Genomic DNA, 57,671 nt, shown 5'->3' on the forward strand with positions numbered 1-57,671 from the left:
AGTCCGGCGGGGCCTTTCGCGTCTGCAGGTCAGCCCTTGCTGGGGCGGCGCTGCGGCCTGGGCGCGGTGACGCCCTCCGCGAGCCTGCGCGTGGTCAGCAGGAACGCCGTGTGCCCGATCATCCGGTGCTCCGGCCGCACGGCGAGTCCGACGACGTGCCACGGGCGGACGAGCGTCTCCCACGCGTGGGGCTCGGTGAAGCAGGTCATCTCCCGCAGCGCCTCGGTGACCACGGACAGCTGCGTGGTGGTGGCGACGTAGACGACCAGGACGCCGCCGGGGATGAGGTTCTTCGCGATCGTGGGCAGCACCTCCCACGGCGAGAGCATGTCGAGGATGACCCGGTCGACCTCGCCCTCGTGGTTCTTCACGTCGTCGACGGTGATCGACCAGTTGCCGGGGCGCTCGCCGAAGAACGTCTCGACGTTGCGGATGGCGTGGACCGCGTGGTCCTCGCGCACCTCGTAGGACTGGACGCTGCCCTTCTCCCCCACCGCGCGCAGCAGCGAGCACGACAACGCGCCGGAACCCGCGCCTGCTTCCAGAACGCGCGCGCCCGGGAAGATGTCGCCGTACATGCAGATCTGCGCGGCGTCCTTCGGGTAGATCACCTGCGCGCCGCGCGGCATGGACAGCACGTAGTCCGGCAGCAGCGGGCGCAGCGCCAGGAAGTTCGTGCCGCCCACCGACTGCACCACGGAGCCCTCGGGCTGCCCGAGGAGCTTGTCGTGCGGGATGGCGCCGCGGTGGGTGTGGTACTCCTTGCCGGGCTCCAGGACGACGGTGTAGTGCCGTCCCTTGGGGTCGGTGAGCTGAACCCGGTCGCCCGGCTGGAACGGTCCACTTGCGCTAATCACCGCGCAATGGTGTCAAACGCCCTTCTCAATGGCCGCACGCAGGTCCTCCCTGCGCAGCACACCGGCCGGGCGGCCCTCCAGATCGACCACCAGGAACTGCCACGCGGCGGTGCCCTGGACGCGTTCCACGATCTCCTCGCCCGGCTCGTCGGCGAGCAGCACGGTCTCCGGCAGGATCGGCTCGGCGGCCTGCTCCGCGGGTGCGAACGGGCTCGACGCGGCGAGCTTGCGGGCCAGTTCGGTGTCGAGCAGGCCGGCCGCGACCCCGTCCGCCCTGACCAGCACCACGCCCCGGCCGGCCGAGGTGCTCAGCGCGTCCGCGACGGGGCTTTCCGCCGGCAGCTGGAGCACCGGCCGGATGAGGTCGGCGAGGGTGAGGCCCACGGGCCACGTGCGGCGCCGTTCGCTGGCCAGCTCGCTTCTCGCACCGGCGACGACGACCCACGCCGTCAGCACGCACACGCCGAAGCGCAACCAACGGTCTTCCGCGCCTTCCGCGATGCCGTAGAGCGACCACGCCACCAGTGCGACGGCAACGACGAAACCGCCGACCACGGCGACACGCGTGCCCATCGCCCGTTGCCCGGTAGCGGCCCACACACCTGCTCTGACGATCCTGCCGCCGTCGAGCGGAAGGCCGGGCAGGAGGTTGAAGACGGCGACGGCGACGTTCGCGGCGGCGATCTGGAAGACCAGCACCCACACGACGTCGCCCGGTTCCATCACGAGCGCGCCGACACCGAAGATGATCGCGAGCGCCACGGACACCAGCGGCCCCGCACCCGCGACCACGCCCTCGTGGCTGGGTTTGCCGGGTGTGCGCATGATCTCGGACAGCCCGCCCAGCAGGTACAGCCGCAGTCGTCTGACCGGCAACCCGAGCCGCAGCGCCGCGACGCAGTGACCCAGTTCGTGGGCCAGCACCGAGAGACCGAGGAAGACGGCGAACAACGCCGCCAGGAGCAGTCCGACCCCCGGTGGCGTGCCGGGGGCGAGGTCGTCGACGAGCGGCGCGTAGAAGGCCACCACGATCGCCGAGCCGATCCACCACGACGGCGCGAGCACGACGGGGATGCCCGCCACCCGGAACAGCAGCAGGCCGCCCTCTCGCTCACTGATCCGCGCGGCCACGGGTGCACTGTAGAGCGGTGGGTGTGATCTCGCGGTTCGGTGCCGGTTCCCAGGATTGTCAGACCCCTGTCCTATGGTGCGAACCATGAGCACCACGTTGCGCAGGCCCGCGCTGTCGCCCTCCAGGGCAGGGGACTTCAAGCAGTGCCCGCTGCTCTACCGGTTCCGCGCCGTCGACCGGCTGCCGGAGAGGCCGACCAAGGCGCAGGTGCGCGGCACGGTGGTGCACGCGGTGCTCGAAGACCTCTTCGCCCTGCCCGCGGCCGAACGCGTGCCCGACCGCGCCCGCACGATGATCGTGCCGGCGTGGGAACGCGTGCAGGCCGAACGCCCGGAGTTCTCCACGTTGTTCGAGGAGCAGGGCGGCGCCGAGGAACAGGAGTGGCTGGCCTCCGCGACCAAACTGCTCGACGGCTACTTCGGCCTGGAGGACCCGCGCCGCCTGGAGCCGGAGTCCCGTGAGCTCCTGGTCGAGTCCGAACTCCCGTCCGGCGTCCTGCTGCGCGGCTACATCGACCGCGTGGACGTGGCCCCGACGGGTGAAATCCGGGTCGTGGACTACAAAACCGGCGCCGCCCCGCGCGAGATCGGCGAGGCCAAAGCGCTGTTCCAGATGAAGTTCTACGCCCTGGTGCTGTGGAAGCTGCGCGGCGTCGTCCCCCGCCAGCTGCGCCTGATGTACCTGGCCGACCGCCAGGCCCTCGCCTACACCCCGGACGAGGCGGAACTCTCCCGCTTCGAACGCACCCTGGACGCCATCTGGCAGGCCATCATGCGAGCGGCCCCGACCGGCGACTTCCGCCCGAACCCCAGCCGCCTGTGCGACTACTGCGACCACAAAGCCTTCTGCCCTGCCTTCGACGGCACCCCGCCGCCCTACCCCGGCTGGCCGGAGCCCGACGACACCGAACCCCTCCAGGACCGCGACTGACCGCCGGGACCGCGACATGACAGCCTTCTACGAGCCTCTGGGCGACAACACCTTCCGCTCCACCGAGCACACCGTCGGCCCGTGGGGCCCGGACAGCCAGCACCTGGGCCCACCCTCCGCCCTGCTGGTGCGCTCCCTGCTGGCCCTGGGCAACCCGTCGTCCGCCCTGGCCCGCGTGACGTTCGAGGTGCTCGGCCCCGTCCCGGTGGCAGACCTGACGGTGTCCACTTCGGTCGAACGCCCCGGCCGCTCCGTGGAGCTGCTGGCGGCCTCGCTGTCCCACGAAGGCCGCGCGGTGCTGACAGCCCGCGCGTGGCGCATCGTCGACTCGGACACCACAGCCGTAGCGGGAGGCGACCTCCCCGCGATGACACCGCCCGAATCCGCCGCACCGATGGAGATCCCGGACTTCTGGGGCGGCGGCTACCTGGCCGCCGTCGAGTGGCTTTCGGTGTCAGGCGGCATCTTCACGCCGGGCGACGCCCAGGTCTGGGCCCGCCCCCGCGTCGCCGTGGTCGACGGGTTCGAGCCTTCGCCGTTGGAGCGGCTGTTCTCCGTGGTGGACTCGGCCAGCGGCGTTTCGTCCCGTGTGGACATTCGCAAGTGGTACGCCATCAACACGGACCTGACCGTCCACCTGCACCGGCAGCCTGTTGGCGAGTGGGTCGGGATGGACGCGCGGACGACCATCGGGCCGGACGGCGTCGGGCTCGCGACCAGCGTGGTGCACGACGTGGAGGGGCCGGTGGGCACAACGGCGCAGGCGCTGTTCGTGCGCGAGCGCTGACTGCATGACGATCAGGCCGCCCACCGCGGCTTCGTGATGCCCCTTCTGGCTGGCACCGACTGACGAGAAGAAGGCGTAGCGTCAGCGGGACTGTGAAGAGGTTCGCGAACCGGCAGGAAGCGGGCCGCGCCCTCGCCGCGCGACTCGCCACCCAGCCGTGGCACGACCCGCTCGTCCTGGGCCTCCCCCGAGGCGGCGTCCCGGTGGCGAAGGAAGTAGCCGCACAGCTCAACGCCGAACTGGACGTCGTGGTGGCGCGCAAGATCGGCGCCCCAGGCCACCCCGAGTACGGCGTAGGAGCCGTCACCGCGGACAGCGAACCCATCTACGACGCGAGAGTGCTCAGAGCCCTGAACCTCACCGAGGAACAGCTGGACCGCACCTGCGACGAAGAACGCGCCGAAGCAGCCAGGCGCACCGTCCTGTACCGCGGGGACAAGCCGCTCACCATCAAGGATCGCGACGTGATCCTCGTGGACGACGGCCTCGCCACCGGCGTCACCGCCAGGGCCGCGCTGCACTGGATCCACCAACACGAACCCCGGAGCGTCACGCTCGCGGTCCCCGTGGCGGCCAGGGACTCGCTCCAAACGTTCACGACCCCGGTCGTGGCCGTCCTGACCCCACGCCACTTCGGCGCGGTCAGCCGGTGGTACGACAGGTTCGATCAGACCACGGACGCCGAGGTGCTCAGCGCGCTCTCGTAGTGCTCGACCGTCGGGAACGGCGAGTAGAAGCGATGCAGCAGCGCGGACCACTGCGCGTACGACGGGCCCTGCCGGAAGCCCACGGTGTGCGCTTCCACGGACTCCCAGCGCACCAGCAGCAGGTAGCGCGACGGCGTTTCCAGACACCTCAGCAGTTCCAGGCCGCGGAAGCCCGGCGAGGCGGAGATCAGCTCCCGCGCCTCGCCGAACGCCCACTCGAACTCGTCCGTGGCATCCGGCAGCACGTCCAGCAGGGCGTGCTCCGTGATCACAGGCGGCAGAACCTGATGTCCGAGGCCAGCACGGCCTTGGCGCCGATCGCGGCCAGTTCGTCCATCACGCGGTTCGCCTCCTTGCGGGACACCATCGCCCGCACGGCCACCCAGTTGTCGTCGGCCAGCGGCGCCACCGTCGGCGACTCCAGGCCCGGGGTGAGGGCGATGGCGTCCTCGAGCAACGTGCGCGGGCAGTCGTAGTCGAGCATCAGGTACTGCTGCGCGAACACGACGCCCTGCAGGCGGGCCGTCAGCTGCTTCTTGGCCGACGTGAGCTCCGAGGCGGCCCGGTGCACGAGCACGGCCTCGGACTCGCAGATCGGCTCGCCGAACGGCACGAGGTCGTGCTGGCGCAGCGTGCGGCCGGAGCCCACCACGTCGGCGATCAGGTCGGCGACGCCGAGCTGGATCGAGATCTCCACGGCGCCGTCGAGACGGATCACGTGGGCGTTGATGCCGCGGGCCTTGAGGTCGCGGCCCACCAGCTTCGGGTAGGCGGTGGCCAGGCGCTTGCCTTCGAGGTCGGACACCTTCCAGTCGGTGCCGCGAGGGCCCGCGTAGCGGAAGGTGGACGAGCCGAAGCCCAGCGCCAGGAGCTCCTGCACCGACGAGCCGTTGTCGTCGGCGCCCGAGTCCGCGGCCAGGTCCCGGCCGGTGATGCCGAGGTCGAGGTCGCCGGACGCCACGTAGATCGCGATGTCCTTGGGACGCAGGAAGAAGAACTCCACGTCGTTGTTGGGGTCGAGCACGGTCAGGTCGCGCGGCTCGTGCCGCTGCCGGTAGCCGGCCTCGGTCAGCATGGCGGAGGCGCGTTCGGCGAGCGCGCCCTTGTTCGGGACTGCAACGCGCAGCATGTGAAAGTCTCCGTCAGAGGTACTTGTAAACGTCTTCGAGGGTCAGGCCGCGGCCCAGCATGAGCACCTGGAGGCGGTACAGCAGCTGCGAGATCTCTTCCGAGAGCTTCTCGTCGGACTCGTACTCGGCGGCGATCCAGACCTCGCCCGCCTCCTCCAGCACCTTCTTGCCCTGCGCATGGACGCCGGCCTCGAGCGCTGCGACGGTGCCGGAACCTGCCGGCTTGGTGGCGGCTCGTTCGGTCAGTTCGGCGAACAGGGAGTCGAAGGTCTTCACGGCACGACATCCTCCCATCTCCCGGACCGCCGTCCACACCGCGGTCACATCTGTCCCATGCCCTGGACTTGACTTTCTCCCCACCTGCGGGTGAAGAGCCCCGTCCGACTCACGTCGGACACCGCACGGTGTGCCTCACGACACAGGGTTCCTGCTTCGCCGCTGACTGCGGAAGGGCGAACCCTTGCCGTCTCACGTCAGCTCCACAGGCATCGCCCAAGTCTCCTCGGGCTACGGCTCGACCAGCCGCAAGGATGTACTTCGCCGCGTTGAGGTCCCGGTCGTGCCGGATGCGACAGTTCGGACACGTCCAGTGCCGAATGGACAAACCCAGCTCGGCCAGCAGGTGTCCGCAAGACGAACAGGTCTTGGTGCTGGGATACCAGCGATCGACGACCAGAAGCGTCCGTCCGGCGCGATGCGCCTTGTACTCCAGCATCGTCCGGAACTCACCCCACGCCACGTCGCTGATCGCGCGGGCCATCCGCCGGTTTCGGACCTTGCGGTGCGCGGCGGCAATCCTTCGCCTGGCTTTGGCGCGGTTGCGGGAACCGCGCTGGGTGCGAGCCAGACGCCGCTGGTAGCGGGCCAGGTTTCGCGCTTTGCGTTGCAGATGCCGGGGGTTGGCGATCCGCTGACCATCACTCGTGACGATGAAGTCCTTACACACCGAGATCCAAGCCCACAGCGCGACCGGTAGCAGGAAGTGGCGCAGGATCACTGGTGTCCACTGTGAACGTGACGTACCAGCGGTGGTCGGACTCTCGTGCGACAACGACCATGCTGGGATCGAGCGTGGACAGATTCGCCTGACCGAACGACCAGGCGAAGCGGATCGGCCCTGCGGTCTTGGCCAGGTGAAGCCGGCCCTCGCGCATGCGGTACGCCGAGCGGGTGTCCCGCGAAAAAGTTCCGGTAGGTCAGCGCGGCGTCGGTCTCCCGGTATGAAGTTGACTTGCCCTCGGTGCGGTAGCGGTGAGACCGCTCGGCAAGGGTCTTGTTCCACACCAAACGCACGCACCCGAACGTGCGGTTCAGCACCGCCATCTGTTCGGGGTCCGGGTAGGCCCGGCATCGGTACGCCGTCCTCACAACATCAAGTTACCCAGGTGTTCCCTGTTCTGATCGCACCCGACGGGGAGCGACGATGAGATTCCACCCGGTAGCGTGAACTTCCGTGTCCGAGTTCGCCGAAGTGCTCGAAGCGTTGCGCCGGGTGCGCGGCATCAACCCGTTCTTCGCGCTCGACGTGGGCCGCCCGGACGACACGTGGCTGCCGGGGACGGCGCTGCTCGAAGGCCCGGCGCTCAAAACCACGATCGACGCCATCGCGATCCGGTACGAAGCGGAGGAACCACGCGTAGCGGCCAGCCTGTTCTTCCTCAGCTACACCGCGCGGCTGCTCAGCCCGCTCACCGCCGCGAACATCCCGATCGACGTCCGGCCGGAGAACCTGTGGTGGCACCACCACCCGGTCAACGGCCTGAGCGTCCGCATCGACCAGCCGCGGCTGGGCCCGCCGGCCGCGGAGGCGCTCGAACCCGTGGTGGAAGCGATCCAGGCGGTCACTCCGGTGGCGCGCGGATTGTTGTGGGGCAACGCGATGTCGAACATCGCGGGCGCGCTCAAAATGGTTGTCCGCGCACGCATGCTCACGGCAGAGGAAGCAGAAGAACGCGGCGAGCGGCTGATGAGCGCACCGCCGTTCGAACAGGCGGGAGAATTCATCAGTTTCCCGGGCGAAGTCACGTTCCGGCGTCGGTCGTGCTGTCTCTACTACCGCGTTGCCGCAGGTGGGAAGTGCGGTGACTGTCCACTCGTGAAGTGATGAACACGACAACTCTTATGGCCGGTTGTGTTTAAGCCACCGATCAACTTACGGTGCACGCGCCGCAGTGACGGGAAGCCGGTGAAAATCCGGCGCGGTCCTCGCCACTGTGACCGGGAAGCGATCCCCGCCGAGCACGTCACTGGTCCCCGCGAGGGGACTGGGAAGACGCGGGGGCAGCGTTGATCCGGGAGTCAGGAGACCGGCTGCGGCGCCGCTAGGAGAGTTGACTTCCACGAGGTATGGAGGAGCCCGTCATGACGAGCCCCGCAGCAAATCTGTCCGCCGTCCAGGTGCCCAAGTGGGCCTTCGCAGTAGCACTGCTCGGCCTCATCGTCACCTACCTGGTTTTGCAGGAGAACGGTCTCGCGCTCGGCGCGGGTTCCGAGATGCTGCACGAGTTCTTCCACGACGGCCGGCACGCGCTCGGCGTCCCCTGCCACTGATCCCGATCTCCGATCCCGGGCAGGGAAGTTCATGACTACGACGTACAAGTCCCTTGCGCTGCGCGGAATCGCGGCCGGCGGCATCGCCGGTGTCGCCTCCGCGCTGGTGCAGCTGCTGGTGACCGAGATCCCGATTCGCGCCGCGCTCGCGGTCGAGGAGGCCAGGGCACCCGCCGGTGAGGCCGGCCATTCGCACGGTGGCGAGGAAGAGCTGGTCAGCCGGGGTGCCCAGATCGTCGGCGGCATGCTCGGCGTGGTCATCGTCGGCATCGCGGTCGGGCTCGTGTTCGCCACGGCCTACGGGCTGTCGAAGCGGTGGTTCGCCGACCGCACGCCGTTCAGCCGCAGCTTCGCGTTCGGTGCCGCGGTGTTCGGTGCCGTGGCTTTGCTGCCGTGGCTGAAGTATCCGGCCAACCCGCCCGCCGTGGGCGACCCGGAGACGGTGAACTACCGGACCGCGCTCTACCTCGGTGTGGTGGTGGCCGGTCTGGTGATCGTGTGGGGTGCCAGCTGGCTCGCCGAGCAGCTGCGCGCCCAGACCCAGCCGGTGCGGGTCACCGCGGTGCTGCTCGCGGTCGCCGCGGCCGTCGCCGTGGTGCTGGTGGCGTTCCCCGCGCCGCCGGACACGATCCCCGCGGACATGCCGGTGAACGTGCTGTGGCAGTTCCGCCTCAGCTCGCTCGCCCAGCTCGCCACGCTCTACGTCGGTCTCGGCGTGGTGTTCGGTCTGCTGATCGACCCGGCCACGCGCAGGACCAAGGCCGTCGAAAAGACTGCTGTCGCCTGATGGTGTGGGGTGGCCGGGAGTACGGCCACCCCGCCCAGGCGGCATTGGTACGTTCGGCGCATGCCTGACAGCGCCGAGTTGCTGGAAGAGATGCGTCAGAAGCTCGAGTTCTTCGAGCGGGCCAACCGTGCGGCCGAGGCCCGTGCCGCCGGGTACGACGCGATGGGCACCGAACTCAGAACAGTGGAAGCCAGCGTCCAGTCCCCCGACCGTTCCGTCACGGTCGTAGCGGGTTTGTCCGGTTCCATCAAGGAAATCCGGTTCACCGAGGACGCGAAGCGGCTCAGCGCCACGCAGCTCTCCCAGGCCGTGATGTCGACGTTGCAACAGGCCGTCGCCGCCGCCGCGCGCCAGCAGGCCGAGATCGTGCAGGGCCACGTCGGCACGGACATCCCGATCGCCGAGCGCGTCGCGAAGACCCAGCAGGAGATCTTCGGGCAGCCCGGCGAGCCTCCCGCCCGCCCGCGCCCGCCAGTGGACGACGACGGCGACACCGGCAGCATCTTCCGCCAGGACGACCGCTGGTGACCGGCTACGTCGTGCACCCGGACGAACTGGCCCGGTGCGCCAAGTCCGTCGGCGGACTCTCCGGCACCTCGACGAAGCTCAACGACACGGCCACCACCGCGTCCGTGCCCGCGATCAGCTGGGGCGCCCTCGGGCACCTGCTCGGCATGTACGAGCAGTACGACGCGCTGCTCGGCGACCTGCACGGCCACTTCGGCAAGATGACCGAGGGCTTCGGCAAGATCGACGCCGCCCTCACCGCCACCGCGCGGACCTACGCCGACCAGGAGAAGACCACCACCGACGCGTTCGGCAAGACGCTCCAGGCAGGACTCGACAACGCGTCCGCGGCGCCGATGGTCTCCGGCGGCACGGCGACGTCCAACGCGGGCGCGGTGGGGAGCAGCTACGGCGACCAGTTCTCCGGCGGCAACGTGGGCAAGCAGGCCGCGAAGTCCGTTCCGTTCGGTGGCAGCAGCTACGCGCTCATGAAGGACGCCACGAAGCTCGGCGACTCCATCTCCTCCGGCGACGGCGCCGCGATCGCGAAGGACACCATCAGCGTCATCTCCGACATGAACAACTTCATGCAGGAGGGCATGAAACTCGCGGGCGCCATCGCCGACCCGCTGAACTTCCTGATCAGCAAGGGACTCGGCTGGCTGCTGGACGTCGTGGCACCGTTGAAGCAGGCCGTCGACCTGGTCAGCGGCGACCCCGCGGCCACCGGCAAGGCCGCGGGCGCGTTCAACGACATCGCCAAGCAGACCGAGGAACTGGCCCGCACGTTCGACGAGCAGCTGAAGGAAGGCCTGCGGAGCTGGAAGTCCGAGGCCGGCGACAAGGCCGCGGCCAAGCTCGGCGGCTTCCACCACGGCATCGAGGGCACCGCCTCCACCGCGGGCCACGTCGCGTCCGTGCTGCAGGCCAGCTCCATGTTCATGCAGGTGGCCGAGGACATCCTGAAAGGGATCTTGAGCGACCTGATCGAGTGGCTGGTCGTCACGTGGATCGCCGCGCAGCTCGCGGCCATCCCGACGTGCGGCGCCTCCGAGGTCGCGGCCGCCGGGGCAACGGGTGTCGAGTCGGGCATCGCGACCGCCAAGGCCGGCGGCGAGGTGAACAAGGTCCGCTCGATCATCCAGAAGATCCTGAACGTGCTGAAGCGGATCCGCGAGGTGATCGGGCGGTCGAAGATCGGCAAGGCGTTCGTCGAGGGCGCGTCGAAGAAGCCCGGCACGCTCGGCGAGGCGTTCTCCGAAGCCGTCGGGAAGAACGCGGACAAGGTGCTCGGCCTGGACAAGAGCGGCCCGGACGGCATGAAGTACACCGACCCGGTCAAGATCGCGAACAAGGTCGCCGGGTACGCCGACGGCGTCTACAAGACCATCTCGTACGACCAGCGCGGCGCGGACCAGGAAGCGGCGCAGACCGACCAGGAGCTCGACATCTGATGTGGTGGCGGCCCAAGCGCTTCACGCCCACAGAGGTCGTGACGTCCGTCGGCGGGCGCACGTTCACCACGCGCACCGAGGTCCGCGTGGTCGGCCTGGAGTCCGCCGGCGGTGGTGACCAGAAAGCACGCGAGGAAGCCTTCGTCGCGGTGAGCACGTCGCTGGGCCCGTGCCCGCACCTGCGAGTCGCCCACCGTGCGACAGAGGACTGGCGCCGGATCACGCACGACGAGAACGCGGGCGCGGTGGCCGTCGGTGTTCCGTCGTTCGACGACAGGTTCCTGGTGTTCTGCGACGAACTCGCCTTCGTGCGGTACCTGACCCCGGCACTGACCGCCGCGCCCTGCGAGTCGACCGGCGGGCTCGAACTGGGTGGCGGCCGGATCACCGTGCACCGCGACGGAATCGGGCACGACGTGGCCGCCACGCACTACCTCAACGCTCTGCTTTCGTTGCTACCACCGGAGTTGCGCCGATGAACGACGCGCCGATCGTCATACCGCTGTCCGACGAGGCCGCCGTGGTGATCGAGCAGGACCGCGTGCTGTTCACGCGGTTGGTGAACGGCGCACGGATGGCCACCGACGTGATCGGCGTGCCGCTGGCCGGGGTGATGAAGGTCGAGCCCGGCGTGTTGCTCAAGCCCGTGAAGTACCGGACGCCGGAGCACTCGTCCAGCCATCCCCTGACGTTCGAACTGCCCGCCGGACCCGCGGTGTGGATTCGCGCGGCCTACGACATCCTCATCCCCACCGCGGATCCACGCGGGCTGGCCGCCGAGATCGAACGCCGCCGGCACCGGGTCGCGCGCTACGGCGGGGTGGCGTCGTCCCTGGTCTGGGAGATCAATCCCCGGCTGCGGGTGGCGGGACCTGACGGTTACGAACCCGGCGTTCTGCCGGGCGCGCCCCTCGAGCCCGCCATCGGGAAGTGGCACAGCTCCGCGGCAGCACCGATCGGCCCGTTGTCGCCCGGCTGGCCCGCGGGTGAGCCGACCGTGCCCGCGGCGCTGCCGTATCCCGAGTCGCTGCCGGTGGTCTCGGAGACGCTGTCCAACGGTGTGCGGTTCTCGGTGTCGGTGCGGCGGACGTTCCTCGGGTTCGAGCCGGTGTCGCCCGGGGTTGTCGTCGACACGGCGCCGACGTCGTCGTTGAGCGAGCCGCTGGCGGCGTGGCACGTGGTGCGGGCCGGGACCGTGCGTGGCGCGCATCGGCCCGTTCGGTGGTGTGCGGCGGACGGGCGGACCGAGATCCGGACGGAGCTGGTGGACGGGCCCGCGCTGTGGTTGTGGGGGCCGGTGCAGGAGTGGCTCGTGTGCACGCCTCGGGCTGTGGAGCTCGCCGACGAGGTGCGGCTGCGGCAGGGAGTGGGGATGCGGTTCCCGTTGTCGAGCGATCTCGGGGCGGAGCGGCGGACGTGGCGGAACCTGTCGTCGACTCGGCCGGTGGACACTCCTGCCGGGCGGGCGTTGCCGCCGGTGCCGGAGTGGGCACCGACGGCGCCGACGCTCATCCCTCAGGGTTGCTGGGAGCAGTGCGCAACCTCGCCGGCGCCTTGAGCCGCCACGCCTCCTCGATCAGCTCTGCCAGCTGGCCGTGGTCGACCCTCGTCAGGTCGACCAGGATCGCCCCGTACCCGTCGTAGTGCGGTGTCGTGTAGAACGCCGGGTCTCCAGAAGCGAGCAGCGCTGCTTTCTCGTCGAGGTCGCACATCACCACGAGTCCGCCTTCGGCCTCGGTCCGGAGCCGTGCGAACCCCTTGCCGGACACTTTCAACGACGGCGTGCGGTACCAGGTCGCTTCCTCGACCTCTGGCAGCCGCGACGCCATCGCCACCACGTCTTCCCATGTCGCCATGGGTGTCATGGTCGCAGTGGCCTGCCGGTACCGCCTTGGACGAATGGAAACCAGAGGGCTTTCAGGACGTCCAGGTCCACACCCACCAGCGAGTCGCGGAAGATCCGCCGCTCCCCCGCCTCCACCACGACGTCACAGGGCACCACCAGCACGGTGCACCCGGCGGCCACCGCTGCCGCCACCCCCGTCGGCGAGTCCTCGATCGCGACACACCGCGCCGCGTCCACCCCGAGCAGCCGGGCTGCCTTCAGGTACGGCTCGGGCAGCGGCTTGTTCAGCCCGTCGACCTCGTCCCCGCACACCGTGACGTCGAACAGATCCCGCCCGATGGTGTCCAGCGCGACCTCGGTCAACGCCCGCTCGGTCGACGTCACCAGCGCCATCGGCACCCCGGAAGCACGCACCGCGCGCAACGCCTCGGCAGCGCCCGGACGCCACGGCAGGCCGGCGCGGAACACCTCCTCGGTGCGGCGCGAGATCCAGGCGGCGCCGTCGAGCAGGTCAGACTCGGAAGGCTCGATGCCGACGTCGGCGAACAGCAGGCGCATCGTGGTGGGCACGTTGGTGCCGACCATGCGTTCGCGGGTGTGCAGCGACAGGACCCCGCCGAGCTTCTCCGCGTACTCGTAGAGCGGGATGTCCCAGAGCTTTTCGGAGTCCAGCAGCGTGCCGTCCATGTCCCACAGGACACCAAGGGGATAAGACACAGCCGGGTCAGACATTGAAGTACTTCGCCTCCGGGTGGTGCGCCACGAAGGCGTCGGTGGACTGTTCTGGGTGCAGCTGGAGCTCCTCGGACAGTGAGACCCCGATACGCGCTGGGTCGAGCAGGTCGACGATGCGCCTGCGGTCTTCCATCTCGGGGCAGGCGCCGTAGCCGAACGAGTAGCGCGCGCCGCGGTAGCCGAGTTTGAAGAACTCCTCGACGTCGGCCGGGTCCTCGGCGGCGACGGTGCCGCCCGACGACCAGGTCAGCTCCTCGCGCACCCGCTTGTGCCAGTACTCGGCCAGCGCTTCGGTGAGCTGGACCCCCAGTCCGTGGACTTCCAGGTACTCACGATACGCGTTCTTGCCGAACAGTTCGTTGGCGTAGTCGGCGATCGGCTGGCCCATCGTCACGAGGTGGAACGCGATGACGTCGACCTCGCCTGACTCCTTCGAGCGCCAGAAGTCCGCCAGGCACAGCCTCCGATCCCTTTTCTGGCGCGGAAAAGTGAACCGGAAGCGCTCAGGCGAGTCCGCGGAGGGTTCCGAAAGGATCACCAGGTCGTCGCCGTCCGAGACGCACGGGAAGTAGCCGTAGACGACGGCGGCGTGGGCAAGAACACCCTCCGTGGCAAGGCGTTCCATCCAGTAGCGCAGGCGCGGGCGGCCCTCGGTCTCGACCAGGTCCTCATAGGACGGTCCGTTGCCGCCGCGGGTGCCCTTCAGGCCCCACTGGCCCATGAACGTCGCTCGTTCGTCGAGCAACGCCGAGTAGTCCGCGACCGGGATGCCCTTCACGACCCGGCTGCCCCAGAACGGCGGCGCCGGGATCGGATTGCCGGTGGCCACGTCCGAGCGGCCGGTGACCACTTCTTCTTCCACCGCAACGGCTTTGCGGGCGGCGGCGATGCGCAGCGACCGTTCGCGGCGTGCCTTGCGTTCGGCGGCTTTGGCCTCGGCTTCGGGGTCCACGAGCGGGCCCTCGCCGCGCTTGGCCGCCATGATCGCGTCCATCAGGCGCAGGCCCTCGAAGGCGTCACGGGCGTAGCGGACGTCGCCGAAGTACATCTCGGTCAGGTCGTTCTCGACGTACGCACGCGTCAACGCCGCGCCGCCCAGCAGCACCGGCCAGCGCGCGGCGACGCCCCGGGAGTTCATCTCCTCGAGGTTCTCCTTCATGATCACGGTCGACTTGACCAGCAGGCCGGACATGCCGATCGCGTCCGCGCGGTGTTCCTGCGCGGCCTCCAGAATCGCGTTGATCGGCTGCTTGATGCCGATGTTCACGACCTCGTAGCCGTTGTTGGACAGGATGATGTCGACGAGGTTCTTGCCGATGTCGTGGACGTCGCCCTTGACGGTGGCGAGCACGATGCGGCCCTTGCCGCCGTCGTCGGAGCGTTCCATGTGCGGTTCGAGGTGGGCGACGGCGGCCTTCATGACCTCGGCGGACTGCAGCACGAACGGCAGCTGCATCTGGCCGGAACCGAAGAGTTCGCCGACGGTCTTCATGCCCGCGAGCAGCGTGTCGTTGATGATCTGCAACGCCGGGCGCTGGTCCAGCGCGTCGTCCAGGTCGGCTTCCAGGCCGTTGCGCTCGCCGTCGACGATCCGGCGCTCCAGGCGTTCGAACAACGGCAGCGCGGCCAGTTCCTGGGCCCGCGTGGCGGAGTTCGACTTCGTGGTGACGCCCTCGAACAGCTCCATGAGCTTCTGCAGCGGGTCGTATTCAACCCCTTCTGGACCCTCGCGGCGGCGGTCGTAGACCAGGTCCAGCGCCACGGCGCGCTGCTCGTCGGGGATGCGGGCCATCGGCACGATCTTCGAGGCGTGCACGATCGCGGTGTCGAGGCCCGCCTGGACGCACTCGTGCAGGAACACGGAGTTCAGCACCTGGCGCGCGGCCGGGTTGAGTCCGAACGAGACGTTCGACAGGCCCAGAGTCGTTTGCACGTCCGGGTAACGGCGCTTGAGCTCGCGGATCGCCTCGATCGTCTCGAGGGCGTCGCGGCGGACCTCCTCCTGGCCGGTGGAGATCGGGAACGTCAGGCAGTCGACGATGATGTCGTTGACCCGCATGCCCCAGTTCTGGGTCAGATCCTCGATCAGCCGGACCGCGACGCGGACCTTCCACTCGGCGGTGCGCGCCTGGCCCTCCTCGTCGATGCACAGCGCCACAACCGCCGCGCCGTGCTCGGAGACCAGCCGCATGATCTTCTGGAAGCGGGAGTCGGGGCCGTCGCCGTCCTCGTAGTTCACCGAGTTGACCGCGGACCGGCCCCCGAGACACTCGAGGCCGGCCTGGAGCACGTTCGGTTCGGTCGAGTCGAGCATGATCGGCAACGTCGACGCGGTGGCCAGCCGGGAGGCCAGCGCCTTCATGTCCGCCTCGCCGTCGCGGCCCACGTAGTCGATGCAGAGGTCGATCAGGTGGGCGCCCTCGCGCGTCTGGTCCCGCGCGATCTCGATGCAGTTCTCCCACTTCTCCTCGAGCATCGCCTCGCGGAACGCCTTGGAGCCGTTGGCGTTCGTGCGCTCGCCGATCATCAGCACCGAGGCGTCCTGTTTGAACGGGACGGCCTGGTACAGGGAGGACACGCCGGGCTCTGGGCGCGGACGTCGTTGCGAGGGACCGAGATCCTTGACCGCCTGGGCCACCTGACGCAGGTGCTCGGCGGTCGTGCCGCAGCAGCCGCCGACGAGCCGCGTGCCGAACTCCTGCACGAAGCCGGCCAGCGCCTGGGCCAGTTCCTCCGGCCCCAGCGGGTAGACCGCGCCGTTCGGCCCCAGTTCCGGCAGGCCGGCGTTCGGCATCACCGACAGCGGGATGCGGGCGTGCTTGGACAACGTCCGCAGGTGCTCGCTCATCTCGGCGGGGCCGGTGGCGCAGTTGAGTCCGATGAGGTCGATGCCCAGCGGCTCCAGCGCGGTCAGCGCGGCGCCGATCTCCGACCCCAGCAACATCGTGCCGGTCGTCTCGACGGTCACCTGGGCGATGATCGGGACCCTGCGGCCCTCCGCGGTCATCGCGCGCTTGGCACCGATGATGGACGCCTTGGTCTGCAGCAGGTCCTGCGACGTCTCGACGATGATCGCGTCCACCCCGCCGACCAGCAGGCCCTTGCACTGCTCCTGGTAGGCGTCGCGCAACGTCGCGAACGGCGCGTGCCCGAGCGTCGGCAGCTTGGTGCCGGGACCGACGCTTCCCAGCACGAACCGGGGCTGGCCGGGCGTGCTGAACTCGTCCGCGACCTCCCGCGCCAGCGCGGCACCTCGTTCGGACAGGTGGAAGATCTGGTCCGGAATGTCGTACTCGGCCAGGTTCGCGAGGTTCGCGCCGAACGTGTTCGTCTCGACGGCGTCCACGCCGACCTCGAGATAGCCGCGATGCACCGCCTTCACGACGTCCGGCCGTGTGACGTTCAGGATCTCGTTGCAGCCCTCTAGACCGTCGAAGTCGTCTAGAGAGAGGTCAGCGGCCTGAAGCATGGTGCCCATCGCGCCGTCAGCGACAACGACCCGGTTCACCAGCGCTTCCAGCAACGGCGACTCTCCGCGATCACGCATGGGCCAAGCCTACGATGAGTTAGATAGGGGAGGCCGTAGTCTGGCGCCGTGAACGATCCGTCCCAGACCCCATCGCACACGCGCCAGCCTCTCACCGACCCGATCATGATCTGCGGGTTCGAGGGATGGAACGACGCGGGGGATGCCGCCAGCACCGCGATCGAGCACCTGCAACTCACCTGGGACGCCACGCCGCTCGCCGAGATCGACCCGGACGACTACTACGACTTCCAGGTGACCAGGCCCACAGTCCGAATGGTGGACGGTGTCACCCGAAGGGTCGACTGGCCGACCACGCGGCTCTCGGTCTGCCGCCCGCCCGGTTCCGCCGTGGACGTGGTCCTCGTGCACGGCATCGAACCGAACATGAGGTGGCGCAAGTTCGTCAGCGAGCTCCTCGGCCACATCGAGACGCTCGGCGTCACGACCGTGGTGACGCTCGGCGCCCTGCTGATGGACACGCCGCACACCCGCCCCGTGCCCGTCACCGGCACCGCCTACGACCCGGACGCCGCCGAGAAGTTCGGCCTCGAGCACTCCAAGTACGAGGGCCCGACCGGCATCGTCGGCGTGTTCCAGGACGCCTGCGTGCAGGCAGGCATCCCGGCGATCTCGTTCTGGGCCGCCGTGCCGCACTACGTCTCGCAGCCGCCCTCCCCCAAGGCCACGCTCGCGCTGCTGCACCGGGTGGAGGAGGTCCTCGACATCGAGGTCCCGCTCGGCGCGCTGCCGGAGCAGGCGGAGGAGTGGGAGCGCACGGTCACCGAGATGGCCGACGAGGACGAGGACGTGCGCAACTACGTGCGCGCGCTGGAGGAGCGCGGGGACGCGGCCATCCAGATCACCGAGGCGTCGGGGGACGACATCGCCGCGGAGTTCGAGCGGTACCTGCGCCGGCGTGGACGCGGTCCGGGCTGGCCGTCGCCCGGTCCTCGCTGACCCTGTTCTGACCGCACGCGGGGACGCCACGTACTCCAGGAGCGCACGAAAGCTCCCCGCGTGCGTTTCACAGCTGCGGTGCGAGGCGGCCTGGCGCAGCCCTCCTGCCGGCGGCACGGTGACGCACGCGGGGAGCTTTCGTGCGCTTGCGGGGTACGTAGCGTCCCCGCGTGCGGGAGTAGACGCAAAGGGGCGCCGTGGGCATCGACCGATGAAGCATTTAGCTACGACAACAATCACAGCGCGCTCCCGCCGTCCACCGCACTAGGGTTGGACGGCGGAGGTGTCTGTGGGCCGTTTGGCACGCGCCGGGTTGTACGCCGGGGCATTGATCGGGCCGTTCGGCGGCGCCATCACCACGTCGATCCTGCCCGAGATCGGGGACAGTTTCGGCAGGTCGCCGGGCGAGGCGGCCTCGACGCTCACGTTCTACCTCGTGCCGTTCGCGGTGCTGATGCTCGCGTCCGGCACGCTCGCGCAACGCTGGGGTCCACAACGGACTGTCCGGATCGCCTACATCGCCTACGCCGTCACCTCCGCGCTCGCGGCGAGCGCGTGGACGTTCGAGGTGCTGCTGGCCTCGCGGGCGTTGCAGGGCGCGGCGAACTCGTTCACGACGCCGGTGCTGCTGGCGGTGATCGCCGCCTCGACGCCGAAGGAGAAGCTCGGGCGCGCGCTCGGGTTGTTCGGGTCGATGCAGGCGGCCGGGCAGACGTCGGCCCCGCTGGTCGGCGGGCTCACCGCGGAGTTCGACTGGCGGCTGGCGTTCGTGGTGATCTCGGTGGTGGCCGTCGGGCTGGCGGTCCTGGGTGTGCCGGAGACGGACTCCGAGCCGGAGCGGGACGCGAGCCTGCGCAGTGCGTTCGTGCCGAGCACCATCAGGCCGGCTCTGGTCGCGTTCGTCGGCTGGGGCTGTCTGGGCGGGTTGTCGTTCCTCGTGGCGTTCCGGCTGGACGACGTGTTCGGGCTGGGTGCCGGTGAACGCGGGCTGCTGCTCACCGGGTTCGGCATCGTCGGGTTCCTGACCGCGCGGTACGTCGGCAAGGCCATCGACCGGTTCGGCGCCACGACGACGGTGGTCATCGGCGCGACGCTGGGTGGAGGACTCGTCGCCGCGGTGGGCACGACGCCGTTCGCGGCGGTCGCCGTGCTCGCGTGGGCGTTGACCGGTGCGGCCGCGCAGGGTGTGTTGGTGAGCGTCAACGCGTTGGTGTTGCAGAGCGAGAACGCCAACAGGGGCGGCAGCGTCAGTGTTGTGCAGTCACTGCGCTTCATGGGTGCCGCCGCCGCGCCGTTGGCGTTCGTCCCGCTCTACCAGGCCCATCCGCTCGCGGGTTTCCTCGTGCCCGCCGCGCTGCTGGTCACCGTTCCCGCGATCATCACGTGGTCAGGTCGCGGCGCCGGAAGCCGGCGAACCCCGCAGCCAGAAGCACCACCGCCACCCCGGTGAGCCACAGCAGCGGCCCCGCGGTGATGTCCGGGTACTTCGGGATGTGCGTGAACGGCGAGACGTCGATGATCCACTGGTCGAGCTGCAGCGCCGGGCCGAGCAGCGTGATCACCAGCGACACCGACACCACCGCCCAGCTCACGCCGGTGAGCTGCGGGAACAGCCCGAACAGCACCAGCGCCAGGCCCGCGATCACCCAGGCGGCCGGGAGCTGGGCCAGTGCCGCGCCGAGCATCTGCGGCAGGACCGTGCCGAGGTCGTCGGTCTGCAGGCCGTAGACCAGGCCGAGACCCAGACCTGACGCCGCCAGCACGACCGCGCCGCCGGCCAGGGCGAACACCGCGTGCGAGGCCACCCAGCCCCAGCGCGAGACCGGGGTCGCGAGCAACGGCTCCGCGCGGAACGACGTCTCCTCCGACCGCAGCCGCAGAATCGCCTGGACCAGGTAGATCGACGAGATCAGGCCCAGCAGCTGGGTGACGGTGGCGAAGAAGGCGTCCACCATCGCGTCGGCGCCGCCGATCTTGCTCACGATCTGCCCGAGCGTCGGGTTGTCCTGCACCATCTGCCCGACCGCCTGGGCGACGCTGCCGTAGATCACGCCCACCCCGAACAGCGCGATGGACCAGCCGATCAGCGAGCCCTTCTGCAGCCGCCACGCCAGCCCGAACGGGCTGCCGATCGTGCCGTGCGCCGGGCCGAGCCGTGCGGCCAGCAGACCGAGGCCCACGTCGCGGCGGGTCACGATGTACGCGGACACGCCCACCAGCAGGGCGAACGCCGCCAGCGGGAGCAGCAGCACCCAGAACCTGTTGTCGCCGAACGACCGCACGTGCTCGGTCCAGCCGATCGGCGAGAACCAGGTCAGCCACTGCGGGCCCGACTCCCCCGCCGCGTCGCCGGCCGCGCGGAACAGGTAGGTCACGCCGAGGAACCCGCCCGCGATCGCGTTGGACACGCGGGAGTTCTCCGACAGCTGCGCGGTGAACGCGCTGACGCCGGTGAACACCAGCCCGACGCTCGCCGTGGACAGCCCGAACGCGAAGGCACCCGCCGGAGCGAGGTCCTTGCCGATGAGCGCCAACGCCTGGAGGAGCCCGATCAGCAGGCTGGTGCCGCCCGCGACGATCACGGCGGCGGCCAGTGGCGCGTGCCGGCCGACGACCGCCGCGCTGATGAGTTCGGTACGGCCCGCTTCTTCTTCTGCGCGCGTGTGCCGGGTGACGACCAACATGGCCATGACCGCGATGAACAGGCCGGAGAAGACGCCCCAGCGCCACACCACCAGACCGCCGAGCGACGACCAGTCGTGCAGCGGGCCGAGCATCGCCAGGAACGCGGAGTTCGCGTTCGCGGTGACCCCGAGCAGATCCCGCGACTGCTGCGTGTTGTACAGCTCCTGCAGCGCGGTCGTCGTGGAGTAGGTGACGCCGACCAGGAACAGGACCCAGACGGGCAGCAGGATCCGGTCGCGGCGCAGCGCCAGCCGGACCAGTTGCCCAGTTCCGATGAAGGCTGTGCCGATCATTTCGCGTCCTCGTAGTGGCGCAGGAAGAGCTCTTCCAGCGTCGGCGGCTGCGAGGTCAGCGTGCGCACGCCCGTGGACACGAGCTGCTTCAGCACGAGGTCGAGCTTGTCCGAGTCAACCTCGAACCGGACGCGGTTGCCCTCGGCCACCAGGTCGTGCACGCCCGCCATCGAGGTGAGGCCGTTGGGCGGGCCGGCGAGCTCGGCGGAGATCGACGTGCGGGTCAGGTGCCGCATGTCGGCGAGCGTGCCGGTCTCGACGATGTGGCCGTTGCGGATGATGCTCACCCGGTCGCACAGCGCCTCGGCCTCGGCGAGGATGTGGCTCGACAGCAGCACGGTGCGGCCGCGCTCGCGTTCGGCGTTGATGCAGTCCTGGAAGACGGCCTCCATCAACGGGTCGAGGCCAGAGGTCGGCTCGTCGAGGATCAGCAGCTCGACGTCGCTCGACAGGGCGGCGACCAGCGCGACCTTCTGCCGGTTGCCCTTGGAGTAGGTGCGGCCCTTCTTGCGCGGGTCCAGTTCGAAGCGCTCCAGGAGCTCGGCGCGGCGGGCCTTGTTCAGGCCGCCGCGGAGCCGTCCGAGCAGGTCGATGACCTCGCCACCGGTCAGGTTGGGCCAGAGGTTGACGTCGCCGGGGACGTAGGCGAGGCGGCGGTGAAGGGCCGCGGTGTCCTTCCACGGGTCGCCGCCGAGCAGCCGCGCGGTACCGGAGTCGGCACGCAGCAGGCCGAGGAGGATCCGGATCGTCGTCGACTTGCCCGCGCCGTTCGGGCCGAGGAAGCCGTGCACCTCACCGGTCTGGACGTCCAGGTTGAGATCGTCCAGTGCACGCGTCGGGCCGAAGGTCTTCACCAGGCCCGACACGGATATCGCAGATGTCATGGCCGGTAAGCTACACTTCTTTCACAACTTCGTGAAGGACGTAAATTTTGCCCGATCGGCTGACGAAAGGGATGATGCCGCCGTGACGAGTACTACGGAGCGTGACACGCAGGCGGTGAGCCAGTTCGTCGAACGGTTCGGCGGGATTCTGGCGGACACCGGCGTGCCCCGCATGCCGGCTCGCATCCTCGCGGCGCTGCTGACTACGGACTCGGGACGGCTCACCGCGGCCGAGATCGCCGACCTGCTGCAGATCTCCCCGGCGGCGGTGTCGGGCGCGGTGCGCTACCTGACCACGGTCCAGATCGTCAGCCGCGAGCGCGAGCCCGGATCACGCCGCGACGTCTACCGGATGCGCGACAACGTCTGGTACGAGGCGACGTTCCGCAAGGACCAGATGCTGGTGATGATCGACGAGGTGCTCGGCGAGGGCGTCTCGGCGCTCGGGCCGGACACCGAGGCGGGCACGCGGCTGGACGAGACGCGCGAGTTCTTCCGGTTCTGCCACAGCGAGATCGGCTCGATGCTGGACCGCTGGCGGGTGCACCGCGAGAAGTGGCTGGGAGAGCGCGAGGCCTGAAACGGGGAACGCCCGCAGCCGGCCGGGGATCGGCCGACCGCGGGCGCGGGGTGAAGCGCGTCAGCCCGTGACGAGCTTCAGGCCGTACGCCGAGAGGATCTCGTTGACCGGCTGGAAGTAGGTCGTGCCGCCGCTGGTGCAGTCGCCGGAGCCACCCGAGGTGACACCCTGCGCCTGCGTGCCGCTGACCCACGAACCACCCGAGTCACCGGGCTCCGCGCACACGTTCGTGCGAGTGAGGCCGCTGACCGAGCCCTCCTGGTAGTTCACCGTCTGGTTCTTGGCCGAGACGGTGCCGCAGTGCCAGCCCGTGGTGGAGCCGGAACGGCAGATCGACGCGCCCACCGCGGACTCGGTGTTACCGGAGACGATGACATCCGCACCGCCGTAGTGGTTCACCTTGGCCGTGGTCGTCCACGCCGAGTTGGTCCTGACCCACGAGTAGTCGTTGCCGGGGAAGGACGACTTCTCGAACGTGCCCATCGCCGAACGGTCGACGCCGTTCACCGAGTCGCCGGCGGAACCGCAGTGACCGGCGGAGACGAACCCGCCCTCCACCGCGAACCCGACCGAGCAGCGGCCCGCGTTGTTGATGTAGTAGGCGTCACCGCCGCGGACGTCCTTGAGCAGCCGGGGCGCCTCGTCGGTCTCGACGACCTTCGCGAGCGTGCCCGCCTTCTCCGCGAACGACTTCGCCACCTCGGCCTGACCGCGCTTGACGGTCACCGTGACGGTGTTGGCCCGGGTGTCCACGAACCAGCCGGTGACCTCCGCCGGAGCCTTCGAGGCGTCCAGCTTGGCCTTGGCCGAGTCGAGGTCACTGGCCTTGTTGGCGACCGTGCGGGGCTCCGCGCCGAGCCTGCGGAGCCGGTCGGTCTTGGCCGCGTCGGTCACGCCCACGACGAGCTTGCCGGTGGACGCGTCGAACCACGCGCCACCGAAGTCGTCGCCCGCGAAACCCTCCACGACCCGCTGCAGGACCGCGGCCGCGCTCTCCTGGCGCAGCCGTTCCGCCGCCTGCTCGGCGTCCAGTCCGAGGTCGCGCTGCATCGCGGCGAGCAGGTCGCCAGACGGTTGCGGAGCGGCGACGGCGGCAGGGGAGACCGTCGTCGCGAGTGCACCCGCCAGTACGGCGACAGCCGCGACAGCCATGCGCTTCATAGGCACTTCTCCTCAGTTTTCGGTTTTTGCAGGGCCGGTGTAACGCCGGACCGGGCAACCGCGATGAGGAGATCGGCTGTGCTGCAACACAGCCCGCACGACACCGGATGAATGGCGTCCCCAGGCGGTCGAACTGCCCGATCAGTTCGTTCCTCCGTCTGGGTGACGCTATGTTGTGCTGCCTACCGGACGGTAGGGCCGATCGAGGGGTGGACCTCGCGGCGTTCGGGTTGGTATAGGGAATCCAAATGCGTTCTCTCGGCCTATTCCCGTGACTGTGCGCAACCATTCCTCTTGACACGAAACGCCAAATCTGTCAACAGTTCGCGCACAACGGCGTATCCCTCTGACCTGCGGTTTAGGGCTAGCGTGCAGACACCCTGTTCCCTGCACGAGGGAGAACCCTGCCATGCGAAGAGTCTTGGGTACGGGACTCGCCGCCGCCGCTGCCGTATGTCTGGCCGCCGCTGTGGTGCCCGCTGCTTCAGCTCAAGAAAACGTGGGGACGATTCTCGGCGCCGACCGCGCCGATGTCGTGAAAGACAGCTACATCGTCTCGCTGAAGGCCGGATCGGCGTCGAGGGCCGCCGCACCGGGCTTGGCGGGCAAGTACGGCGGCCAGGTCGGCCAGGTCTGGCAGCACGCGCTCAACGGCTTCTCGGTGAAGATGACGGCGAAGCAGGCCGCACGTCTCGCCGCGGACCCGCAGGTCGCCTACGTCCAGCAGGACGCCGAGGTGCACGCGCTCGACGTCCAGCAGAACCCGCCGTCGTGGGGTCTGGACCGCGTTGACCAGCGAGACCTGCCGCTGAGCAACAGCTACCAGTACGACACCACGGCGTCCAACGTGACCGCGTACATCATCGACACCGGCGTGCGCACGACGCACTCCACGTTCGGTGGCCGCGCCACGTGGGGCACCAACACCTCCGGTGACGGCAACAACAGCGACTGCAACGGCCACGGCACGCACGTCGCCGGCACCGTCGCGGGCTCGCAGTACGGCCTCGCGAAGGCCGCCAAGGTCGTCGCCGTCAAGGTGCTGAACTGCTCCGGCTCCGGCACCACCGCCGGTGTCGTCGGCGGCATCGACTGGGTGACGGCGAACGCGGTCAAGCCCGCGGTCGCCAACATGTCGCTCGGCGGCGGCGCGGACGCCACGCTGGACGCGGCCGTGCGCCGTTCCATCGCGGCCGGCGTCACCTACGCCATCGCGTCCGGCAACTCGAACACCGACGCGTGCAGCACCTCGCCCGCACGTGTGGCCGAGGCGATCACGGTCAACTCGTCGACGAACACCGACGCGCGTTCGTCGTTCTCGAACTACGGCACCTGCACGGACATCTTCGCTCCGGGTTCCAACATCGTGTCGGCGTGGAACACCAACGACACCGCCACGAACAACATCTCCGGCACGTCGATGGCCACCCCGCACGTCGCGGGCGCGGCTGCCCTGTGGCTCGCCACGCACCCGACCGACAGCCCGGCAGCGGTCTGGGCGGGCCTCAACGCCGCCTCGACCCCGAACAAGATCACCAGCCCCGGCTCCGGTTCGCCGAACAAGCTGCTCTACTCGCTCTTCGGCGGGCAGCCGGGCAACCCCTCGGTGACCAACCCCGGCACGCAGACCTCCACGGTCGGCACGCCGGCGTCCCTGCAGCTGGCGGCCTCCGGCGGCACCGCGCCGTACACCTGGTCCGTCTCCGGCCTCCCGGCCGGTCTGTCGGCGTCCGCCTCCGGCGCGATCTCCGGCACGCCGACCACGGCGGGCACCTCCACGGTGACCGCCACGGTGACCGACTCGACGGGCAAGACCGGCTCGGCGACCTTCTCCTGGGTCGTCAACGCGGTCGGTGGCGGCTGTGACGCCAAGACCAACTCCACGCCGGTCGCCATCCCCGACCTGGCAACCGTGACCAGCACGATCGCCATCTCCGGCTGCGCGGGCAACGCGTCGGCCACGGCGTCGATCAAGGTCGCGATCACGCACACCTACAAGGGCGACCTCGTGGTCGACCTGATCGCGCCCGACGGCACGGTCGTCAACCTGCACAACCGGTCCGGCGGCTCGGCCGACAACATCAACGAGACCTACACCAAGAACCTCTCTGGTGAGGCGGCCAACGGCACCTGGACGCTGCGCGTGCGTGACGCGGCGGCCATCGACAGCGGCACGTTGAACAACTGGACGCTCGACGTCTGAGAGTCCGCCTGAGCATCACCGTGTGAACGAGACCGCCCCCGGTGCTTCCGCCTCGGGGGCGGTTTCTCACCACAGGTTCTCACTACAGCCCGATGCGCTGCCGCTCCTCATCACGGAGCCGCTCGTAGTGCGCCACCCTGCCACCGGCGTTGCGCGCGGCCTCGACAGCCGCCTGCAGAACCACCAGCGGCAGCGCGAGCCCTTCAGCCTTCCGGTCCGCCTCCGCGAACACCTGACGGGCGAGTCCCGGCGAGGCGACTCCCGCCAGCAGGAACAACTCCTCCACGTAGTCGCGCCCCGTCTCCCGCGCGCCACATTCCCGCAGCGCCTCCCAGGCGGCGCGGTGCTCGCCGGCCTGCCGTTCGAGCCCGGCCAGAATCCGCCACCCGGTCGCACGGTCCGCGTCGGTCTCCGCGAACACGAGGCACTCGCGCTGTGCCAGAGCCGCCTCGGCGAACGCGCCCAGATCGGCCAGCTCGTACCGCAGCTGGTTCAGCGTGGGAATGTCGCGGGGCCGGTCAGCGGCCCACCTGTCGAGCTCGGCGCGGGCGAGGCCGGGCCGTCCCGCCAGCTTGGCGCGCGCGACCCAGGTCAGCGGGTCCTCGTCGGCGAGGTCGTCCGGGAACCATTCGCGGCGGCTCTCCCGCCAGTCGTCCAGGTCGTCGTCGTCCTCGTCGCCCAGGAGTTCCAGCACGGCGTCCCGCTCGGGGTGGTCGCTGCCGCGGACGTGGCTGATGGTCGCGGACCACCCGGCGGCGTAGAGGTGCTGGCGGTCGTAGCCGCACCAGGTGTCGAAGTTGGCGCGCTTGATCGCGTGCTGCCGCCAGACGTCCTCGACCCGCCGGTGCTCGGCCAGCAGGAAACCGGCCAGCTCGGTCTGCTCGCCGATGCCCTGGAACGCCGCGTTCCCGCGGAGCAACGCCTCCTGCTCCGCGAGGAACCGCAGCAGCGGCAGGTCATCGGGGCGGCGGTCGTATTGCAAGGCCCACAGCACTTTGGCCCGCGGGACCTCGTTCGCGTCGCCGTCCGCGGACGGCGAGTAGCGCAGTTCCCGCCACGCCGCCCGCGACTCACGCATCCGTGCCAGGTCGCGCCGGGCTTCCTCCATCACGGGTCCATTGTGTCCCGCGCGCAGGCTCAGCCGGTGACCGCCGGGCAGGCGGCCACCGGCCAGGCCGGCTAGAGGTCCACGCCCAGCAGGGCGTCCACGGCCGTGCGGATCTGGGACGGGCCGTGCTTCTCGGAACCGCCGTGCGCCAACGCCTCGTCGGCCCACGCGTCGATCGCGGCGAGTGCCTTCGGGGTGTCCAGGTCGTTGCCCAGGTGGTCACGCAGCCTGGTCACGGTGTCCACAGCGGACGGTCCGGTGTCCAGGCCGGCGGCCTTGCGCCACTTGTCGAGCCGTGTCTGGGCCTCGTCGAGCAACGACTGGGTCCAGGCGCGGTCGGCGCGGTAGTGGCCGGCGAGCAGGGCCAGGCGGATGGCGTTCGGGTCGACCTGCTGCGAGCGCAGCTTGGAGACGAACACCAGGTTGCCGCGCGACTTCGACATCTTCTCGCCGTCGAGGCCGATCATGCCCGCGTGCACGTAGTGGCGGGCGAACGGGTGTTCGCCGGTGTGGGCCTCGGCGTGCGCGGCCGAGTACTCGTGGTGCGGGTAGATGAGGTCGGAGCCGCCGCCCTGCACGTCGAAGCCCATGCCGAGGCGGTTGTAGGCGATGGCGCTGCACTCGATGTGCCAGCCGGGGCGGCCTTCGCCCAGTTCGGACGGCCACGACGGCTCGCCCTCCCGCTTCAGCCGCCACAGCAGGGCGTCGAGCGGGTGCTTCTTGCCGGGACGGTCCGGGTCGCCGCCGCGCTCGGCGAGCAGCTTGGTCATGGTCTCGGCGTCGTAGTTCGACTCGTAGCCGAAGTGGCCGGTGGCGTCGTGCGCGAAGTAGATGTCCGGGTACTCGGGGTCGTCGACGCGGTAGGCCGCGCCGTCGTTCACGAGCTTGACGATCACCTCGACGATCTCGGGGATCGCCTCGACGATGCCCACGTAGTCCTGCGGCGGCAGGACGCGCAGGGCCTCCATGTCCTCGCGGAACAGCGCTGTTTCGCGCATGGCGAGCACGACCCAGTCGTCCTGGTCGCGCAACGCCCGTTCGAGCAGCGGGTCGTCGACGTCGGTGACGTTCTGGACGTAGTGCACGTTGTGGCCGTTGTCGAGCCACACGCGCTGCACCAGGTCGAACGCCAGATAGGTGGCGGCGTGGCCGAGGTGAGTCGCGTCGTACGGCGTGATGCCGCAGACGTACAACCTGGCGGTGTCTCCTGGAGCCGTCGGACGCACTTCGCCCGTAGCCGTGTCGAACAGCCGCAGCGGGCGGGGGTCCCCCGGAACCCGCGGCACAGGAATCGATGACCAGGTCTTCATGCGACCGACACTAACGCGTACCGCCGTACGGAGCGCGTATTCCGGCTGTTGGGACCACCACTGCGAACCCGTCGAGACAGAAAGGCCGGACATTCGTTGACGACGTTGTCACCACCTCCCTAGCGTCCAAGGACATGCTTCGTGTCGTCGTGGCCACGGTGGTAGCGCTCTCACTCTCCCCTGCAACAGCATCGGCCGAACCCCTGGATCCCCTGGCGTATCTGGAGAATCCCAGAATGACCGGGGAGCACGAGGAGCCTCCGCACCCGGATCTGAAGCCCGAACGGCGGCTGAGCCTGAACGGCGAGTGGCGCATCCGGATGTTCGACAAGCCCGAGGACGTGAGAGAGACCCCGGACGGGTGGCGCACGGTCAAGGTGCCGCACACGTGGCAGACCGACTTCCTCGATCACCCGATGTTCCGCAACATCCCCACCGAGATGTACCCGGACAACCCACCGGCCATCCCGCGCGACGCCAACCCCACCGGCGTGTACGAGAAGACGTTCGACCTGCCCTCGAACTGGGACCGCACGCTCGTCCGGTTCGAGGGCGTGACCAGCGGATACTTCGTCTGGGTCAACGGCACGTACGTCGGCTACGACCAGGGCGGCTACACGCCGGCCGAGTTCGACATCACCAGCAAGCTCAAGGCCGGCCGCAACACCCTGAAGGTCCAGGTCCACCGCTGGGGCTCCGGCTCCCACCTGGAGGACTACGACCAGTGGCGGTTCTCCGGCATCTTCCGCGAGGTCTGGCTCTACTCGACCCCGAGGACCTACCTCCAGGACGTCACCATCAAGACCGACCTGGACGCCCAGTACCGCGACGCCACGATCAGCGCGGACGTCAAGATCGGCGGGCCGAACGAGGGCCACACCGTCCGGACCAGGCTCTTCGATCCGCAAGGCCGTGAAGTGCCGATCACCGGCGGCACCGTCGCGAACCCGCTGAAGTGGACCGACGAGACCCCGCACGTCTACGAACTCAAGATCGAGCTCGTCAAGGACGGCCGCGTCGTCCAGACCGGCAGGCAGCCGGTCGGGTTCCGCAAGATCGAGATCATCGACCGGCAACTGAAGATCAACGGCAAGCGCGTCCTGTTCCGCGGTACCAACCGAGCCGAGACGTCGGTGCACGGCAGCCGCTACGTCACCCGCGCTGACCAGGAAAAAGACGTCCAGCTGATGAAGCGGTTCAACATCAACGCCGTCCGCACCTCGCACTACCCGAGCGACCCGTACTTCTACGAGCTCGCCGACCGCAACGGCCTGATGATCGCCGACGAGGTCGACATCGAGACCCACCACCACGACGGCTGCCCGGACAACTGCCTCGCCGAACGCCCGGAGTGGCAGGACGCGTTCCAGGACCGGTTCGCCGCGATGATGCAGCGCGACAAGAACCACCCCAGCGTGATCATGTGGGACACCGGCAACGAGGCGGGCCTCGGCAAGGCGCACTACACGATGGCCGAGTACGCCAGGAAGAACGACACCCGCCCGCTCTACCACCAGCCGAACGTGCCGGACGGTGACGCGCCGTTCGCGGACGTCTCCGGCCCGCGCTACCCGTCGCCCGCGAGCCTGGAAGCCAAGGCGAAGACGACCACCAAGCCGATCATCATGGGCGAGTACGCGCACGCGATGGGCAACAGTCTTGGCAACTTCAAGGAGTTCTGGGACGTCGTGCGCGCCTATCCGCAGGTGCAGGGCGGTTTCATCTGGGACTGGGCCGAGCAGAACATCGCGCTGCCGCTCTACACCACCCCGGATGACGCCAACGGCATCATGAGCTGGCTCTCCGGCAAACCGTCCCAGGTGGACGGACCGCACGGCAAGGCGTTGCGGCTCAGCGGACTCGACGACTTCGTGGAGGTCTACCGCGACCGCAGGCTCGACGAGGTCAGCACCGGTCTCACGCTCGACGCCCAGGTCAAGCCCGCCACGTGGACCGGCGACTTCACCGTCATCTCCAAGGGCGACCACCAGTACGCGTTGAAGATGGCGAACCGGACCACGCTGCAGTTCTTCATCCACAGCGGCACCTGGCGCACGGTCGAGGCCCAGGTGCCGGCCGACTTCTACGACAACTGGCACCGCGTCACCGGCACGTTCGACGGCAACAGGCTCCGGCTGCTCATCGACGGCCGGGAAGTCGCGACCACCGCCTACACCGGCACGATCGACTGGTCGCACTGGCCGGTCAACATCGGCCGCAACGCCGAGACCATGCAGGAGAACGTCCAGACCCGCATGGCGCACGGCACGATCGACCAGGTCCGCGTCTACCACCGGGCCCTGACCGACGCCGAACTGGCGCAGGACCCCAAGAAGACCGCCGTGCTGGCGCTCGACTTCGAGAAGCTGGAGGACAGGGGCCGCGAGCAGTCCTACGGCGCGGGCACCGGCGGCGTCGACGGCGTGGTGTGGGCCGACCGCCGGCCGCAGCCCGAGACCACCGAGCTGATGGCGGTCCACTCCCCCATCCGGTTCTCGTTCGCGGACAACAAGCTCACGACCGTCAGCGAACGCCAGTTCACCGGCACCGACGACCTGGAACTGCGCTGGCAGGTCCAGGACAACGGCCGCACGATCGCCCAGCACCGCGGCAAGCTCCAGCCCGGCACGATCACGTTCCCGGACTACTCCGCGGCGACAGAGCGCTGGCTGACCGTCCGCGCCACCGACCGGGAAGGCAACGACGTCGGCGTCGGCCAGTTCCCGCTGGGCGGCACGCAGATCGCCGGCCTGCACACCGAAGCCTTCCCCGGCAAGCTGACGACCACCCAGAGCGACAACGAGATCGTGGTGTCCGGCAAGGACTTCCGGTACGTGGTCAGCAAGAGGTCCGGCACCCTCACGTCGATGCGCGTGCGCGGTACCGAGCTGCTCAAGACCGGCCCGGAGCTGGACGCGTGGCGCGCGCCGCTGTCCAACGAGTTCATGAGCGAGGACAACTCCTGGTACCGCAACGGCCTGGACCGGCTCAGGACCACGCCGTCGAGCGTCACCGTCACCCAGAACGCCACGGACACGGTCATCACCGCGAAGTCGACGGCGCAGGCGGTCCAGAACGCGTCGTTCGGCCAGACCTTCACCTACCGGATCACCGGTGACGGCGAGATCAACGTCGGCCACCGGGTCGCCGCGCGGGATCGGATGCGCGACCTGAGCTACCTGCCGGGCATCGGTTTCACGCTCAAGGTCCCGCAGGACTACCAGAAGTTCACCTGGTACGGCCGCGGGCCCGGTGAGAACTACGACGACCGCAAGGCGGGCAACCCGGTCGGCGTCTACCAGTCCACTGTGGACCGTGAGTTCAACGACTACTACAAGCCGCAGGACTTCGGCAACCACGCGGACACGCGCTGGGCGACGCTGTCCAACGGCCGCGCGGGCCTGCTCGTCGCGGGTGATCTGGACGTCCGGGTGTCGCGGTACGACGACCTCGACCGGGCGGCGTACCCGTTCGCGCTCAAGAAGAACGACGGCTGGACGACCCTGCACGCGTCCCATCGTGTGACAGGCGTGAGTGAGACGTTCCACGAGCCGTTGCCGCAGTACCAGGTGGAGGCGGGCAACGAGTACGCGTACTCCGTGCTGCTGCGTCCGCTCACGCCCGTGGAGGCTGCAACGGGCAAGCTCGGCCGGCACGTCGACTGCGCCCCGGCGGTCGCGGTCAACGCCGCTGACACCGCGCTCGAACCGGGCGAGCAGGTGGAGGCCGAACTGGTGATCACCAAGCCGTGCCCGGGAACCACCACGGCCAGGCTGACCGCTCCCGACGACTGGTCGGTCTCCCCCGCGACCGTCGACCTCACCGGCGGTGCCGCGAAGGTGACGATCAAGCGGGAGGGCGGGAACACCGGTACCAGGCCGCTGTTCGCGGAGGTCTCCACCGGCAAGGCGACCACGACCGTGACGAAGGACTTCACCGCCACCCCACCCGCGCCGACGGGGCAGGCACTGGTGTCCGCCCAGGAGTTCCTCGACGAGAGCAACGGCTGGGGCCCGATCGAACGCGACCGCAGCAACGGCGAGAACTCCGGCGGCGACGGCAACCCGATCAGCATCCGGGGTGCGAAGTTCGACCGGGGCGTCGGAGCGCACGCCGACTCCGAGTTCCAGGTCTACACCGGCGGGAAGTGCTCCTCGCTGAGCGCCACGATCGGTGTCGACGACGAGACGAACGGCAGCGGCACCGTCCGGTTCGAGATCCTCGAGGACGGCCAGCCGGTCTACCAAAGCCCTGTGCTGACCGGGCAAAGCGCAGCGGTCCCGATCACTGTGGACACGAGTGGAGCAACGGTGCTGACGTTCCGGGTGACGGACGGAGGTGACGGCAACGCCCACGATCACGCCGACTGGGCGAGCGCGATCCTGACCTGTCGATAACTGTCAGACCCGAGGCGTACCGTTGGAGATCAAGGGCATTCGCCGACGTAAGGGCGGGGTCTCATGATCTTCTTCGAAATCCTCGGCGGGCTGGTCGTGCTCGGAGGCATCGGCCTCGCGATGACCGCCAGAGTGATCAAACAGTTCGAACAGGGACTGGTGTTCCGATTCGGCAAGCTCCAGAAGGGCGTGCGCGGGCCGGGGCTGACGATGCTGATTCCCGGGGTGGACCAACTCCGGAAGGTCAACCTGCAGATCGTCACCCTGCCCGTGCCGGCCCAGGACGGCATCACGCGCGACAACGTCACCGTGCGCGTGGACGCCGTCGTGTACTTCAAGGTGCAGGACCCGGCGCGGGCGATCATCAACGTCGAGGACTACCGGTTCGCGATGCTGCAGGTGGCGCAGACGTCGTTGCGGTCGATCATCGGCAAGAGCGAGCTCGACGACCTGCTGTCCAACCGCGAGCACCTGAACCAGGGACTGGAGCTGATGATCGACACCCCCGCGCTGGAGTGGGGCATCGACATCGACCGGGTCGAGATCAAGGACGTGGCGCTGCCGGAGAGCATGAAGCGCTCGATGTCGCGGCAGGCGGAGGCCGAACGCGAGCGGCGTGCCCGCGTCATCACCGCGGACGGCGAGCTGCAGGCGTCCAAGAAGCTCTCCGAGGCCGCGGGGACGATGGAGGCGACGCCCGGCGCGCTCCAGCTCAGGCTGCTGCAGACCATCGTGGAGGTGGCGGCGGAGAAGAACTCGACGCTGGTGCTGCCGTTCCCGGTGGAGCTGCTGAGGTTCCTGGAGAAGAACACCAACATCGAGTTGCCCGAGCAAAAAGACGGCACCCGTTCGTCCGAGTGAGTTAACCGGCGTAACGCCCACTCCCCCTGAACGACGTCTGGACAGGGGGTTGTGACGCATGCAGGAGAGGGTCAGAGGCAGGTTCGTCGGCATCGGCGTCGGCTCCTACGAGCTGGTGCAGCCGCTTCAGCACGCCGTGAGCGACGTGCGGGAGCTGCGTGCCCTGCTCAAGGGCTACGAGGGCGAACCGCTGGCCGACCCGACCGAGGCCGAGATCCGCGCGCACATGAAGGGACTCCGCCAGCAGCCGCAGGACGGCGGCGCGCTGGTGGCGTTGTGGAGCGGGCACGCGATCCCGGTCGCGGGCAACCTCAGGCTCCTGGCCAGGGACAACGACGGCGCGGTCGACGGCATCATGCTGCACGAGTTCGCGCTGTGGTGTGCCGCGTCGGGCGCGCACCAGGTGCTCATCATCATCGACGCCTGCTACTCCGGCGCCCAGCTCGACGAGGCCGTCCGCACGGTCGCCGCCGTCCAGGAGGAGCTGCTGGCCGGTCAGGTGCACTGGGCGGGCGTGCTGGTGTCGTGTTCGAGCGTCGAAACGGCCCGTGACGGCCTGTTCGGCGGCAAGCTCCGCAAGCTGCTGCGCACAGGCCCCACGGCGGACGAGGACGCACGGCGGTGGAGCGACCGCACGGCATTGGTCGACGGTGGCGCGGTCGGGACGGCGTTGCTGAACACGTGGGACAGCGATGTGCAACGGCCGCGCTTCATGCAGTACGGCTCCGCGCAGCCGATGCTGCCCAATCCGCTCTATGCCGCGAACACGGTCGTGAAGCACCTTTTGCTGGCCGCGCGCGGCGGTGACTCGGTGGACAACCGGTCGTGGTTCACCGGCCGCACGGCCCAGGTCGACAAGGTCGTGAGCTGGGTGAAGTCGGGGAACGCGGGTCTGCGGGTGGTCACCGGGTCGCCCGGCACCGGCAAGTCCGCGATCGTCGGCCGGGTCGTGAGCCTGTCCAACTCGGCGGAACGCGACCTGCTGCTGACCGCCGGCCCGTCGTTCCGGCACGCCGACCCCGGGCCGGGCTCGGTCGACGCTGCCGTGCACGCCCGCGCGATGGACGCCGACCGCGTGGCCGACCTGCTCAGCCGCCAGCTCGTGGGCGCGGGCCTGATCCCCGAACCCGACGGGCCACGCCGAGGTGCCGCCGAGCTCGTCGGTGTCATCAGCACCCTCACCTCGCCGCCGGTGCTCGTGATCGACGGGCTGGACGAGGCGCGCGGGGAGTCGTTCTCGATCGCCACCTCGCTGCTGACCAAGCTCGCGAACTACGCCGTCGTGATCGTCTCGACGCGGCAGGCGCATCGCGTCGCGGGTGGCGCGCCGCTGCTCACCGAGCTGTCGCCGGTCGAGGTGCTGAACCTCGACGAGGCCGACAACGCCGCGGACGTGCGCGACTACGTCCTGGCACGCCTGGGCCCCACCGTGGCGCAGTCCACTGTGGATGAACTGGCGGCGCTGCCGTTCCTGACCGCGTGGATGCTCACCGACCAGCTGCTGGCCGACGGTGGTGCGGACCTCAAGCTGTCGCTGGACGCGGCGTTCGACCGCGAGCTGGCAAAGGTGCCTTCTGCCCGTGCGCTGCTGACCGCGCTGACGTGGAGCTACGGCGCGGGATTCCCCGAAGCCGAGTGGATCGTGGTCGCGGAGGCGTTGTCCGGTGAGACGTTCGGCCGTGACGACATCACGGCCGTGCTCACCGAACTGGGCCGCCACATCGTGCAGGACGGTGAGGAAGGCACGGCGGTCTTCAAGCTGACGCATCAGACGTTCGCCGACCACCTGCGCCCGCCGTTCGCGCCGAGCCGCGACGAGGTGTTCGCGCCGGACGCGGAGAAGGTGGCGTGCGCGCTGATCGGGCTGTACCGGCAGCGGATGGAGGCGGGCGTGCCGCCGAACGTGCCGGGCTACCTGTGGAAGTACGCGTGGCGGCACTGCGGGCACGCCGGCACGCAGGCTCTGGACGGGCTGCGCGCGCTCGCGGTGATGAAGGGGATGTTGTTGCCGGACATCGCTCTCGCGACGACGACGGCGGCGAACGAGCTGATGCACTGGGGTAGGGGCGACGAGGCCATCCCGCCGCTCGAAGAAGCCGCCGAGCACTTCCGCGCGCTGGTGCGGACGACCCGGATGTACCTGGCGGACCTGGCTTTCGTGCTGAACAAGCTCGGCCGGCGGTTCCGCGAGGCCGGCCGGTTGCAGCAGGCCGTCGCGCCCGCGGAAGAGGCCGTCGTGCGCTATCGCGAACTGGTCGCGTCGACTCCGACGACAGCGGAAAGCCTCACGCACAAACGGCTTGCGCAACGCATCGCGAAGACGACGACGCACGGCGGTGACAACCCGACGTACTCGGCGCACCTGAGTGGCGCGTTGGTGGACCTGAGCGAGATCTACGCGATGTTGGGGCGGCGGCACGAGGCGTTGTCCACGGCTCGTGACGCTGTGGCAGCCGTGGACACCGACGCCCCGCTCGCGCGCGCGATGACATGCCTCGCCGCGCGGTGCAGCGAAACGGGCCGCCGCTATGAAGCCATGCAACGCTCCAAGCAAGCCGTCGAACTCTTCTACTCGCTCGCGCAGACGAACCCGGTGTTCCTCGCGGACCTGGTCACCGCGCTGGTCGAGCTGAGCCGCGACTACCTCGCCCTGAGCAGGCTGTCCGACGCCGACCGCACCACCCAGCAGGCCGCGGAGATCAGCGGCACGCTCGGCCGGCACGCCGCGTTCCGCCCGTTGCTCGCCGACGCCGCGCTGAGCCTGAGCGTCGCCTACAGCATGGTCGACCGCACGGAGCCGGCGTTGAACGCGGCTCGGCAGGCCGCCGATCTCGCCGACGGGCTGCGGATCCACGCCCAGGCGCTGCACAACCTGATGCGCCGCCAGCGTGACGCGGACAAACCCCGCGAGGCCCTGGCGACCGGACTGCGGACGGTCGAGGTGTGCCTGCTGCCGGAGAACACCGACCGGCTGTCGACGCTGGCGGCGGCGTTGTTCACGCTCGACACGATCTGCGCGGGGTTGAAACAGCCCGAGATCGTCGACGAGACCTGGGAACGCGTGACCACCCGGTTCAACGGTCCCCACCTGGCGATGCTGCTGATGCTGCGGGCGGCGGCGATCAAGGCCGGTGATCCGGTGGCGGCGAAGTGGCTGTGCCAGGCGCTGACCCACGTCGGCCAGTCCCGGCAGGCCATCCACGACGTGCACGAGATCGCGCGCCGCCACTACGACTCGGGCCCGTGGCCGTGGGACACCACGCCGGACTGGCTGACCGTCGACCGTGCGTTGCTGAAGACCGCACGGCGGTGGGTGTTCGCGCGCTCGTACGCCGACGAACGCGCGATTCTGCTCGAACACCCCGAGCTGCTCTCGACGGACGCGGACGTCGCGGTCACCGAGGCGTTGTACGGCACGAGCCTGATCGAGGCGCAGGTCATCCAGTCACGCCGAACCACCGCGCAGCAACAGGGTGTGGCGCTCGCCTACCGGCCGTGGCTGCTCGCCAGCCTCGCGGACGAGTTCGTCGACGCCACTCCCGCCCGCCGTCGCGAGCTCCTCGCGACGCGCCGGGAAGAGTTGCTGGACAAGGAAGTCCTGCGCAACATCCGGGAGAACAAGCCCGTGCACGCGTTGCTGATGCTGGCCGACGAGGACAGCGACGTCCTCGACCTCGTGCTGGACGCGTTGGAAGACTCCTCGCGGGTCACCGAGATCCTTCGTGGGCTGGCCACGAGCGCGTCACCTCAGGCGCTCACACAGGCCGTGACGGCGTTGGAGCCCCACGCGTTGGCAACGCTGTACAAGGTGGTCGCGCGCGCTCGGGCTGGTGACGGGCGGTTGGCGTTGCCCGCGGTGGGACAGCGTCTGGCGTGGATCCACGAGCTGACCTATCTGGTGCCCGCGAACCTCAAGCTGCTCACCCTCATCCGCACGCTGGCCGAGGAGCCCTAGATGAGTGATCTCGTCGTCGTCCTGCCCGGCATTCTCGGCAGCACGTTGCGCGACAAGGACGGCATGGTCTGGGAGGTGTCCGGCAAGGCCGCGCTCCGGGCCGTGCTGACCCTCGGCCGGAGCCTCCAGCGGCTCACGCTCCCTTCCGGCATCGGCGACGAACACCCTCAGGACGGCATCGAGCCCGTCGCGCTGATGTCGGACCTGCACGTCATTCCGGGCATCTGGACGCCGTTGAAGGGCTACGACCGTGTGACCAAGCGGATGAACGCGCTCGGTTACACCGTCGAGAAGGGCAACCTGCTGTTGTTCGCCTACGACTGGCGGCTGTCGAACCGCTACAACGGCGCGTTGCTGGCCCGGCGCGTGGACGAGGCATTGGACAAGATCGGTCCGAACGCCAAAGTCAGCTTCGTGTGCCACTCGATGGGCGGGCTGGTCGCGCGGTGGTGCATCGAGCAGTGCGGGATGGCTGAGCGCACGGCCAAGCTGATCACGATGGGCACGCCGTACCGCGGCGCGGCCTCGGCGTTGGAACAGCTGGTCAACGGCGTGCGCAAGGGCCTCGGACCGCTCGCGATCGACCTGACCGAGTTCTCCCGCTCGATGCCGTCGCTGCACCAGCTGCTGCCCGAGTACGCGTGCATCGAGGCGCCGGGTGGCCTGCTCAAGACCACCGAGACGTCGTTGCCCGAGCTGGACACCAAGATGGTGGAGGACGCGGCGGCGTTCCACGGCGCGTTGACCGACTCGTTCGCCGACCGGACGTACGCGATCCTCGGCGGTAAGCAGCCAACGGCCACCACGGCACGCATCGCCGACGGCAAGGTGACCTGCTACCGGACGTACGAGGGCGACGACCTGTACGGCGACGCGACGGTGCCGGCGGTGGGTGCGGCCAGGAGAGGCCTGGCGTTGTCGTCGAACACGCTCCACCGCGTGACGGAGCAGCACACGTCGTTGCAGGACAACGCGGCGGTGCTCGACGCGGTCGAGTCGTTCCTGACCGCGAAGGCCATCGTCCCGCGCAACGTGACGGCCACGGAACCGCAGGTCAGCGTGCCCGACCTGGTGCTGGCGGGTGAGGACCTGGAAGTCACCGTCGAGCTGAAGGACACCACCCCGCGTGCGCTGAAGGTCGCGTTGCTCAACGAGCAGGGCAAACAGGTCGAATCGCGCGGTCCGGCGATCTCCGAGACGATGACGATCAAATTCGGCGGATTGGCCCCCGGCGCCTACTACGTGCAGGTCAGCGGCATCTCGGTGGGTGCTCCGGTGGTCCCGGTGACCTCCGCGGTGCTCGTCATGGATTGCCCCGTGGTCTGACCGGGAGGACGATGTTCCCGGTACATGAGGAGGCGAGATGACCACGATCAAGCCCACGCCGGTGGTACCGCATCCGGGGGCTGCGCGCGCCCGGCCGAAAGGGTCGTACTTCCTCTCGCTGTTCAAGACCACCGATCCCAAGCAGATCGGGATCATGTACCTGACCACGTCGTTCGCGTTCTTCATGGTCGGCGGCCTGATGGCGCTGCTGATGCGCGGCGAGCTGGGACGGCCGGGTCTGCAGTTCCTGTCGAACGAGCAGTACAACCAGCTGTTCACCATGCACGGCACGATCATGCTGCTGCTGTACGCGACGCCGATCCTGTTCGGGTTCGCGAACTTCATCCTGCCGCTGCAGATCGGCTCACCGGACGTCGCGTTCCCGCGCCTGAACGCCTTCTCGTACTGGCTGTACCTGTTCGGCGGCCTCATCGTGGTCGCGGGGTTCATCACGCCGGGCGGCGCGGCGGACTTCGGCTGGTTCGCCTACACACCGCTGTCCTCGGCCGTGCACTCGCCGGGTGTCGGCGCGGACATGTGGATCATGGGTCTGGCGATCTCCGGACTGGGCACGATCCTCGGCGCGGTCAACATGACGACGACCGTGGTGTGCCTGCGGGCGCCGGGCATGACGATGTTCCGGATGCCGGTCTTCACCTGGAACATCCTGGTCACCTCCGTGCTGATCCTGCTGGCGTTCCCGATCCTGACCGCGGCGCTGATGGGCCTGGCGGCGGACCGGCACCTCGGGGCGCACGTGTTCGACCCGGCCAACGGCGGCGTGATCCTGTGGCAGCACCTGTTCTGGTTCTTCGGCCATCCCGAGGTGTACATCGTCGCGTTGCCGTTCTTCGGGATCGTGACCGAGATCTTCCCGGTGTTCAGCCGCAAACCGTTGTTCGGCTACAAGGGCCTGGTGTTCGCGACGCTGGCGATCGCGATGCTGTCCGTGGCCGTGTGGGCGCACCACATGTACGCCACCGGTGCCGTGCTGCTGCCGTTCTTCGCGCTGATGACGTTCCTGATCGCGGTGCCGACGGGCATCAAGTTCTTCAACTGGATCGGCACGATGTGGAGGGGCCAGCTGACGTTCGAGACGCCGATGCTGTTCTCGATCGGCTTCCTCGTGACGTTCCTCTTCGGCGGCTTGACGGGCATCCTGCTCGCCGCGCCCGCCGTCGACTTCCACGTGTCCGACACGTACTTCGTGGTGGCGCACTTCCACTACGTGCTGTTCGGCACGATCGTGTTCGCCACCTACGCCGGCATCTACTTCTGGTTCCCGAAGATGACCGGCCGGATGCTCAACGAGCCGTTGGGCAAGCTGCACTTCTGGACGACGTTCATCGGGTTCCACGGCACGTTCCTAGTCCAGCACTGGCTGGGCAACGAGGGCATGCCGCGCCGCTACGCCGACTACCTCGCCTCCGACGGCTTCACGACGCTGAACACGATCTCGACGATCGGCTCGTTCCTGCTCGGCGCGTCCGTGCTCCCGTTCGTGTTCAACGTGTTCCGCTCCTACCGCTACGGCGACCCGGCCCCGCAGGACGACCCGTGGGGCTACGGCAACTCGCTGGAGTGGGCCACGACCTCTCCCCCGCCGCGGCACAACTTCAAGGAGCTGCCGCGCATCCGGTCCGAGCGCCCGGCGTTCGAACTGCACTACCCGCACATGGTCGAGCGCATGCGGGACGAGGCGCACTTCTCGCTGACCCATCCCGGCAAGCACAGGGCCGGCAAGGACGAGGTCACCGAGAAGGCGCTCGCCTCGACAGAACGCGACGGGCCGACCGAGTAAGCCGGCCCTGGGCAGGTCAGCGCCGGCCTGGCACCATGCCCGCCTCGAGAACGGCCTTGCTCAGCGGCGTGGCCAGCTCGACGAACCGCTGCTTCTCCTGGTCCGACAACACGTCGTAGGCCGGCGCGGCCATGCGATCCGTGTCGTCCTCCACGCCCTGCCGCAGCTCGCGCCCCTTCTCAGTGAGGAGCTGGTCCTCACCGACGAGCCCGCGCTGCCGCAGGTCCTCCACCGTGGCCGCCCACTGCTGCTCGGACCACGCACGCGTCTTGCGCAACACCTCGGCCGGGTAGTCACCCGTCGCGACGTGCAGCACGAGCGCCTCGATACCGGTGATGTTCTGGCGGAGAAGGGCAGCGAGATGCCCGTCGCCGCGGAACTCCCGCAGCAACGTCTGCGCGTGGAACAGCTGCAGAAGCGTGTCGTCCGGCCACGGCAGAGCGGCATGCGCCGCGAACAACGTACGGCCGTGCAGCATCTCCTTGGCCCGCTCCGCAGCACGCCTGGCCAGCTCGGTGATCTCCTTGAGGTCGTCCGGCAGCACCTTGCGCAGCGCCTCGTCCGCCGCCTCCCACCGCAGTTCGAGCATGCGCTGCGGCGTGACCTTCTCCCACGCCTGCGGAATGCGCGCCCGCACGATCTCGGGGTTGAAGTTGTAGAACGTGGCGATCACGACCTCGGCCCCGACCGCCCCCAGCGCCGCCGCCCGTGACGCGAAGTACCCACCGGGCCGATCCAGCCCGACGCTCGCGTACCGGGTCTCCGCCTCGGGGGCGAAGTAGATCATTCCGTGCACGGCCTCGAGCGAACGAAAGAGAGTCCTGATCATGTCTCCAACCTAGAACGTCCAGGCTCGTAAGTCAGGCGCCAAAATTGTCAGACCCCTCTGTCAAGCTCCAAGACGTGGACTCGAACACCTTCTGGAAGCTCATCGCCGACGCCAGGGCGAGCGTCCCCGACCCCTCCGACAGCGAGGCCGTGGTCGCCGCCGCCACCACCCTGCTGGCGGCCCAGCCACCCGCCGAGATCGTCGCGGCCCAGCAAGTCCTCTGGGACCTGCTGGCGGAGTCGTACCAGAACCCGCTGTGGGCGGCGGCCTACCTGATCAACGGCGGCTGCTCGGACGACGGCTTCGACTACTTCCGCGGCTGGCTGCTGACCCAGGGCGAGGACACCTTCACCGCGGTCGTAGCCTCCCCGGATTCGTTGGCTTCACTGCCGGTCGTGGTGGCCGCCGCGGAGTCCGACGTGGAGATCGAGTGCGAGGACGCCCTCTCGATCGCCTGGAACGCGCACATCAAAGCCACCGGCATGCAGTTACCGCAGGACGCCTTCCGGATCCGCTACCCGGAACTCGACCCGGAGTGGGACTTCGACTTCGACGACGGCGAGGAACTCTCCGCCCGCCTGCCGAAGCTGGCCGCGCTCTACGAGATCTGACCGCGTCTGTCTGCGCGGCAGGCGAGCAGCACCCCGAACGCCACGTGATCCAGCCACTGCGGAGCCCGTGGCAGAGCCCGGATCTGCGGGTTGTGCCGTCCGATGACCTCCAGGTCGAGAGCGGCGATCAGCATCCCGGCCACCGCCCCGCCAACCACCCCACGCACCCGCAACCGTGTCAGCACGAACGTCCAGAACGCCGACACGGCCAGGTGCACCACCACGCCCGCACCGGCACCGCCGCGCACCAACGACCCGGCGGCACGGGTGGCGCGCAACGGCGAGTCGCCGACCGCCAAGGCGTGCATGGTCGACGGCACGCCGCTCAACACGACAGCCACCAGGAACCGCCGCATCAGCGACGGCTCTCCGTTCGGCACGGCCGCAACGCGGAACCTGCGCACAGGATCAGCGGCGCTTGCGCCGGGACTTCAGGTAGTCGCTGACCACCGCGGCGCCCAGCCCTTCCTCGTCCGGCGACACCACCCGGCCACCACCCCGCCGGGCCACGATGTCCACGAACTGAGCCAGTCGCGGGTCGTCGCCCAGCTTGAAGACCGAGATCGTCGCCCCGAGCCGGGCCAGCGCGTCGACCTCGTTCAACGTCTTGGTCAGCGTGCGGGGCAGCGGCGGATAGTTGAACTCGGCGTCGCCCTCGGGCTCCAGGTGCGCGGTGGGTTCGCCGTCGGTCACCACGAGCACCACGGGCTGTGCGTCGGGGTGGCGTCGCACGTGCCGTCCTGCCAGCAACAGCGCGTGGTGCAGGTTCGTGCCCTGTTCCCACACGCCTTCCAGCGCCGTCAGCTGACCGATGTCCACGGCCTCGGCGTAGCGCCCGAAGGTGACCAACTGCAGAGCATCGGTGCGGAAACGGGTGCGCACGAGGTGATGTAGCGCCAAGGCTGTGCGCTTCATCGGTACCCAACGGCCGTCCTGCACCATCGACCAGGAGGTGTCCACGCACAACGCCACGGCGGCGCGCGTGCGGTGTTCGGTCTCGGAAACTTCGAGGTCCACGACGTCCATGGACATCGCGCCGGACCGCAGCACGGCGTTGCGCAGGGTTCGCGGCACGTCCCACGGTTCGGTGTCGCCGAACTGCCACGGCCGGGTCGAGCCCATCAGCTCGCCCGCGGCGCCGGCAGACACGGTGTCGCGCGAACCATGTGACGAACGCAGCTGGTCGACGACGCCGCGCAAAGCTGTCTCGCCCATGCGCCGCAACGCTTTCGGCGTCAAGCGCAGCGAGCCGTCCGGGGCGCGTTCCACGATGTTCTGCTGCTTCAACGCGCGTTCGAGCTCGGCCAGGCGGCGGGCGTCGACCGAGGCCGACTCGCCCAGCTGACGTTCGAGCGCTTCCAGGTCGATGTCCTCCAGGCGGGCGCCCGGATACGACTGGGACAGCTGCTCGGCCAGGCCGTCGAGCTCGGCCAGGTCCGCCATCGCCTGGGCGCCTTCGCCCAGACCGAGCGGATCCTGGCCGCGGAAGCGCGCGGACGAGGTCCAGTCCTCGCCAGGCCGCAGCTGTTGCAGCAGTGAGTCCAGAGTGGACAGCTGGGAGCCGATGCCGCCGAAGGCCTGTTGGGACAGCGCGGAAAGCTCGGCGCGCTGGGCGTCGGTCATCGAGTTCATCATGCGTTGCGCGGCGGCCGAGCGGGCGGCCAGGGCGTCGATGAGCTCGTCGACGTCGCGGGGGTTCTCCGGGAAGAAGTCGCCGTGCTTGCGCATGAACTCGGCGAACTGGCGCGGCGTGTCCGGCGAACCGGAAGAGTGCGCCTCCAGCAACGAGTTCAGGTCGCGCAGCATCCGCTGGATGCGCTTGACGTCCTCGGAGTCCACGTTGGACAGCGCTTCCTTCATGCCGTTGAAGCGCTGGTCCAGCAGTTCGCGGCCGAGCAGGTCGCGGATCTGTTCGAACGCCTCGCGGGCCTCCTGGGACTGCCAGTCGTAGGAGGACAGCTCCTGCACGGCCGCCGCGGTGCCCGCCGGCAGCGCGTCGAGCTGGGCCTCGCGGAAGCGCGCGTCGTCGGACGGGTCCGGGAACAGCGCCCGGCGCTCGGCCTCGACCGCCTTGTCCAGCAGCTGACGGACCTCGGACAGCGTGCCGTCCAGCCGGTGGCGGCGCTGGATCGACGCGCGACGCTGCCACAACCGCGAAGTCAGGTCGTCGAGGCCACGGGTGCCGTCGACGCCGCGCCGCAACAGCTCACGCAACGCCGCGTTGGGCGACGCGCCTTCCATGATCTCGCGGCCGAGTTCGTCGACGGCCGCGCGGAGGTCGACCGGCGGCGCCAGCGGGTCGGCGCCACCGCCCCAGCGTCCGTAGCGATATCTCATCCGTACACCGATCGGTCGTCGTCGGAGGAGGTGTCCTTCGACAGGTGGCGAGTCAGGTACAGCGACTCCAGCGCCAGCTCCACCGCGGAGGCGATGCGGCCGACGGGGTCCTTCGGGCCCGCGCCCATCCGTGCCGCGACCTCGTGCAGGATCGGGAGTTCCGGCAGCGCCGCCAGCAGGTCGCCGGCGTGCACGCGGTCACCGGTCGCAACCGGGTGGCCGTCCGAGACGACCTCGGCCAGCGCCCGCAGGTTCAGGCCGGCCAGGCGGGCGCGGGCGGTGTCGGCGATCGAGCGGCGCAGCAGGTGCACGAGCACCTCGTCCTCGCGACCCTCCTCCCCCGCCTCGAACTCGAGCTTGCCGCGCAGCACGTCCGGCACCGACTCGAGGTCGATCGGACGGGCGATCGCCGGGGACTCGCCGATCAGCGCGGACCGGCGCAGTGCCGACGCCGCAACGGTTTCCGCCGCCGCGACGGCGAACCGGGCGGAGACACCGGAACGCTGGTCGATCGACGACGACTCGCGCAGGTGCCGGACGAACCGGGCGATGATCTCCAGCAGGTGGTCGCCCACCTCGGCGACCAGATCGGCCTCCTGGCGGACCAGGTCGACCTCGGCGTCGATCTCCAGCGGGTAGTGCGTGCGCACCTCGGCACCGAAGCGGTCCTTCAGCGGCGTGATGATGCGGCCGCGGTTCGTGTAGTCCTCGGGGTTCGCGGTCGCCACGAGCAGCACGTCCAGCGGCAGCCGCAGCGTGTAGCCGCGGACCTGGATGTCACGCTCCTCCATCACGTTGAGCAGCGACACCTGGATGCGTTCGGCCAGGTCAGGGAGCTCGTTGATGGCGATGATGCCGCGGTGGGCGCGCGGGAGCATGCCGTAGTGGATCGTCTCGGGGTCGCCCAGCGAGCGCCCCTCGGCGACCTTCACCGGGTCGACGTCGCCGACCAGGTCACCGACGGACGTGTCGGGCGTCGCGAGCTTCTCCGCGTAGCGCTCGTCGCGGTGCCGCCACACCACCGGCAGGTCGTCACCGAGTTCGGCGGCACGTCGGCGAGACTCCGGAGTGATCGGGTCGAGCGGGTGTTCACCCAGCTCGGAGCCCTCGATGACGGGCGTCCACTCGTCCAGCAGGGACACGATCGTGCGCAGCAGTCGGGTCTTGCCCTGACCGCGCTCGCCGAGCAGGACGACGTCGTGGCCTGCCAGCAGCGCGCGTTCGAGCTGCGGGAGCACCGTGCGGTCGAAGCCGACGATGCCGGGCCACGGGTTGCGTCCCTCGCGCAACGCCGCGAGGAGGTTCTCCCTGATCTCGGTCTTGACGCCGCGCGGCAGGTGCCCGGCGGCGCGCAGTTCGCCCGCCGTGCGGGCCAGGTTCTGGGTCACCCCGACGACGCTACGCACCGAAACGGGACCCGTCGACGTGGAGCAACTCCAGGGCGCGGAGGCTTCTCGTACAGCAGAATGCGGGTCGTTATGAGTGACTCTGTTGATTTCAGGTGGGCGCCCTCACCGGCGGACTGGCGGGCCAGCCTGCGGGCGATGGTGCCGATGTTCCGGTGGGCGCCGTGGTTCGCGGTCGTGCTCGGCGTGTTCTCGCTGATCCTGCTGTTCGGTTTCGACGACGTGGTGCCCGTGGCGATCTTCGGCCTGGTGTGCGCGCTGGTCATCGGGTTCATGGAGCCGGTCGCGGTGTGGTGGCGCTTCTCGTCGGACGAGATGATCAGCCGGACCGTCATCGGCAGCGCGGACGACCAGTCGTTCCGGATGGCCGTCGGCACCTCGGTGCGCGAGGAGATCGGCTGGCAGGAGCTGCCGGGGTGGACCGAGACCCGGCAGGGCTTCGTGCTGGAGACGCTGGACGACGGCGCGGCGTCGCTTTCGGTGCCGCACCGGGCGTTCGCGTCCGATGAGGACATGGCGTCGTTCCGGACCCTGCTGGAACAACACATCGGTCCGGCCAACTAGGTGTCTCGGATCGGGCACACCGGGTGGGGCGCACGGGGCATGGCCACGTAATCTCGTCGGGTGTCCTGTGCAAGTGCCACGCTGGTCGTGTGGACGTCGGGATGGCTGCACGGTCTGGCCGCCGCCGACGACGTTCTCGACGCCCTGCACACGTGGGCCGAGCAGCACGAGGTGGTGGCCGACGACGACGGCACCGCCACGGCGCTCGACCTCCCCGGTCCCGACGAGGCCCCTGTGGGCCCCGCCCTGCTGCTGGCCGCGTTGCGGCGCGCGGGCGCCACTTCGGCGCGGCTCGCGCTGCCGATACCCGGTGACGTGCGCGGGCTGGGCGGCAAGGGCACGCTCTCGATGTGCGCGCTGCGGTCCGGCGAGGCGCTGGTGATCCCGTCCGTGCACATCGGGCTGGTGCCGAAGATCGTGGCCGACGGCGTGATGCGGTGGACCGTGTTCGACCTGCCGTCGTCCAACGGCCTGGAGCACATCCCGATCGGCGAGGCAGAGCACGGCCTGAGCGCGGCGCTGCGGGAGGCGACGGCCGCGCTGGCGTCCCTCGACGTGGCCAAGCACCGGCCGAACGTGCGCAAGGAGATCGCCGACCTCTCCGCCACGAACTCACACCTGCCGTGGCCGGACGCGATGCCTCCGCGCGCGTTGCGGGTGCTGCAACGGGCCGCCGAGGTCGACGCGATCGTGCAGGTGGCCAGGTCGGACTCCCCCGGCGGCGCGATGTCGGCGTCGGCTATGTCGGCGCGGACCGAGGCGTTGCGGCCGGTGTCGGAGGCCGTGCGGCGGGCGCGGTGCGCGGCGATCGACGAGGCCGTGCGCGTGCTGGCGGACAGCGGCGCCGGCAAGCACTGATCCAAACGAGTGGTTCTCCCCTGGTAGCAGTCCCCGGAGCAGGCAACTCCCCCGGAACTGTCGGTACCCCCGCATAGGGTGCCGATCGGGGAGGAAGCCGGATGGAGGACGTCGACCAGCGCCGGTCGAGCACAGCGCCCAGATACGCGGGCGCCCTCATGCTGGCCGCGGTCGCCGGGCACCTGTTGTCCCAGACGGCGACCGGGGCGCTCGCGACGTGGCAGTCCTGGGTGCTCTACGGCATCGGCACCGCGCTCCTCGTGCTGTCGGCGTCCGCGATCGACCGGTTGAACCAGCTGGCCAAGCGCATCCGGTTGCGCTGGGTGGTGTTCACGGCCGTGCTGGTCGTCGCGGCCGGGCTGATCGCTGTCGCCGCACCGCCGTTGGTCGCCTACGGCCGGGTGTTGCTGCTCGGGTGCCCCCAGCCGACCGAGGTACGGGTGCTCACTTCGCAGGACGCGGCGCCCGCGATCGGCGAGGTGGCGCGGAAGTTCGAGCAGCACACGGCGGAGGAGAACCACGGGTGCCGCACGGCGCGGTTGTACGTGTTCTCCGCGCCGGGCAACCGGGGAGCCATCGCGTTGCGGTCGTCGTGGTCCGCTCCGGACTTGCGCGAGATCGGGCCGCACCCCGACGTGTGGCTGCCGGACTCCACCACGGAGACGAACGAGGTGGTGCGTCGCACGGGCGGCATCGGGTCCGCGGTGACCGTCCGGCCGGGAGCCTCGATCGCGTTCTCGCCGGTCGTGCTCGCGGTACCCACGCCGATCGCGCGGGACGTCGTCCCCGACTCCTCCGAGAAGTGGGGCGACCTGCTCACCAAGGTCGGCAACACCGGCATCGCGATCGGCAGGCCGAACCCGCTGACGGCGATCGACGGCAGGCTCGCCACGCAGGCGCTGTACGAGACGCTCGAACCGGCCGTCGTGGAACGCCGGGTCGAGGAGGCCGACCGGCTCGAACCGGCTACCGCGACGATCACGACCGAGCAGGTGTTGTTGCGGCACAACAAGACCAGCTGCGCGCAGAAGCCGTGCCTCACCGCGCTGTACCCGTCGGACACCTACCGCGCCGACTACCCGCTGAACCTCGTCGAGTGGGACGCGCCGGACGTGTCGAACCTCGCCGCGCGCGAGCCCGCGAGCCGGTTCCAGGCGTGGCTCGGCACGCAGGAGGGGATGACGGCGCTCAACGCCGCCGGACTGCGCCCCGCGAAGCAGGCGGCGGGAGCCGAGTTCCGCGAGGAGCTCGGGGTGCGGGCGGGCCTGGCGCTCGACCGCGACGAGGCCGCACCCGGTGAGGCGGCGCAGGCGGAGTTCGGGAAGAAGTACGAGCAGGCCAAGCGGGACGGCCGGGTCTGGCTGACGCTCGACGCGTCCGGGTCGATGGCCGAGCAGACCGCCACCGGTGAGACGCGGTTCGCCGTCGCGGTCGACGGCGTGCGCAAAGCCCTCACGCAGATGGGCGCCAGGGACACGTACGGCCTGTCGGTGTTCAACGACACCGTTGTGCGGCCGCTCATTCCCTTGGGCAGACGTGACAAGGAGGCCGCGACCGCCGCTCTGAGCACCGTGCGGCCGGCCGGTGGCACGCCTCTGCACCAGGCGATCCTCGACAGCCTCGACCGGGTCGGCACGAACGACGCGAACCACATCAGCGCGGTGATCGCGTTGACCGACGGCGAGGACACGACGAGCCCGCAGACCCGGCAGGACGTGGTGAACGCGGTGCGGCAGAAGGGGATCCGGGTGTTCGTGATCGCCGTCGGCGAGGCGAGCTGTGCGGCGCACGCGCTGACCGAGCTCACCGACGCGTCCGGCGGCGACTGCCACGACTCGACCACGGACACCCTCGGCGACGATCTGGCGGCGTTGTTCCGCGAACTGTGGGGAGGCGCTCGATGAGGTGGCTGAGACGGGTGTGGGCGGCGCTGCCGAGACTGGGCCCGCCCGGTGTGGTGTGGGCGAACCGCTCGTGGCTCGCGATGGGCGTGGCCGTCGGCATCGTGCTGACGATCCTGTTCACCAGCGGCGTGCAGCCGTTGTTCCGCGAGTCGGCCGAGTGGGAGAAGGGCAAGCTGATCGTGCTCAGCGGCCGCGACCAGAGCGAGGGCGGCCAGCGGCGCGCGTTGATCAACCAGTGGAACGCCGAGCATCCCGAACAACCCGCGGAGATCGTCGAACTGCCGTCGGAGGCGGACGGCCAGCGCAGCGAGATGGTCGCGCGGGCCAGGGAGAAGGCCGAGAACGCGGACGTCTACAACCTCGACGTCACGTGGACCGCCGAGTTCGCCCAGTCCGGCTACCTGCGCCCGCTGTCCACAGTGGACACCAGCGGGTTCCTGCGCCGCCCGCTGGAGAGCTGCCGCTACCAGGGCGTGCTGTGGGCGCTGCCGTTCAACACGGACGCGGGCCTGCTCTTCTACCGCAAGGACATCGTCAAGGAGGACCCGCTCGGCCTCGACGACATCGCCACCACCTCCACCCGCGCGCTGCGGGCCGCGCCGGACGCCCGCCTCACCGCCGGCTACACGGGCCAGTTCGCCGACTACGAAGGTCTGACGGTGAACGCCCTGGAGCTGATCTGGGCGGAGAAGGGCGACGTCGTCGACGACACCGGCAAGGTCGTCGTCGACTCCGACCGCACCCGCCGCGCCCTGCGCTGGCTCGCCGACGGCCTCAAGGGCCAGAACCCCGTGGTGTTACCGGACTCCCGCGCGCAGAACGAACAGCTGAGCACCCAGGCGTTCCGCGATGGCAAGGTCGTCTTCATGCGCAACTGGCCCGTCGCCCACCGCACCCTGCGGGGCAACCAGGGCGAGTCCGCCGGCCGCCCCGGCATCGACTTCGAGGTGGCCCAGCTGCCCGGCCCGAGCGTTCTCGGCGGCCAGAACCTCGCCATCTCCGCCAAGTCCACCAAGCCCCGCGCCGCCCAGGCCCTCATCGAGTTCCTCACCGGCCCTCGCAGCCAGCAGCTCCTCTTCGAACGAGGAGGCCTGGCCGCCACCCGCGGCATCGTCTACCAGGACAGCCGCGTCGCCACCGAACACCCCTACGCCCGCATCCTGCTCAAAGCCGTCGAGGACGCCCGGCTGCGTCCGGTCACCCCGTACTACTCGCGCTTCAGCGACGAGTTCCGCGCCGTCGTCCGCTACGCCCTCGACCACGACGGCGCCCTGCCCGAGGGCGCCGAGGAGTCGCTCACCAGAGCCCTTCAGGGCCGGTGATCAGGGTGTGCGCCGGCGCAACGTCACCGCGCCCAGCACCAGCGCCAGGAGTCCGCACGCCGCCACGATCGCGAGGTTGCGCACCAGTTCACCCGTGATGTCGGACGACGTCGTCACGGCCGTGAGCGCGTCAACGGCGTACGACAGCGGCATGACGTTCGACAGCCACTCCAGCACGGGCGTCATGGCCTCTCGTGGCGCGAACAGCCCGCACAACAACACCTGCGGCATCACGAACAACGGCATGAACTGCACGGCCTGGAACTCGGTGCGCGCGAAGGCACTCGCGAACAGGCCCAGCGCCGTGCCCAGCAGCGCGTCCAGCCCGGCGATGACCACGAGCAGCCACACCGAGCCGCCGATCTCCAGGCCGAGCCACGTCAGCGAGATCCCGACCGCCACCAGCACCTGGACCAGCGCCACGATCCCGAACGCCAGCGCGTAGCCGAACAACAGGTCCAGCTTGCCCATCGGCATCGTCATCAGCCGTTCCAGCGTGGCCGTGGTGCGCTCGCGCAGGGTCGTGATCGACGTGACGATGAACATGATCGCGAACGGGAAGACCGCCAGCAGGGCCGGTGCGGCACGGCTGAAGGCCTGGTCGGAGTTGAAGACGAACCGCAGCAGGATCAGCAGCAACGACGGCATGAGCACCATCAGCGCGACGGTGCGGCGGTCGTGGCGGAACTGGCTGAGGATCCGCGCGGTCGTGGCCAGCAGGATCGCGGTGTTCACGCCGCCTCCTTCGCCCGGACCAGCGTGAGGAACGCCTGTTCCAGGTCGCTCGTGCCGGTTTCCGACAGCAACGCGGCCGGGGTGTCGTCGGCCAGCAACGCGCCGTCGCGCATCAGCAACAACCGTTCACACCGCGCGGCTTCGTCCATGACGTGACTGGAGACGAGCAGCGTGACGCCGCGATCAGCGAGTTCCCGGAACAACGTCCACAGCTCGTCGCGCAGCAACGGATCGAGGCCGACCGTCGGCTCGTCCAGCACGAGCAACTCGGGCTTGCCGAGCAACGCGACCGCGAGGCTCGTCCGCGACAGCTCACCGCCGGACAACGACGCCACGAGCTGCGACTCGTGCCCGCTGAGCCCTACCTCCTCGATCACGCGCCGCACGTCGGACCGGGGTGCCCGCAGCACGGCGCAGAAGTAGCGGAGGTTCTCGGCCACGCTGAGGTCGGCGTAGACAGCGGGGTTCTGGGTCGCGTACCCGATCCGGTTCCGCAGCCCTGGACTGCCGGCGGGCGCGCCGAGCACCGTCACCTCGCCGGACTCGACGATCTGCACGCCGACGACCGCGCGCATCAGCGTGGTCTTGCCGCAGCCGGACGGGCCGAGCAAGCCGGTGACACTGCCCCGCGGGATCGTGCAGCTCACGTCCCGCAGGACCAGACGCTTGCCCCGGCGCACCCGGAGCCCGGTGACCTCAACGGCCGCGGAACTGGTCATACGACCAATTCTGCGCCCGTTGAAAAACAACTGTCTAGGTGCGGGCGGGCCTCTTGGCCGGTTCGCAACACAACGGCGCGCACGGCGCGCCGTTCACGGTGCAGCCCGCCGCCACGAACGACGACAGCTTCCGCACCGGAGCGTCCGCCGTGTGTTCTGCGACCAGCTCGACCACGAGCTCGGAGAAGCGCGGGTCCGAGTTCGGGGTGGCGGCGCGGGCGAACTCCATGCCCAGCTCGGCGGCGCGGTCGCGGGCCTCGGTGTCGAGGTCCCAGACCACTTCGAGGTGATCGGACACGAACCCGATCGGGCACACGACGACGCCGGTGACGCCCTTGGCGTGCAGGGCGTCGATGTGGTCGACGATGTCCGGCTCCAGCCACGGGATCTGCGGCGGACCGGACCGCGACTGCCACACGACGTCGTACTCGGTGACGCCCAGCTCCGCCGCCACCAGCCGCGAGGCCTCGACGACCTGGCGCGAGTAGCGGTATCCGCCCTCGGACGCCGGCCCGGCGGCCTTGTCCGCGGACACCGGCACCGAATGCGCGGTGAAGACGAGCCGGTAAGAACCGGACAAAGAAGAAGCCGCGGCACGAACGCCATCAGCGAAAGCGCCGATGAACAGCGGGTGGTCGAAGAACTGGCGCAGCTTCACGAGTTCCGGACCGTCCGGCACGGCCTGCAGCGCCCGCACGATGTCCTCGTCGTACTGCCGGCACGCGGAGTAGCCGCCGTACGCGCTCGTCGGGAAGACCAGGGCCCTGCGCACACCGTCGGCCTTCATCCGCGCGACGGTGTCCTCGACCATCGGGTGCCAGTTGCGGTTGCCGAAGTAGATCGGCAGCTCGAGACCACGGGCCTTGACGGCCTCGATCGCCTCGAGGTTCAGGCGGTTGATCGGCGACACGCCGCCGAAGTGCTGGTAGTGGGCCTCGACCTCGTCCAGCCGCTCCGGCGGCACGCCACGTCCGCGAACCACGTTCTCCAGGAAGGGACGGACGTCCTCAGGACCTTCTGGGCCGCCGAAAGACAGCCAGAGCAGCGCGTCGAAACTCACCGCTCCATCCAATCAGACGCCCGATCGCCTCACATGACGAACAGATGTGACGTCAGAGACCGAGGAAGTGCACGCCGCCGTCGACGAAGACCATCGAACCCGTGGTGGCCGGGAACCAGTCGGACAGCAGGCCGCAGACGGACTTCGCGACCGGCGTGGGGTCGTCGACGTCCCAGCTCAGCGGAGCCTTCTCGCCCCACATCTTCTCCAGCTCACCGAAGCCGGGGATGGACTTCGCGGCCATGGTGCGCACCGGGCCTGCCGAGATCAGGTTCACGCGGATGCCGTCCGGGCCGAGGTCGCGCGCCATGTAGCGGTTGATCGACTCGAACGCCGCCTTCGCCGCGCCCATCCAGTTGTAGGCGGGCCACGCCTGACGGGCGTCGAAGTCGAGGCCGACGACCGACGCGCCGTGCGAGAGCAACGGGCGCGTGGCCTGCACCAGGGCCTTGTACGAGTACGCCGAGACGTGCATCGCCACCGAGACGTCCTCCCACGGCGCGTCCATGAACGGCGCTCCGAGGCAGCTCTGCGGGGCGAAGCCGATGGCGTGCACGACGCCGTCGAGGCCGTCGACGTGCTCACGCACCCGGTCGGCGAGCGTGTCGAGGTGTTCCTGGTTCTGCACGTCGAGCTCGACGACGGGTGCGGGCTTGGGCAGACGCTGCGCGATGCGCGTCACGAGGCTCATCCGGCCGAACCCGGTCAGCACGACCTCGGCGCCCTGCTCCTGGGCGACGCGTGCGACGTGGAAGGCGATCGACGCGTCGGTGATGACACCGGTGATCAGCAGTCGCTTGCCTTCGAGCAGTCCGGTCACTTGATCCAACCCTTTCGCAGTACGGAGAACAGAAGTCTGGACGATGCTTCAGTGGCCCATGCCGAGGCCGCCGTCGACCGGCAGCACGGCACCGTTGATGTAGCCGGCCTCGTTCGCCGCGAGGAACGTGACGGCGCGCGCGATCTCGTCGGCGGCACCGTAACGACCGGCGGGGATCTGCTTCAGCGCGGCGTCGCGGACGGCCTCCGGCAGATCGGCGGTCATGTCCGTGGTGATGAAACCGGGGGCGATGACGTTCGCGGTGATGTTGCGCGAGCCCAGTTCCAGGGCGATCGAGCGCGCCATGCCGACCATGCCGGCCTTGGACGCCGCGTAGTTGACCTGGCCGGCGCCGCCGGTGAGGCCCACGACCGACGAGATGAAGACGATGCGGCCGAACTTCTTGCGCAGCATGCCGCGGGAGGCGCGCTGGGCGAACCGGAACGCGCCGGTCAGGTTCGCGTCGACGACCTGGGTGAACTGCTCCTCGCTCATCCGCAGCAGCAGCGTGTCCTGCGTCATGCCCGCGTTGCAGACCAGGACCTCGACGGGGCCGTGTGCGGCCTCGACCTCGGTGAACGCGGCGTCGATCTCCTCGGAGTTCGTGACGTCGCACTTCACGCCGAGCAGGCCTTCGGGAGCGCCGGACCCGCGGTGCGTCACCGCGACCTTGTCGCCCTGCGCCGCGAACGCCTGCGCGATCGCGAGGCCGATGCCGCGGTTGCCTCCGGTGACCAGAACGGACCGACTCACTAGCTCTCCCTGCGATCGCTGCTGGTTGACCGGCTGAGGCTATCGGCTACCGGCAGGTAGTCCGGCATCGGCGGAGCCATGTCACATCCATCCAGGCATGATCGGGTGATGCGGGCCTTTCTCGACCGACTCCGCCGTGACGTGGACGGCGACGTCCTCGACGACCCCGCGAGCCGGGCCCTGTACTCGGCGGACGCGTCGAACTACCGGCACGTGCCACGGGTCGTCGTCCGTCCACGCACGACGGACGCGGTGGTCGCGGCCGTCGGGATCGCCGCGGAACACCGCGTGCCGATCACCAGCCGTGGCGCCGGAACGTCCATCGCGGGCAACGCGTGCGGCACCGGCCTGGTGATCGACTTCAGCCGCTACCTGAACGCGATCGAGATCTCCGGCGACCGGGCGCTCGTGCAGCCCGGCGCGGTGCTGGACCGGGTGAACGCCCAGGCCGGCGATCACCTGTTCGGGCCGGACCCGTCGACGCATTCGCGCTGCACGATCGGCGGGATGATCGGCAACAACGCGTGCGGCGCGCACTCGGTGAAGTGGGGCAAGACCAGCGAGAACGTCGCGAACCTGCACGTGCTCACGGCGGACGGCCGCACGTTCGAGACGGCGAACCCGCCCGCGTTCGACCTGCCCGTCTTCGACCCGGCCTGGTTTCCGCGGCTCAGCCGCCGGGTCAGCGGGTACGCCCTGGACGCCCCGACACTCACCCAGCAGCTCGTCGGCACGGAGGGCACCTGCGTCGTGCTGCTGGGCGCGGAGCTGAAGCTGGTCCGCCGCCCCGAACGCCGCGTCCTGGTCGTGCTGGGGTTCGCGGACACCTACGACGCCGCCGACCAGGTCACCCAGATCGAGGACGCGCTCGCGGTCGAGGGCATCGACGAGGCGTTGGTGCGCAACGTCCGCGTGCGTCCCGACCTGCCGGAGGGCCGCAGCTGGCTGTTCGTCGAGGTCGAAGATCATCCCGAACGTGTTGCCAAGATCACCAAGAACTCGATGATCATCCACGACCCGGCGCGGCAGCGGGCGTTGTGGCGGATCCGCGAGGACGGTGCCGGGCTCGCGACCCGCATGCCCGACGGCGGTGAGGCGTGGCCGGGCTGGGAGGACGCGGCCGTTCCGCCGGAGCGCCTCGGCACCTACCTGCGCGAGTTCGACCAGCTGCTGGCGCGGTACGGCCGGCGCGGCATCACCTACGGCCACTACGGCGAGGGCTGCCTGCACGTCCGCATCGACTTCGACCTGGCGCAGGGCCATCGCGCGTTCCTGGAGGACGCCGCCGATCTCGTGGTCAGCCACGGCGGCAGCCTGTCCGGCGAGCACGGTGACGGGCAGGCGCGGTCCGAGCTGCTGAGCCGGATGTACCCGCCCGAGGCGATCAGGGCGTTCCGGGACTTCAAGCACGCATTCGATCCGGGGAATCTGCTGAACCCCGGCCGGATCGTGGAGCCGCTCAAGCTCGACGACGACCTGCGGATTCTCGTCGCTCCCCCGAAGATTCCGACGCGTGCGGAGTTCGCGAGCGACACACGGCGGTGTGTGGGTGTCGGCAAATGCCTCAACACCAAGGGTGGCGTGATGTGCCCGAGCTATCGGGTCACTCGCGAGGAGAAGCACTCGACTCGCGGCCGCGCACACCTGTTGTTCGAGATGCTCGCGGGTGACGTGATCAAGGACGGCTGGCGTTCTACCGAGGTCGCCGAGGCGCTGGACCTCTGTCTGGGCTGCAAGGGTTGCAAACGCGACTGCCCGGTCGACGTCGACATGGCGAGCTACAAGGCGGAGTTCCTGCACGAGCACTACAAGGGGCGTCTGCGACCACGTTCGCACTACGCGATGGGCTGGCTGCCGACGTGGCTGAAGTATGGGCTGGTCAACAGGTTCACGGCGAAGTTCGGCAGGTTCGCCGGGATCACGCCGGAACGCGCGCTGCCCACCCAGACCACCTCGCTGGTCCGCCAGCTGCACCCGCTCGGCGAGGGCGATCCGGTGCTGCTGTTCCCCGACACGTTCACGAACTTCTTCGAGCCGGGCATCGGCCTCGACGCCGCGAACGTGCTGGCGCACCTGGGAAACCGCGTCGAGATCCCGTCCGCGAACGTCTGCTGTGGACTGACGTGGCACTCGACCGGCCAGCTCCCGAAGGCCCGCCGGGTCGTCGAACGCGCCGCGCGGGCGCTGCTCCCGTGGACCAGCCAGGGCGTTCCGGTGATCGGCCTGGAACCGAGCTGCACGGCGTTCCTGAAGACCGAGGCCCCGAAGCTGTCGAACGATCCGGCCGTGCACGCGCTCGCGGAGGCCACCCGGACGTTCGCCTCGCACGTCGAACCCCGGCTGCCGCGACTGCCCGGCGAGCGCGAGGCCGTCGTTCAGACCCACTGCCACCAGTACGCGGAGCTCGGTTTCGACCCGGACCGCGAGGCGATGACCAAGGCAGGTCTGCGGCCGCGGATCGTCGAGGGCTGCTGCGGCCTGGCCGGCAACTTCGGGTTCGAGCAGGGCCACTACGACGTGTCGATCGCGTGCGCCGAGCAGGACCTGCTGCCCGCGCTGAGGGCCGGCGAGGACGCGCTGGTGCTCGCCGACGGGTTCAGCTGCCGGACCCAGATCCGCCACACCACCGACCGCGAGCCGGTCCACCTGGCCACCGCGCTCGCCACCCTGATGGACATTTACCGCTGACTAACCACACCCGGCCAGTGTCGTGCGCATGCAGAGAAGGATTGGCGCCGCCGTGCTGGCGGCCGCGGCCATCACGATGACCTTCACGGGGTCCGCGCAGGCCGAGACGAACCCGTCGTGCCCCAGTGGCGTCACGCAGATCGGCGCCACCAAGTACCTCAAGAGCGGCAGCACGACCATCGCCTCGGTCAAGCAGTTCAAGGGCTGCGACAAGAACTGGGGCTACGTCTACGTCTGGGACTCCTGGCGTGCGAACCACCGCACCTACCGGCTCTACGCCGGTGTCCAGGTCCGCGGCGCCGAGTTCCCGAGCGGTTACAACAGCGTCGAGAACAAGCAGGAACTGTGGTCGTACGGCACGGACACACTGGACAAGTGCACCAAGGGGTACGGCTCCATCGTGGCCTCCTCCTACAGCGACGGTGCCGAGACCGAGGAGCGTTGCTGACCATGAAGAAGCTCAGTGCGACCGTGCTCGCGGCCGCCGCGATCGCGCTCACCTTCACGGGGTCGGCGCACGCCGAGACGAACCCGAAGTGCCCGAGCGGTGTCACGAAGATCGGCTCCACCAAGTACATCAAGTCGGGCAGCGC

General features: G+C 69.4%; 51 protein-coding genes and 1 riboswitch (1 of these 52 running past the window's edge). Of the genes, 27 read left to right on the forward strand and 24 right to left on the reverse strand.

Features of this window, described 5'->3' with window-relative positions; all coding sequences use genetic code 11:
* Positions 1-29 precede the first annotated feature (29 nt).
* Together SK803_RS14515 and SK803_RS14520 are read right to left on the reverse strand one after the other, a co-directional pair.
* Positions 30-857 carry a tRNA (adenine-N1)-methyltransferase gene (locus tag SK803_RS14515; RefSeq protein ID WP_319966501.1) on the reverse strand — a complete coding sequence of 276 codons (828 nt, stop codon included), beginning with the start codon at positions 855-857 and terminating at the stop codon, positions 30-32.
* 12 nt (positions 858-869) lie between these two features.
* Entirely contained in the window at positions 870-1,988 is a 1,119-nt protein-coding gene (locus SK803_RS14520; protein ID WP_319966502.1) for a site-2 protease family protein, read from the reverse strand.
* Between the two features lie 73 nt (positions 1,989-2,061).
* Between SK803_RS14520 and SK803_RS14525 the strand changes: the two genes are divergently transcribed.
* From SK803_RS14525 to SK803_RS14535, 3 genes are all read left to right on the forward strand, one after another.
* Positions 2,062-2,919, forward strand: coding sequence for a RecB family exonuclease (locus tag SK803_RS14525; protein WP_406601533.1), 858 nt, complete (start codon positions 2,062-2,064; stop codon positions 2,917-2,919).
* 16 nt (positions 2,920-2,935) lie between these two features.
* The gene (locus tag SK803_RS14530) at positions 2,936-3,706 is read left to right on the forward strand and encodes a thioesterase family protein (RefSeq protein WP_319966504.1); all 771 of its coding nucleotides are present in this window, start codon (positions 2,936-2,938) and stop codon (positions 3,704-3,706) included.
* A gap of 92 nt (positions 3,707-3,798) precedes the next feature.
* Positions 3,799-4,413 carry a phosphoribosyltransferase gene (locus SK803_RS14535; RefSeq protein ID WP_319966505.1) on the forward strand — a complete coding sequence of 205 codons (615 nt, stop codon included), beginning with the start codon at positions 3,799-3,801 and terminating at the stop codon, positions 4,411-4,413.
* On the opposite strand, the gene SK803_RS14540 is transcribed toward SK803_RS14535, so the two are convergent.
* From SK803_RS14540 to SK803_RS14560, 5 genes are all read right to left on the reverse strand, one after another.
* Positions 4,374-4,685, reverse strand: coding sequence for an antibiotic biosynthesis monooxygenase family protein (locus SK803_RS14540; protein WP_319966506.1), 312 nt, complete (start codon positions 4,683-4,685; stop codon positions 4,374-4,376). The genes SK803_RS14535 and SK803_RS14540 overlap by 40 nt on opposite strands.
* A complete protein-coding gene (hisG, locus tag SK803_RS14545) occupies positions 4,682-5,542 on the reverse strand; it encodes an ATP phosphoribosyltransferase (protein WP_319966507.1) in 861 nt (286 codons plus the stop codon). The genes SK803_RS14540 and hisG overlap by 4 nt, the downstream gene beginning before the upstream one ends.
* 13 nt (positions 5,543-5,555) lie before the next feature.
* Positions 5,556-5,819: a phosphoribosyl-ATP diphosphatase gene (locus SK803_RS14550; RefSeq protein WP_086667212.1), complete on the reverse strand. Its 264-nt coding sequence runs from the start codon at positions 5,817-5,819 to the stop codon at positions 5,556-5,558.
* A gap of 109 nt (positions 5,820-5,928) precedes the next feature.
* Positions 5,929-6,540, reverse strand: a complete 612-nt coding sequence (locus SK803_RS14555; protein ID WP_319966508.1) for an RNA-guided endonuclease TnpB family protein — start codon at positions 6,538-6,540, stop codon at positions 5,929-5,931.
* Positions 6,537-6,866: a helix-turn-helix domain-containing protein gene (locus SK803_RS14560; RefSeq protein WP_319966509.1), complete on the reverse strand. Its 330-nt coding sequence runs from the start codon at positions 6,864-6,866 to the stop codon at positions 6,537-6,539. Before SK803_RS14560 ends, SK803_RS14555 begins: the two co-directional genes overlap by 4 nt.
* 130 nt (positions 6,867-6,996) lie before the next feature.
* Between SK803_RS14560 and SK803_RS14565 the strand changes: the two genes are divergently transcribed.
* The 7 genes from SK803_RS14565 to SK803_RS14595 all read left to right on the forward strand — a co-directional run bounded on the left by SK803_RS14565 (position 6,997) and on the right by SK803_RS14595 (position 12,399).
* Complete coding sequence (locus tag SK803_RS14565) at positions 6,997-7,647, forward strand: (2Fe-2S)-binding protein (protein WP_319966510.1); 651 nt, start codon at positions 6,997-6,999, stop codon at positions 7,645-7,647.
* Between the two features lie 48 nt (positions 7,648-7,695).
* Positions 7,696-7,872: riboswitch (cobalamin riboswitch) on the forward strand.
* Positions 7,873-7,904: 32 nt separating this feature from the next.
* Positions 7,905-8,093: a CbtB domain-containing protein gene (locus SK803_RS14570; protein ID WP_052685323.1), complete on the forward strand. Its 189-nt coding sequence runs from the start codon at positions 7,905-7,907 to the stop codon at positions 8,091-8,093.
* Between the two features lie 31 nt (positions 8,094-8,124).
* Entirely contained in the window at positions 8,125-8,880 is a 756-nt protein-coding gene (locus tag SK803_RS14575) for a CbtA family protein (protein ID WP_319966511.1), read from the forward strand.
* Between the two features lie 60 nt (positions 8,881-8,940).
* Positions 8,941-9,408, forward strand: coding sequence for a YbaB/EbfC family nucleoid-associated protein (locus SK803_RS14580; protein WP_319966512.1), 468 nt, complete (start codon positions 8,941-8,943; stop codon positions 9,406-9,408).
* The gene (locus SK803_RS14585; RefSeq protein WP_319966513.1) at positions 9,405-10,841 is read left to right on the forward strand and encodes a hypothetical protein; all 1,437 of its coding nucleotides are present in this window, start codon (positions 9,405-9,407) and stop codon (positions 10,839-10,841) included. The genes SK803_RS14580 and SK803_RS14585 overlap by 4 nt, the downstream gene beginning before the upstream one ends.
* On the forward strand, positions 10,841-11,320 hold the full coding sequence (locus SK803_RS14590; RefSeq protein WP_319966514.1) for a hypothetical protein: 480 nt from the start codon (positions 10,841-10,843) through the stop codon (positions 11,318-11,320). Before SK803_RS14585 ends, SK803_RS14590 begins: the two co-directional genes overlap by 1 nt.
* A complete protein-coding gene (locus tag SK803_RS14595) occupies positions 11,317-12,399 on the forward strand; it encodes a hypothetical protein (protein WP_319966515.1) in 1,083 nt (360 codons plus the stop codon). Before SK803_RS14590 ends, SK803_RS14595 begins: the two co-directional genes overlap by 4 nt.
* Here the strand turns inward: SK803_RS14595 and SK803_RS14600 are convergent.
* Genes SK803_RS14600 through metH form a run of 3 tightly spaced genes read right to left on the reverse strand, consistent with a single transcriptional unit; the run spans position 12,350 to position 16,969 of the window.
* On the reverse strand, positions 12,350-12,697 hold the full coding sequence (locus SK803_RS14600) for an MmcQ/YjbR family DNA-binding protein (protein WP_319966516.1): 348 nt from the start codon (positions 12,695-12,697) through the stop codon (positions 12,350-12,352). The genes SK803_RS14595 and SK803_RS14600 overlap by 50 nt on opposite strands.
* A 5-nt stretch (positions 12,698-12,702) precedes the next feature.
* Positions 12,703-13,374 carry an HAD family hydrolase gene (locus tag SK803_RS14605; protein WP_319966517.1) on the reverse strand — a complete coding sequence of 224 codons (672 nt, stop codon included), beginning with the start codon at positions 13,372-13,374 and terminating at the stop codon, positions 12,703-12,705.
* A gap of 37 nt (positions 13,375-13,411) precedes the next feature.
* On the reverse strand, positions 13,412-16,969 hold the full coding sequence (gene metH / locus SK803_RS14610; RefSeq protein ID WP_319966518.1) for a methionine synthase: 3,558 nt from the start codon (positions 16,967-16,969) through the stop codon (positions 13,412-13,414).
* Between the two features lie 105 nt (positions 16,970-17,074).
* On the opposite strand from metH, the gene SK803_RS14615 reads away from it, so the two are divergent.
* Positions 17,075-17,908 (forward strand): PAC2 family protein, encoded by an 834-nt coding sequence (locus SK803_RS14615; protein ID WP_319966718.1) that lies wholly within the window; start codon positions 17,075-17,077, stop codon positions 17,906-17,908.
* A gap of 289 nt (positions 17,909-18,197) precedes the next feature.
* Positions 18,198-19,358 (forward strand): MFS transporter, encoded by a 1,161-nt coding sequence (locus SK803_RS14620; RefSeq protein WP_319966519.1) that lies wholly within the window; start codon positions 18,198-18,200, stop codon positions 19,356-19,358.
* Here the strand turns inward: SK803_RS14620 and SK803_RS14625 are convergent.
* Entirely contained in the window at positions 19,288-20,886 is a 1,599-nt protein-coding gene (locus SK803_RS14625) for an ABC transporter permease (RefSeq protein WP_319966520.1), read from the reverse strand. The genes SK803_RS14620 and SK803_RS14625 overlap by 71 nt on opposite strands.
* The gene (locus SK803_RS14630) at positions 20,883-21,770 is read right to left on the reverse strand and encodes an ABC transporter ATP-binding protein (protein WP_319966521.1); all 888 of its coding nucleotides are present in this window, start codon (positions 21,768-21,770) and stop codon (positions 20,883-20,885) included. The genes SK803_RS14625 and SK803_RS14630 overlap by 4 nt, the downstream gene beginning before the upstream one ends.
* 82 nt (positions 21,771-21,852) lie before the next feature.
* Between SK803_RS14630 and SK803_RS14635 the strand changes: the two genes are divergently transcribed.
* Positions 21,853-22,350 (forward strand): GbsR/MarR family transcriptional regulator, encoded by a 498-nt coding sequence (locus SK803_RS14635; protein ID WP_319966522.1) that lies wholly within the window; start codon positions 21,853-21,855, stop codon positions 22,348-22,350.
* Between the two features lie 60 nt (positions 22,351-22,410).
* On the opposite strand, the gene SK803_RS14640 is transcribed toward SK803_RS14635, so the two are convergent.
* Complete coding sequence (locus tag SK803_RS14640; protein WP_319966523.1) at positions 22,411-23,511, reverse strand: S1 family peptidase; 1,101 nt, start codon at positions 23,509-23,511, stop codon at positions 22,411-22,413.
* A gap of 409 nt (positions 23,512-23,920) precedes the next feature.
* On the opposite strand from SK803_RS14640, the gene SK803_RS14645 reads away from it, so the two are divergent.
* Positions 23,921-25,714, forward strand: a complete 1,794-nt coding sequence (locus SK803_RS14645) for a S8 family peptidase (protein WP_319966524.1) — start codon at positions 23,921-23,923, stop codon at positions 25,712-25,714.
* Between the two features lie 82 nt (positions 25,715-25,796).
* Here SK803_RS14645 and SK803_RS14650 read toward each other — a convergent pair whose 3' ends face one another.
* The gene (locus SK803_RS14650) at positions 25,797-26,825 is read right to left on the reverse strand and encodes a hypothetical protein (protein WP_319966525.1); all 1,029 of its coding nucleotides are present in this window, start codon (positions 26,823-26,825) and stop codon (positions 25,797-25,799) included.
* A 68-nt stretch (positions 26,826-26,893) separates the two neighbouring features.
* Positions 26,894-28,132: a cysteine--1-D-myo-inosityl 2-amino-2-deoxy-alpha-D-glucopyranoside ligase gene (gene mshC, locus SK803_RS14655; protein WP_319966526.1), complete on the reverse strand. Its 1,239-nt coding sequence runs from the start codon at positions 28,130-28,132 to the stop codon at positions 26,894-26,896.
* A 236-nt stretch (positions 28,133-28,368) separates the two neighbouring features.
* On the opposite strand from mshC, the gene SK803_RS14660 reads away from it, so the two are divergent.
* From SK803_RS14660 to ctaD, 5 genes are all read left to right on the forward strand, one after another.
* Positions 28,369-32,529, forward strand: a complete 4,161-nt coding sequence (locus tag SK803_RS14660; protein ID WP_319966527.1) for a glycoside hydrolase family 2 TIM barrel-domain containing protein — start codon at positions 28,369-28,371, stop codon at positions 32,527-32,529.
* Between the two features lie 63 nt (positions 32,530-32,592).
* Entirely contained in the window at positions 32,593-33,390 is a 798-nt protein-coding gene (locus SK803_RS14665; protein WP_406601534.1) for a slipin family protein, read from the forward strand.
* Between the two features lie 58 nt (positions 33,391-33,448).
* Positions 33,449-37,345 carry an AAA family ATPase gene (locus SK803_RS14670; protein ID WP_319966528.1) on the forward strand — a complete coding sequence of 1,299 codons (3,897 nt, stop codon included), beginning with the start codon at positions 33,449-33,451 and terminating at the stop codon, positions 37,343-37,345.
* Positions 37,346-38,671, forward strand: coding sequence for an esterase/lipase family protein (locus tag SK803_RS14675; protein ID WP_319966529.1), 1,326 nt, complete (start codon positions 37,346-37,348; stop codon positions 38,669-38,671). It abuts the gene before it with no gap.
* Positions 38,672-38,708: 37 nt separating this feature from the next.
* Complete coding sequence (ctaD, locus tag SK803_RS14680; protein ID WP_319966530.1) at positions 38,709-40,472, forward strand: aa3-type cytochrome oxidase subunit I; 1,764 nt, start codon at positions 38,709-38,711, stop codon at positions 40,470-40,472.
* A 16-nt stretch (positions 40,473-40,488) separates the two neighbouring features.
* Here the strand turns inward: ctaD and SK803_RS14685 are convergent, their stop codons facing one another.
* Positions 40,489-41,301, reverse strand: coding sequence for an SCO6745 family protein (locus tag SK803_RS14685; RefSeq protein WP_319966531.1), 813 nt, complete (start codon positions 41,299-41,301; stop codon positions 40,489-40,491).
* A 74-nt stretch (positions 41,302-41,375) separates the two neighbouring features.
* Here SK803_RS14685 and SK803_RS14690 point away from each other — a divergent pair, with 74 nt between their 5' ends.
* The gene (locus SK803_RS14690) at positions 41,376-41,912 is read left to right on the forward strand and encodes a DUF4240 domain-containing protein (protein WP_319966532.1); all 537 of its coding nucleotides are present in this window, start codon (positions 41,376-41,378) and stop codon (positions 41,910-41,912) included.
* Here the strand turns inward: SK803_RS14690 and SK803_RS14695 are convergent.
* Genes SK803_RS14695 through SK803_RS14705 form a run of 3 tightly spaced genes read right to left on the reverse strand, consistent with a single transcriptional unit; the run spans position 41,900 to position 45,637 of the window.
* On the reverse strand, positions 41,900-42,292 hold the full coding sequence (locus SK803_RS14695; protein WP_319966533.1) for a hypothetical protein: 393 nt from the start codon (positions 42,290-42,292) through the stop codon (positions 41,900-41,902). The genes SK803_RS14690 and SK803_RS14695 overlap by 13 nt on opposite strands.
* Before the next feature lie 28 nt (positions 42,293-42,320).
* Entirely contained in the window at positions 42,321-44,249 is a 1,929-nt protein-coding gene (locus tag SK803_RS14700) for a vWA domain-containing protein (RefSeq protein WP_319966534.1), read from the reverse strand.
* The gene (locus SK803_RS14705) at positions 44,246-45,637 is read right to left on the reverse strand and encodes a sigma 54-interacting transcriptional regulator (RefSeq protein WP_319966535.1); all 1,392 of its coding nucleotides are present in this window, start codon (positions 45,635-45,637) and stop codon (positions 44,246-44,248) included. Before SK803_RS14705 ends, SK803_RS14700 begins: the two co-directional genes overlap by 4 nt.
* Positions 45,638-45,793: 156 nt before the next feature.
* Between SK803_RS14705 and SK803_RS14710 the strand changes: the two genes are divergently transcribed.
* The 4 genes from SK803_RS14710 to SK803_RS14725 all read left to right on the forward strand — a co-directional run bounded on the left by SK803_RS14710 (position 45,794) and on the right by SK803_RS14725 (position 50,303).
* The gene (locus SK803_RS14710; protein WP_319966536.1) at positions 45,794-46,219 is read left to right on the forward strand and encodes a YcxB family protein; all 426 of its coding nucleotides are present in this window, start codon (positions 45,794-45,796) and stop codon (positions 46,217-46,219) included.
* Between the two features lie 60 nt (positions 46,220-46,279).
* A complete protein-coding gene (locus tag SK803_RS14715; RefSeq protein WP_319966537.1) occupies positions 46,280-47,077 on the forward strand; it encodes a hypothetical protein in 798 nt (265 codons plus the stop codon).
* 101 nt (positions 47,078-47,178) lie between these two features.
* On the forward strand, positions 47,179-48,981 hold the full coding sequence (locus SK803_RS14720) for a vWA domain-containing protein (RefSeq protein WP_319966538.1): 1,803 nt from the start codon (positions 47,179-47,181) through the stop codon (positions 48,979-48,981).
* The gene (locus tag SK803_RS14725; protein ID WP_319966539.1) at positions 48,978-50,303 is read left to right on the forward strand and encodes an extracellular solute-binding protein; all 1,326 of its coding nucleotides are present in this window, start codon (positions 48,978-48,980) and stop codon (positions 50,301-50,303) included. The genes SK803_RS14720 and SK803_RS14725 overlap by 4 nt, the downstream gene beginning before the upstream one ends.
* On the opposite strand, the gene SK803_RS14730 is transcribed toward SK803_RS14725, so the two are convergent.
* Genes SK803_RS14730 through SK803_RS14750 form a run of 5 tightly spaced genes read right to left on the reverse strand, consistent with a single transcriptional unit; the run spans position 50,304 to position 54,390 of the window.
* Positions 50,304-51,038: an ABC transporter permease gene (locus SK803_RS14730; protein ID WP_319966540.1), complete on the reverse strand. Its 735-nt coding sequence runs from the start codon at positions 51,036-51,038 to the stop codon at positions 50,304-50,306.
* Positions 51,035-51,757, reverse strand: coding sequence for an ABC transporter ATP-binding protein (locus SK803_RS14735; protein WP_319966541.1), 723 nt, complete (start codon positions 51,755-51,757; stop codon positions 51,035-51,037). Before SK803_RS14735 ends, SK803_RS14730 begins: the two co-directional genes overlap by 4 nt.
* 34 nt (positions 51,758-51,791) lie before the next feature.
* Positions 51,792-52,817, reverse strand: coding sequence for a ferrochelatase (locus SK803_RS14740; RefSeq protein ID WP_319966542.1), 1,026 nt, complete (start codon positions 52,815-52,817; stop codon positions 51,792-51,794).
* 52 nt (positions 52,818-52,869) lie between these two features.
* Positions 52,870-53,637 (reverse strand): enoyl-ACP reductase FabI, encoded by a 768-nt coding sequence (gene fabI / locus SK803_RS14745; RefSeq protein WP_093588011.1) that lies wholly within the window; start codon positions 53,635-53,637, stop codon positions 52,870-52,872.
* Between the two features lie 48 nt (positions 53,638-53,685).
* Positions 53,686-54,390 (reverse strand): beta-ketoacyl-ACP reductase, encoded by a 705-nt coding sequence (locus SK803_RS14750; protein ID WP_319966543.1) that lies wholly within the window; start codon positions 54,388-54,390, stop codon positions 53,686-53,688.
* A 108-nt stretch (positions 54,391-54,498) separates the two neighbouring features.
* On the opposite strand from SK803_RS14750, the gene SK803_RS14755 reads away from it, so the two are divergent.
* The 3 genes in view from SK803_RS14755 to SK803_RS14765 are tightly spaced (at most 28 nt apart) and all read left to right on the forward strand, a layout consistent with a single transcriptional unit that may run on beyond the window.
* Complete coding sequence (locus SK803_RS14755) at positions 54,499-57,078, forward strand: FAD-binding and (Fe-S)-binding domain-containing protein (RefSeq protein WP_319966544.1); 2,580 nt, start codon at positions 54,499-54,501, stop codon at positions 57,076-57,078.
* 28 nt (positions 57,079-57,106) lie between these two features.
* Positions 57,107-57,526 (forward strand): hypothetical protein, encoded by a 420-nt coding sequence (locus SK803_RS14760; RefSeq protein WP_319966545.1) that lies wholly within the window; start codon positions 57,107-57,109, stop codon positions 57,524-57,526.
* 2 nt (positions 57,527-57,528) lie between these two features.
* Positions 57,529-57,671: the 5' portion of a hypothetical protein gene (locus SK803_RS14765; protein WP_319966546.1), read on the forward strand. 262 nt of this gene lie beyond the right edge of the window; only the first 143 of its 405 coding nucleotides appear in the window; it begins with the start codon at positions 57,529-57,531; its stop codon lies off the right edge, out of view.

This window comes from Lentzea miocenica, assembly GCF_033949945.1.
GTDB lineage: Bacteria > Actinomycetota > Actinomycetes > Mycobacteriales > Pseudonocardiaceae > Lentzea > Lentzea miocenica.

Excerpts from the sequence above, each read along its gene's own strand:
- SK803_RS14525 (WP_406601533.1), top strand. The coding sequence starts at position 2,062 with ATGGTGCGAACCATGAGCACCACGTTGCGCAGGCCCGCGCTGTCGCCC.
- SK803_RS14530 (WP_319966504.1), top strand. The coding sequence starts at position 2,936 with ATGACAGCCTTCTACGAGCCTCTGGGCGACAACACCTTCCGCTCCACC.
- hisG (WP_319966507.1), bottom strand. The coding sequence starts at position 5,542 with ATGCTGCGCGTTGCAGTCCCGAACAAGGGCGCGCTCGCCGAACGCGCC.
- SK803_RS14560 (WP_319966509.1), bottom strand. The coding sequence starts at position 6,866 with ATGGCGGTGCTGAACCGCACGTTCGGGTGCGTGCGTTTGGTGTGGAAC.
- SK803_RS14570 (WP_052685323.1), top strand. The coding sequence starts at position 7,905 with ATGACGAGCCCCGCAGCAAATCTGTCCGCCGTCCAGGTGCCCAAGTGG.
- SK803_RS14575 (WP_319966511.1), top strand. The coding sequence starts at position 8,125 with ATGACTACGACGTACAAGTCCCTTGCGCTGCGCGGAATCGCGGCCGGC.
- SK803_RS14580 (WP_319966512.1), top strand. The coding sequence starts at position 8,941 with ATGCCTGACAGCGCCGAGTTGCTGGAAGAGATGCGTCAGAAGCTCGAG.
- SK803_RS14590 (WP_319966514.1), top strand. The coding sequence starts at position 10,841 with ATGTGGTGGCGGCCCAAGCGCTTCACGCCCACAGAGGTCGTGACGTCC.
- SK803_RS14595 (WP_319966515.1), top strand. The coding sequence starts at position 11,317 with ATGAACGACGCGCCGATCGTCATACCGCTGTCCGACGAGGCCGCCGTG.
- SK803_RS14600 (WP_319966516.1), bottom strand. The coding sequence starts at position 12,697 with ATGGCGACATGGGAAGACGTGGTGGCGATGGCGTCGCGGCTGCCAGAG.
- SK803_RS14605 (WP_319966517.1), bottom strand. The coding sequence starts at position 13,374 with ATGGACGGCACGCTGCTGGACTCCGAAAAGCTCTGGGACATCCCGCTC.
- metH (WP_319966518.1), bottom strand. The coding sequence starts at position 16,969 with ATGCGTGATCGCGGAGAGTCGCCGTTGCTGGAAGCGCTGGTGAACCGG.
- SK803_RS14615 (WP_319966718.1), top strand. The coding sequence starts at position 17,075 with ATGATCTGCGGGTTCGAGGGATGGAACGACGCGGGGGATGCCGCCAGC.
- SK803_RS14625 (WP_319966520.1), bottom strand. The coding sequence starts at position 20,886 with ATGATCGGCACAGCCTTCATCGGAACTGGGCAACTGGTCCGGCTGGCG.
- SK803_RS14630 (WP_319966521.1), bottom strand. The coding sequence starts at position 21,770 with ATGACATCTGCGATATCCGTGTCGGGCCTGGTGAAGACCTTCGGCCCG.
- SK803_RS14640 (WP_319966523.1), bottom strand. The coding sequence starts at position 23,511 with ATGAAGCGCATGGCTGTCGCGGCTGTCGCCGTACTGGCGGGTGCACTC.
- SK803_RS14645 (WP_319966524.1), top strand. The coding sequence starts at position 23,921 with ATGCGAAGAGTCTTGGGTACGGGACTCGCCGCCGCCGCTGCCGTATGT.
- mshC (WP_319966526.1), bottom strand. The coding sequence starts at position 28,132 with ATGAAGACCTGGTCATCGATTCCTGTGCCGCGGGTTCCGGGGGACCCC.
- SK803_RS14660 (WP_319966527.1), top strand. The coding sequence starts at position 28,369 with ATGACCGGGGAGCACGAGGAGCCTCCGCACCCGGATCTGAAGCCCGAA.
- SK803_RS14665 (WP_406601534.1), top strand. The coding sequence starts at position 32,593 with ATGATCTTCTTCGAAATCCTCGGCGGGCTGGTCGTGCTCGGAGGCATC.
- SK803_RS14670 (WP_319966528.1), top strand. The coding sequence starts at position 33,449 with ATGCAGGAGAGGGTCAGAGGCAGGTTCGTCGGCATCGGCGTCGGCTCC.
- SK803_RS14675 (WP_319966529.1), top strand. The coding sequence starts at position 37,346 with ATGAGTGATCTCGTCGTCGTCCTGCCCGGCATTCTCGGCAGCACGTTG.
- ctaD (WP_319966530.1), top strand. The coding sequence starts at position 38,709 with ATGACCACGATCAAGCCCACGCCGGTGGTACCGCATCCGGGGGCTGCG.
- SK803_RS14685 (WP_319966531.1), bottom strand. The coding sequence starts at position 41,301 with ATGATCAGGACTCTCTTTCGTTCGCTCGAGGCCGTGCACGGAATGATC.
- SK803_RS14700 (WP_319966534.1), bottom strand. The coding sequence starts at position 44,249 with ATGAGATATCGCTACGGACGCTGGGGCGGTGGCGCCGACCCGCTGGCG.
- SK803_RS14710 (WP_319966536.1), top strand. The coding sequence starts at position 45,794 with ATGGTGCCGATGTTCCGGTGGGCGCCGTGGTTCGCGGTCGTGCTCGGC.
- SK803_RS14720 (WP_319966538.1), top strand. The coding sequence starts at position 47,179 with ATGGAGGACGTCGACCAGCGCCGGTCGAGCACAGCGCCCAGATACGCG.
- SK803_RS14725 (WP_319966539.1), top strand. The coding sequence starts at position 48,978 with ATGAGGTGGCTGAGACGGGTGTGGGCGGCGCTGCCGAGACTGGGCCCG.
- SK803_RS14735 (WP_319966541.1), bottom strand. The coding sequence starts at position 51,757 with ATGACCAGTTCCGCGGCCGTTGAGGTCACCGGGCTCCGGGTGCGCCGG.
- SK803_RS14755 (WP_319966544.1), top strand. The coding sequence starts at position 54,499 with ATGCGGGCCTTTCTCGACCGACTCCGCCGTGACGTGGACGGCGACGTC.
- SK803_RS14760 (WP_319966545.1), top strand. The coding sequence starts at position 57,107 with ATGCAGAGAAGGATTGGCGCCGCCGTGCTGGCGGCCGCGGCCATCACG.